This window comes from Mycobacterium sp. NGS34, from assembly GCF_059812845.1.
Genome location: NZ_JCALDM010000001.1, coordinates 615050 through 672720 on the forward strand (window position 1 = coordinate 615050; position 57671 = coordinate 672720).

Sequence of the window (57671 nt, forward strand, 5' to 3'; positions counted from 1 at the left end):
TAGCGCGGCGGCGGGGGTGTGAAACCCTCACGACGAGAAGCGAATTCAGCTTCATCGCCCACGACGTCGAGTGTGGCGTTGGCGACGTCGAGGCGGATTCGGTCGCCGTCGCGCAGGAAGGCGATCGGTCCGCCGTCGACCGCCTCCGGAGCGATGTGCCCGACGCACAGGCCGGTGGTGCCGCCGGAGAATCGGCCGTCGGTCAGCAGCAGCACGTCCTTGCCCAGCCCGGCGCCTTTGATCGCACCGGTGATGGCGAGCATCTCGCGCATGCCGGGCCCGCCCTTGGGGCCCTCGTAGCGGATCACCACGGCGTCACCGTTGGTGATGGTGCCGTCCTCGAGGGCGTCCAGCGCGGCGCGCTCGCCGTCGAAAACCCTTGCGGTGCCTTCGAACACGTTGGAGTCGAAGCCCGCGGACTTGACCACCGCGCCGTCGGGCGCCAAGGAGCCGCGCAGGATCGTGATCCCCCCGGTCGGGTGGATCGGGTTGTCGAGTGCCCGCAGCACCTTGCCGTCCGGATCGGGCGGGGCGATGGCCGAGAGGTTTTCGGCCATGGTCTGGCCGGTGACGGTCAGGCAGTCGCCGTGCAGCAGGCCCGCGTCCAGTAGCGCCTTCATGATCACGGGAACCCCGCCGATGTGGTCGACGTCGAACATCACATGGCGACCAAAAGGTTTGACGTCAGCCAGATGCGGCACCTTCGATCCGATCCGGCTGAAGTCCTCGAGCGACAGGTCCACGTCGGCCTCGTGCGCGATGGCCAGCAGGTGCAGCACCGCGTTGGTGGAGCCGCCGAACGCCATCACCACCGCGATAGCGTTCTCGAACGCCTCCTTGGTGAGGATGTCGCGCGCGGTGATGCCGCGGCGCAGCAGCTCGATGACGGCCTGGCCGCTGCGCCGGGCGAACCCGTCGCGGCGCCGGTCGGTGGCGGGGGGCGCCGCGCTGCCCGGCAGCGACATACCCAGCGCCTCGGCGGCGCTGGCCATGGTGTTGGCGGTGAACATGCCACCGCAGGCGCCCTCGCCCGGACAGATCGCGCGTTCGATCGCGTCGACGTCCTCGCGCGGCATCAACCCGCGCGCGCAGGCCCCGACGGCCTCGAACGCGTCGATGATGGTGACCTCGCGCTCGCTGCCGTCGGAGAGCTTGGCCACCCCCGGCAAGATGGAGCCCGCGTAGAGGAACACCGCGGCTAGGTCCAGGCGGGCGGCGGCCATCAGCATGCCGGGCAGCGACTTGTCGCAGCCGGCCAACAGCACGGACCCATCCAAGCGCTCGGCCTGCATCACGGTCTCGACGCTGTCGGCGATCACCTCGCGCGACACCAGCGAGAAGTGCATGCCCTCGTGGCCCATCGAGATGCCGTCGGACACCGAGATCGTGCCGAATTCGAGCGGGTAGCCGCCGGCCGAGAACACCCCCTCCTTGACCGCCTTGGCGAGCCGGTCCAGCGACAGGTTGCACGGTGTGATCTCGTTCCACGACGAGGCCACCCCGATCTGCGGCTTGGCGAAGTCCTCGTCTCCCATGCCTACCGCGCGCAGCATGCCACGAGAGGCGGCCTTCTCCAGACCGTCGGTGACTTCGCGACTGCGGGGTTTGATGTCAGGGGCCATCGTGCAAGTATGCGCGGCGCGACCAAGTCGATATTTGCCGGCATACCCCGTCGGGGTACCAAGTAGCATGGATGCATGACGACCGAGCACGGATACTCGCAGCAGAAGGACAACTACGCCAAGCGGCTGCGGCGCATCGAGGGCCAGGTGCGGGGCATCGCCCGCATGATCGAGGAAGACAAGTACTGCATCGACGTCCTGACCCAGATCAGCGCGGTCAACAGCGCCTTGCGGTCGGTGGCGCTGAACCTGCTCGACGAGCACCTGAACCACTGTGTGACCCGGGCGGTGGCCGAGGGCGGGGACGAGGCCGACGACAAGCTGGCCGAAGCCTCGGCCGCCATCGCGCGCCTGGTCCGTTCCTGATCGCTTCTCGGTAGGCGTGTTGAACCGCTAACTCCGGGGAACCTATTGTTGCGGTGCGTACGGTAGGTGCAGCGTGATCTCGCCAAGCAGCCTTGCCCGGCCGATTGCGTACCCGATCTTATGACTGTCGAAGCCGCCACCACCGCCGCGCGAACGTGGACGCCACGGGTCGCGGCGCAGCTGTCGGTGCTGGCCGCCGCCGCCTTCACATACGTAACGGCGGAAATCCTGCCGGTCGGCGCGCTGTCGGCGATCGCGCGGAACCTGCAGGTCAGCGTGGTCCTGGTGGGAACCCTGCTGACCTGGTACGCGCTGGTGGCGGCCCTGTCGACGTTTCCGCTGGTGCGCTGGACGGCGCATTGGCCGCGCCGGCGGGCGCTCGTCGTCAGCCTCGTCTGCCTGACCGTCTCGCAGCTCATCTCGGCGCTGGCGCCCAACTTCGCCGTGCTGGCCGTCGGGCGGGTGCTGTGCGCGCTCACCCACGGGCTGCTGTGGTCGATCATCGCGCCGCTCGCCACCCGGCTGGTGCCGCCGAGCCACGCGGGACGCGCCACGATGTCGATCTACGTCGGCACCAGCCTGGCGCTGGTGATCGGCAGCCCGCTCACGGCCGCCCTGAGCCTGATGTGGGGCTGGCGGCTGGCCGCGGTCTGCGTCACCGTCGCCGCGGCCGTCGTGACCCTGGCGGCCTGGCTGCTGCTGCCCGAGCTGGTGCTGTCCGCCGACCAGCTCAAATGCGTGGGCCCGCGGGCGCGCCACCACCGCAACCGCGCCCTGATCGTCGTCAGCGTCATCACCATGGTCGGCGTCACCGGCCATTTCGTGTCGTACACCTACATCGTCGTGATCATCCGGGAGGTCGTCGGCGTGCGCGGACCGAACCTCGCCTGGGTGCTGGCCGCCTACGGCGCGGCTGGGGTGATCGCCGTGGGTCTGGTGGCGCGGCCCCTGGACCGCCGGCCCCGGGGCGCGGTGCTCGTCTGCATGGCCGGGTTGACCGTCGCGTTCGTGGTGCTGACCGCGCTCGCCTTCGGCGGCGGTCGCGCCGCGGCTTCCTATTCGGTCGCGCTGGTCGGGATCGGGGCCATCGTGCTGTGGGGCGCCATGGCCACCGCCGTCTCGCCGATGCTGCAGTCCGCCGCGATGCGCAACGGGGCCGACGACCCCGACGGAGCCTCGGGCCTGTACGTGACGGCCTTTCAGGTGGGCATCATGGCCGGTTCCCTGGCGGGCGGACTCCTCTACGAGCGCAGCGTCGCGCTGATGCTGACCGCCTCGGCCGGCCTGATGGGCGCGGCGCTGGCCGGGATGGCGGCCAATCGGCAGATGCTCGACCCCGCCCCGGCAAGCTCACGTAATTCATAGCTGCGCAGGTCAGCAGGGCCGATCGGACCGCACACCGGTGCGCAGCCCGTCGCGGAATGGGTGGCGGGGGTGCGCGCTATGCCACACTATTTCGGAGTAATCGACTGGAGGGATGCATATGTTCGCGGCTCTGAAGGCGGCCGGATTAGCTTCCGTGTTGAGCGGGGTCCTGGTGCTGAGCGCGGTGCCCGCGCTTGCCGATCCCGACCCGGCCCCGGGCGACCCGGGGACCGTCGCGGCGCCCGCCGACCCCCCCGCGGCTCCCGCGCCGCCGGCGGTCGCGGCGCCGCCGCCCGCCGAACCGCTCGCGCCGCCGCCGTTCCAGTTCCCCGGCGCCCTGCCCGCGGCCTCGGGTCCCGCCGCCGGGCAGAACCCGACCCCGTTCACCGGCACGGCGCCGTTCGGGCCGCCCTCGTTCGTCCCGAAGAACGGCTCGACGGTGGGCGTGGCCCAGCCGATCATCATCAACTTCCCCGGCCGGGTCGACGACGCCGGCGCGGCCATCGACGCGGTCCACGTGATGTCGACCCCGCCGGTGCCGGGCAAGTTCTACTGGATGACCCCGACCCAGCTGCGCTGGCGCCCGCTGAGCTTCTGGCCCGCCCACACCGACGTGACCGTCGACGCCGGCGGCACTGTGATGAGCTTCCACACCGGAGACACCCTGGTGGCCACGGCGGACGACTCCACGCACCAGCTGACCGTCACCCGCAACGGCACCGTGGAGAAGACCATCCCGATGTCGATGGGCATGACGTCCGGCAACCACCAGACCCCCAACGGCACCTACTACGTGCAGGAGAAGATGCCCTCGGTGGTGATGGACTCCTCGACCTACGGCGTCCCGGTCAACTCGACGTACGGCTACAAGGTGACGGTCGAGCTGGCCGTCCGCTTCGACAACGTCGGCGACTTCGTGCACAGCGCGCCATGGTCGGTGGACGACCAGGGCAAGCGCGACGTCAGCCACGGCTGCATCAATATCAGCCCGAGCAACGCGCGGTGGTTCTTCGACAACTTCGGGCCCGGCGACCCGATCATCGTGAAGAACTCGACCGGCGGCGACTACAAGAAGAACGACGGCTCGGCCGACTGGATGAACTGACCGCTCCGCCGACGAGACACAAAATCGCCCGTTCCGGCTCGGAATAGGGCGATTTTGTGTCTGCTCGGCCCCTTTCGCGGCGCCACCGATTATGTATAGCATCATACATATGCGTAGCCCCCGCGAGCGGATGGTGATTTCCGCCGCCCTGCTGATCCGGGAGCGCGGGGCGCACGCCACCGCCATCTCGGACGTTCTCGAGCACAGCGGCGCGCCGCGCGGGTCGGCCTATCACTACTTCCCGGGTGGGCGCACCCAGCTGCTCTGCGAGGCCGTCGACTACGCCGGCGAGCACGTGGCCGCCGTCATCGCCGAGGCCGGCGGCAGCCTCGAGCTGCTGGACACGCTGATCGAGAAGTACCGCCGCCAGCTGCTCGCCAGCGACTTCCGCGCCGGCTGCCCCGTCGTCGCCGTCTCCGTCGAGGCCGGCGAGCAATCCGACCGCGAGCGGATGGCGCCGGTGGTCGAGCGCGCGGCGGCGGTGTTCGACCGCTGGTCGGACCTGATCGCCGCGCGCGTCGTCGCCGACGGCGTGGCTGCGGACCGGGCCGCCGAATTCGCGGTGCTGGCGACGAGCGCGCTCGAGGGCGCGATCGTGCTGGCCCGGGTGCGGCGCGACCTGACGCCCCTTGATGTCGTGCACCGGCAGCTGAACCGGCTGCTCGCGGCCGAGCTCTCCGAGAGGAATCCGCAATGACGACCACCGAATGGCAGCCCACCGCTTGCATCCTGTGCGAATGCAACTGCGGCATCGTGGTGCAGGTCGAGGATCGCAAACTGGCTCGCATCCGCGGCGACAAGGCGCATCCGGGGACGCAGGGCTACACCTGCAACAAGGCGCTGCGGCTGGACCACTACCAGAACAACCGCGCCCGCCTGACGTCGCCGATGCGCCGCCGCCCCGACGGAACCTTCGAGGAGATCGACTGGGACACCGCCATTGTCGAGATCGCCGAGGGCTTCAAGCACATCCGCGACACCTACGGCGGCGACAAGATCTTCTACTACGGCGGCGGCGGGCAGGGCAATCACCTGGGCGGGGCGTACAGCGGCGCATTCCTGAAGGCCCTGGGCTCGCGCTACCGCTCAAATGCGTTGGCGCAGGAGAAGACCGGCGAAGCGTGGGTCGACGCGCACCTGTACGGGGGACACACCCGCGGTGAGTTCGAGCACGCCGAGGTGTCGCTGTTCATCGGCAAGAACCCGTGGATGTCGCAGAGCTTCCCCCGGGCCCGGGTGGTGCTCAACGAGATCGCCAAGGACCCGGCCCGGTCGATGATCGTGATCGATCCCGTCCTCACCGACACCGCCAAGATGGCCGACTTCCATCTGCGAGTGCGGCCCGGGGCCGACGCCTGGTGCCTGGCGGCGCTGGCCGCCGTACTGGTTCAGGAAAACCTCTGCAACGAAGCGTTTCTCGCCGAGCACGTGCACGGCGCCGACGTCGTCCGCGCGGAGCTGCGCGAGGTCCCGGTCGGCGACTACGCGCAGCGCTGCGGCGTCGACGAGGAGTTGCTGCGCGCGGCCGCGCGGCGCATCGGGACGGCCGCCAGCGTCGCCGTGTTCGAAGACCTCGGCATCCAGCAGGCGCCGAACAGCACGCTGTGCTCCTACCTGAACAAGTTGCTGTGGATCCTCACCGGCAACTTCGCGAAAAAGGGTGGCCAGCACCTGCATTCGTCGTTGGCCCCGCTGTTCAGCACGGTCACCGGCCGCACGCCGGTCACCGGCGCGCCGATCATCGCCGGGCTGATCCCCGCCAACGCGGTGCCCGAGGAGATCCTGACCGACCACCCGGACCGGTTCCGCGCGATGATCGTCGAAAGCGGCAACCCCGCGCACTCGCTGGCCAATTCGGCGGCGTGCCGGGAGGCGTTCGAATCACTGGAGCTGATGGTGGTCGTCGACGTCGCGATGACCGAGACGGCCAGGCTGGCCCACTACGTGCTGCCCGCGGCCTCGCAGTTCGAGAAGCCCGAGGCCACGTTCTTCAACTTCGAGTTCCCGCACAACGGTTTTCAGCTGCGCAGGCCGCTCCTCGAGCCGCTGCCGGGCACCCTGCCCGAGCCGGAGATCTGGGCCCGGCTGGTCCGCGCGCTCGGGGTGGTCGACGACGCCGACCTGCGCCCCCTGCGCGAGGCCGCGCAGCGGGGCCGCCAGGCCTACACCGAGGCATTCCTCACCGCGGTGGGCGGCAACCCGACCGTGGCGAAGCTGCTGCCCTACGTGCTGTACGAGACGCTCGGGCCCACGCTGCCGGAGGGCATGGCGGGGGCGGCCGCCCTGTGGGGGCTGGCCCAGAAGACCGCCATGACCTATCCGGAGGCGGTGCGGCGGGCCGGCCACGCCGACGGCAACGCGCTGTTCGACGCGATCCTGGACAACCCGTCCGGGGTCACCTTCACCGCGCACAACTACGAGGACGACTTCGCGCTGATCAGCCACTCCGACCACAAGATCGCGCTGGAAATCCCCGAAATGCTGGACGACCTAAGGGCTTTGGCCGCGGCGCCACCCGAGCTGACCACCTCGCAGTTCCCCATCGTGCTGTCGGTGGGCGAGCGGCGCGCCTACACCGCCAACGACATCATCCGCGACCCGTCCTGGCGCAAACGCGACGCCGACGGGGCGCTGCGCGTCAGCGTCGAGGACGCCCAGGTGCTCGGGCTCGTCGACGGGGGCCGGGCACGCGTCAGCACCGCGGCGGGCAGCGCCGAGGCGACCGTCGAGGTGACCGAGACCATGCTCGCCGGACATGCCGCCCTGCCGAACGGTTTCGGGCTCGACTACGTCGGCGAGGACGGGCGCACCGTCGTTCCCGGTGTCGCCCCGAACGCGCTCACCTCCACCGAATGGCGCGACCCCTACGCGGGCACACCGTGGCACAAGCACGTGCCGGCGCGTATCGAGGCGGTTGCCTAGTTCCAGATCCGGACCCGGCTCGCCGGGGCCAGGTACAGCGCGTCGCCCTCGGCCACCCCGAAGGCCTCGTAAAACGCGTCCATGTTGCGAATCACGCCGTTGCAGCGGAACTCCGGCGGGGAATGCGGGTCCACCGCGAGGCGCCGGATCGCTTCCGCGTCACGTGATTTGGTGCGCCACACCTGCGCCCAGCCGTAGAACACGCGCTGCACGCCGGTCAGGCCGTTGATGACCGGGGCGGCCTGGCCGTTCAGCGACAGCTGGTAGGCCAGCAGCGCGATGGACAGCCCGCCCAGATCGCCGATGTTCTCGCCGACCGTGAAGGCGCCTTGAACGTGGGGCGGGTCGTGGTGGCCCGTCAAATCGCGCGGCACGTACGCGTCGTACTGCTCGATGAGCGCCTTGGTGCGGGCGCCGAACTCGGTGCGGTCGTCGTCGGTCCACCAGTCGACCAGGTTGCCGTCGCCGTCGTACTTGGCGCCCTGGTCGTCGAAGCCGTGCCCGATCTCGTGGCCGATCACCGCGCCGATACCGCCGTAGTTGGCGGCGTCGTCGGCGTCGGCGTCGAAGAACGGTGGCTGCAGAATGGCTGCGGGGAAGACGATTTCGTTCATCCCCGGGTTGTAATAGGCGTTGACGGTCTGCGGTGTCATGAACCATTCGTCGCGGTCCACCGGGCCGCCGAGCTTGGCCAGCTCGCGGTCGTGGTTGACCGCGTACCCGCGCCGGTAGTTGCCGTACAGGTCGTCGCGGTCGATGACCAGCTTCGAGTAGTCGCGCCATTTGTCGGGGTAGCCCACCTTGGCGGTGAACTTCTCCAGCTTGGCCAGCGCGCGCTCGCGGGTCTGTGGCGTCATCCAGTCCAGCTCGCCGATGGACTGGCGGTACGCGGCCTTCAGGTTGTCCACCAGGGTGTCGATCCGGGCCTTGGCGTCCGGCGGGAAATGCCGCTGCACGTACAGCCTTCCGACGGCGTCGCCCATCAGGCTCTCCACCAGGGCCACGGCCCGCTTCCAGCGTTCCCGGATCTGCTCGGTGCCGGTCAGCAGGCGACCGTAGAAGTCGAAGTCCGCGGCCACGACGTCGTCGGTCAGCCAGGCGGCGCGGGCGCGGATCAAACGCCAACGCGCCCAGCGCTTCCAGTCCTCGAGGTCCTCGCTGTCCCATAGCGCGGCGAACGCGGCCAGGTAATCCGGTTGGCGCACAACCACTTCCGCGAGCGAGTCGGGGGTGCCGCCCAGCGCCGTCGCCCAGCCGTCCCAGTCGAAGCCGGCCGCGTCGGTCCGCAGCTCGGCGAACGTGCGCAGGTTGTACGTGAGGTCGGCGTCGCGGCGCTTGACCACGTCCCAGTGGGCGGCCGCGAGCTTGGCCTCCAGCGCCACGATCCGGGCCGCGGTGTCCGCGTGCGTTTCTGGGTCCCCGCCGTAGGCGAGGCCGAACATCCGCGCGATGTGTCCCGGGTAGGCGGCCAGCACCTCGGCGTGCCGCTCCTCGCGGAAATAGGACTCGTCGGGCAGGCCGATGCCGGACTGGGAGAAGTGCACCAGGTAGCGGGCCGAATTCTTGGCGTCGGTGTCGACGTACATCGCCACGCCACCGCCGACCCCGGTGCGCTGCAGGGCGCCGACCGCGGCGGCCAGGGCCGCGGTGTCGGCGCAGTCGTCGATGACGGCCAGCTCGTCGAGCAAGGGCTGCACGCCCCGGCGCTCGACGGCGTCCTCGTCGAGGAAGCTGGCGTAGAGGTCACCGATGCGTTGCGCGTCCGTCCCCGCCGCGGCGCCCTGCTCGCCGGCCGCCTCGGTGATCAGATCGCGCACCTGCTCTTCGGCCCGGTCGTACAGCGCGCGGAACGCGCCGTCGGTCGCCCGGTCCGGGGGAATGTCGTAGTCCGCCAGCCAGCGGCCGTTGACGTGGCCGAAAAGGTCGTCTTGGGGGCGGGCGTTCGCGTCGACGAAGCTCAGGTCGACGCCCGATCGAATGGCCTCTACTGTCACCCCGCCATCCTTCCATCTTCTTTTGGATGCGGCGATCGGCCCATGTCAGACCTGGAATCCCAAGCCGAGGCGGGCGAAACCGAAGACGACGTCGAAACCGAAGACGAATCCGAGCCCGCGGGCGGGCGGATCTTCTCCACCTACGGCATCGCGTCGACGGTGCTCGGCGTGCTGGCGGTCACCGCGGTCGTGCTCGGCTACGTCATCTGGTCGGGGCACCGCGACGAGGTGGGCGAGCGCGTCTACCTGACCCGCGTCATGCAGACCGCGGCCGAGTGGGGGGGCGTGCTGATCAACATGAACAGCGGCAACATCGACGCCAGCCTGCAAAAGCTGCACGACGGGACGGTCGGGGAACTCAACACCGACTTCGACGCCGCCGTAGACCCGTACCGGCAGGTGGTGCAGAAGCTGCAGTCGCAGAGCGCCGGCCGGATCGAGTCGGTGGCGATCGAGACGATGCACCGCGACCTGGACACCCAGCCCGGTGCCTCCCGACCGGTGGTGACCACCAAGCTGCCGCCGTTCGCCAGCCGGATGGACTCGGTGATGCTGGTCGCGACGTCGGTCAGCGAGAACGTCGGCGCCAAGCCGCAGGTCGTGCACTGGAACCTGCGGCTCGAGGTCGCCGACGTCGACGGCAAGCTGCTGATCTCCGGGCTGAGTTCCATCCGATGAGAAACATCTGGCGGCTGCTGGCCTTCGACATCGCGGCCCCGCTGGCCGCGATCGCCGCGCTGTTGGCGATCGGGTTTGTCCTCGGCTGGCCCCTGTGGTGGGTGTCGGCGTGCTCGGTCTTGGTGCTGTTGATCGTCGAGGGCGTGGCGGTCAACTTCTGGCTGCTGCGCCGCGATTCGGTCAGCGTCGGCACCGACGACGACGCGCCGGGGCTGCGGCTGGCCGTCGTCTTCCTGTGCGCGGCCGCCCTGTGCGCGGCGGTGTCGACCGGTTACACGCATTGGACCAAGACGGACCGCGCCTTCAAGAAGGACACCCGGGAGGTGGTTCAGGTCGCGTCGGGCATGGCCGAGGCGATGGCGTCGTTCACGCCGAGTGCGCCGACCAGCTCCATCGACCGGGCCGCGGCGATGATGGTGCCGGACCAGGCGGACGCGTTTCGGGAGCAGTACCGAAAGTCCAGCGCGGACCTGGCCCAGCACAACGTCACGGCCCAGGCCGCGACGCTGGCGGCCGGGGTCGAGGCGCTGGGGCCGGCGGCGGCCAGCGTGTCGGTGATCCTGCGGGTCACCCAGAACGCCCCGGGCCAGCCGCCCAGTCAGGCCGCGCCCGCGCTGCGGGTGGCGTTGGCCAAGAAGGGCGACGTCTGGCTGGTGTCGAACGTGACGCCGATCAACGCCCGCTGACGCGTCAGTTGGATTCGGCCGACCGGCCGGACTTCACCTTGACGAACCGATCCGACAGCCGGCGCATCCGGATCATCAGCGCGGACGTCGGACTGACGCTGCCGTCGAGGTAGCTGATCAGGTCGTCGGGCGACACCCCGATGCGCGACGCGAATTCCTGTTCGCCCAGGCCCGACCGGTCGATCAGCAACCGGATGTGCCGGGCCACCTCCGCGCGCTCGTTGGCCTCCAGGTGGGTGCGGGCGCGCTCGAGCACTTCCCAGAGGGCCTTGGCGATGCCGTACGGCCGCGTCCCCTCGAGCACCTCTTCGACCTGGCGGGCGGTCCGGCCGTACGGGTCGCGTTTCAGCGCCGCGGCGATGCGCTTCCAGGTGGCGATGTCCCCACCCTGCAACGCGGCGCGGATGGCGGAGGTCGGCCAGAACTCGACGGGCTGGTCGAAGTCGAAAGGGCCATTGGCCGTGCGTTGTTCGCCGGCGGGCCGCTCGGGAGGCGGTGCCGGGCGCCGTTCGGATGCCAACGTCACCTCGCCTCCTCCAACATCGCCACGGCCACCGACAGGCAGCGCTGCCTGACGTCGTCCCAGTCCGCTTTCGCGCCGGAATCCGACCATTCGTCGCTGATATCGGAGGGATGCGGGTCCGCCAGCCGGCGGACCAACTGGGTGGCCATCCATTCCCGCCTGGGTGTTTGACAACAGTAATACCTGTCCATGCCGGCCAGCACCACCGCGGCGGTCTCCGGTTCCACGTTGTCAACCATGTCTGCAAAGTCGGCGTAATCCCGGCTGCTGTTACGGCACATGATCAAGTAGCCCTTGAGGCGCAGCGCCTCCGCGCCGGTCGGGACGAGCAGCCGATCGCCCGTGGGCAGCTGCACGTGGGTGGTCTCCACCGGGCTGCGCCGCTCGTAGGCCGCGGCGTCCGACGCGTCGGTCTCCAGCGCGTCGATCGCGACGGACAGGCGGCCCCGCCACAGCGTGACCGGATGAACTGGCCGTTCCCCGGCGATCGCGCGGGCGATGCCGTTGCGCGACGCCAGGCCGCCGACCAGCTTCTTGCCCGGAGTGTGGCCGTTGCTGCCGTTCTTGGCGGGGCCCGCCCCGACCCCCGCCCCGCCGTCGTCGAGGTCGACCTGGTGGGGGATCTGTCCCGGGCCGAGGCCGCGACTGTCGGCGGCGGTCTTGCCATTGCGCCCGCAACCGGTGAACGCGAGCGGGTCGGCCACGCAGATGGCGTCGGGCGCCAGGTGCTTGAGCTTGGCCGCCGACTTGAGCACCATCCGCAGGTCGGCGCTGGGCGCGGCCAGCGCGGAGATGTCGTCGGGGATGACGATCACGTCGCCGAGGTCGACCTGGGGCAGCGGCCGGTCGAAGTCGACGGACGGCAGCAAGCGGCGCAGCACCCGGGGCATCCACCAGTTCCACTGCGCGAACATCGCCATCAGCGCCGGGACGAGGACCAGCCGCACCACCGTGGCGTCGACCGCGATCGCGACGGCGCACGCCACCCCGATCTCGGCGACCAGCGGCATGCCGGCGAACGCGAACCCGATGAACACCGCGATCATGATCAGGGCGGCGCTGGTGATCGTGCGGGCGCTGGTGCTCACGCCGTAGGCGACCGCGTCGCGGGTGTTCCCGGAGTGCAGGAAGCGTTCCCGGATCCGGGTGAGCAGGAAGATTTCGTAATCCATTGACAGCCCGAAGGTCATCGCCAGCACCAGCGGGGGCACGGTGCTGTCGATCGAGCTGATCTGGGTGAAACCGAGGTCGCTCAACCAGCCCCACTGGAAGACCACCACCAGGCTGCCGTAGGCGGCGGCGACCGACAGCAACGTCATCAGCACGCCCTTGAGCGCCAGGAAGATCGAGTGGATCGAGATCAGCAGCATCACGAACGCGATCAGCGCCACGAATGCCAGCACCAGCGGCTCGGTCTGCGACACCCGGTCGTCGAAGTCCTTGATCAGCGCGGTCGGACCACCCACGTCCACGCGCGCCGTCCCCGCGTCGGGGATCTTGGGTAGCTGCGCGCGCATCCAGCCGACGGTCTCGCGGGCCTTCATGTCCTCGGGGTCGACCGACAACACGGCCGACAGCAGCGCGCTGCCGTTGTCCTCGGCGAACTGCGGCGGTGACACCGAAACGATGTTGGGGGCCTGCGTCATTCGCTGACGGATCGCGGTGACGGTCTGGCTGTGCTCGGGCGACGCGGCGCCGCCGTCGGGAAACGTGACCAGCACCCGGATCGGGCCGAGCGCGCCGGGCCCGAGCGCCTGGGCCGCCGCTCCGACGCCGGCGCGGATCTCATGGGCGGAGTCGAACTGCCGCAGCAGGCTGTTGCCCAGCACCATCGACGCGGTCGGCAAGGCCATGACGAGGAGCACCACCGCCGCGGCTACCGCCGACGCCCACGGCCGGCGCATCACGGCTGAAATCCACCGGATCCAGAACCGGGACTGGCTGCCCTCCGGCCGGCGCGACCAGTGCAGCAGGCGCGACCTCTTGGCGGCCGCCCGACCGAACGTCGCCAGCGCGGCCGGCGTCAAGGTGGCCGACGTCAGCATCGCCACCGCCACGGCCAGGATCGCGCCGGTCGCCATCGACTTCAGCGCCGGCGTGTTGATGATGTAGATGCCGGTCAGCGAGGCGACGACGGTCATGCCCGACAACACCACCGCCAGCCCCGACGTGGCCATCGCGGCGTCCACGGCCTCGTTCGGCTGACGCCCGGCGCGCAGTTCCTCACGGAAACGCATGAGGATGAACAGCGAATAGTCCACGGCGAGCGCGATCCCGAACATCGACACCGTCGAGGTCACGAACACCGACATGGTGGTGTACGCCGACAGGAAGTAGACCAGGCCCATGGTGACGACGACCGTGCAGATGCCCAGCGCGAGCGGGATCGTCGCGGCGGCCAGCGAACCGAACACCGCCAGCAAGACGACCAGAATTATCGGCAGGTTCCACTTTTCGGCGGCCGCGATGTCGTGCTTGGTGTTGGCCGCGGCGGCGGCGGACAGCGCGCCCTGCCCGATCACGTAGAGCCGCACCCGGCCGTCCGCCGTCTGGCCGGACTGGTCGCCCTTGATCCCGACCTTCTGGCGCAACTGTTTGGCCAGGTCGCTGGTGCCGGCGTTGTGCGCGTCCATCCGCAGCGAGATCACGTACGGCCGGTCCGGCTGCGGCGGCCGCTGGGTGGGGTTGGGGACCTCGGTGACGCCGGGGAACTCGCCGGCGATCTGCCTCAGCTGCGCCACCGCGTCGTTGATGTCGGAGTAGCTGGCGTCCGGGCGGGGGGCCGCCACCAGCGCCAGCGAGGACGCGCCCTGGTCGTGGTAGAGATCCTCGAGCTGGTCGTGGACCGCCAGCGACTGCGAGCCGGCCACCTCGAAACCCCCGCCGGTGAGGTTCCCCGACTGCGTCATCGCCAGATACACCGCCGGAACCAACGCCAGCAACCAGCCTGTGAAGACCAACCAGCGGTACTTACGCAGGCTGCGGCTGAGGCGCATCATGAACTGCTGGATTTCTTCACTCCCCGGTTTCTCACGCAATGCGTGCAGGCGAGAATACCGCAGCAGCCTGTGGATTATGTCGGCTTATCAGCATCCTGAGCTGCAACGACACGTATGTTGCCAACACGCCGCCCAGTCGTTGTGAACCGGTGACCCAGCGGGATGTGGATCACACGAACTAGCAGCGTCGGTGCGGGGATGGCAGGATGTCCGATGGCCGCGCGGGGGAGCGGGGAACCCCGTCACGAAGAGCCGTTCACGCCAACCGTTTTGCGATGTGCCCACGACGCCGCGCAGCCTCGCAAACATTCAAGGAGTGACCCATGACGACAGCCACCGCGACCGGGCGCCGCAGAATCTTCGCCGGGCTGCTGGCCATCGCGGTGCCCGGCGCCGCCGTCGCGGTCCTCGCCGGGCCGCCGGCCACGGGCGCCAACGACCCGTGCGCGGCCAGCGAGATCGCCCGGACCATCGGCTCGGTCTCCAAGTCGATGGGCGACTACCTGGACTCGCATCCCGAGACCAACCAGACCATGACCTCGATGCTGCAGCAGCAGGCCGGCCCGCAGTCGTTGACGGGGCTCAAGTCCTACTTCGAGGCCAACCCGAAGGTGGCCGGCGACATGACGTCGATCGCGTCGCCGTTGACCAGCCTGTCGACCCAGTGCAAGTTGCCGATCAGCATCCCGCAGGCGATGGGGATGATGCAGCAGGCGCAGGGCGCGGCGGGCGGGCTGCCCGCGCTGCCCGGCGGTGGTACGCCGGCCGTCTCCCCGGCCGGCGGCGTGCCGGCACCGACGCTGCCCGGCGTGACGATCGGCGGCGCGCGCTAGCGGTCGATTTCCCCGATGGGCTCCGGCGGCGGCAGCGGGCCCTGGAGCGCGGTCTCGGTCGGGTCGGTGGCCGGGTCGCCGTCGCGCACGACGGCCAGCGGCCCGGTGATCGGCTCGTCGTCGTCGGAATCGGCGATGTTTTCGGTGCGAAAGACGAAGAAGAACACCACCCAGCCGATGGCGGCGATCAGCAGCCAGCTGATCAGCCGGTAGAGCAGCATCGCCGAGATCGCGCTCGGTAACGACATCCCGCTGGAGACCAGGCCGGGCACCAGCACCGCCTCGACCACCAGCAGGCCGCCCGGCATCAGCGGAATCGTCCCGACCGCGCGGGCGGCGGCGTACGCGACCGTCAGCCCGGCGACCGACGCGTGATCGCCGGCGGCGTACGCCGCGAAACCGAGGCAGGCGACGTCGGCGATCCAGTTGAACATCGACCAGCTGAACGCCACGCCCAGGTCGCGGCGGCCCAGGCTCACCGACTCGAGCTGCATCAGGGTCTCGCGCCACTTGTCCAGGCCGGTGTCGGCCGGCCTGCCGCGCAGCGAGTTGACCCATGACAGCACCCGGCTGCCGATGCCATCGATCAGGTCCGGGCGCGACGCCACCGCCTGGGCCAACAGCAGCAGCGCGACGAAGCCGCCGAGCGTGAACAGCAGCGAGAACGGGTTGTTCTTGGCCCCCAGGAAGAAGGCGCCGCCCAGCCCGAGCAGCGCCAGCCCCACCGCCTGCAGCACGCCCGACATCACCAGCTGCCACGAGGCGACCACCGTCGAGGCGCCCCACAGCCGTTGTTGCCGGAACAGAAACGTCGCCGACAGCACCGGCCCGCCGGGCAGCGTCGTGCTCAGCGAGTTGGCGGCATAGAACGCGGCCTCCGACCGCAGCTGCTTGACGTGCACGCCCGCGGATTTCAGCAGGGTGCGCTGGATCTGGGCGAAGCTGTGCATCGACGCGGCCGCCGCCACCACCGACGCGATCAGCCACCACCAGTTGGCCTCGTACAGGCTCATCCAGGCTTTCGCCAACTGGCGCCAGCCCAGCGCGATCTCGACAGCAAGCACGATCGCGACGATCCCGAGCACCACCCAGCGCACCCACCAGTACCTGCCGCGCGGGGTCTCTTCGCGCGTCAGGTCCAGCTTGCGGGCGGGTGCGTCGTGCGACACGTGCTTTAGGGTAACCGCGCAGGTGGCGCGGCCAGCGAGGCGAAGCTCCGACTGTGTCGGGGTCGTAACCGGATCGTGCCGGGTCGGGCCGCGCGGGGGACGCGCAACGGCCGCTCGCGGGGGCCGCCGCCAGATAGGCTGGCCTGATGCCGGCAAACCCCGACCAGCCCTCAGACGCCTTCGAGGCCGGGTCCGTCGAACCCCTTGTCCGAAAGGCCGCCGCCTGGTCGTGGCGTTTGCTGGTCATTTTGGCCGCGGTGCTCGCACTGCTCTGGGTGGTGGCGAAGCTTGAAATCATCGTCGTCCCGGTGTTGCTGGCACTGATGATCAGCGCTTTGCTGGTCCCTGCGGTCGACTGGGTAGACAAACGGGGCCTGCCGCGCGGGGCGGCGGTGGCGCTGGTGATGCTGGGCGGATTCGCGATCCTCGGCGGCATCCTGGCGTTCGTCATCGCCCAGTTCGTCTACGGCCTGCCCGACCTGACGGAGCAGATCAGCCGCAGCATCGACTCCACCCGCCGGTGGCTGATCGAGGGCCCGTTGCACCTGCGGGGCGAGCAGATCTCCAACGCGGGCAACGCCGCGATCCAGGCGCTGCACAACAACCAGTCCAAGCTGACCAGCGGCGCGCTGTCGACCGCGGCCACGATCACCGAGCTGGTGACGGCCGCTGTGTTGGTGCTGTTCACGCTGATTTTCTTCCTCTACGGCGGGCGCAACATCTGGCAGTACGTCACCAGGATCTTCCCGGAGGGCGCCCGTGCGCGGGTGCGCGAGGCGGGCATCGCCGGATACGGGTCGCTGATCAGCTACGTGCGCGCCACCTTCCTGGTCGCCCTGACCGATGCGGCGGGCGTGGGCACCGGGTTGGCGATCATGGGCATCCCGCTGGCGCTGCCGCTGGCCTCGCTGGTGTTCCTCGGCGCCTTCATTCCGCTGATCGGTGCGCTGGTCTCGGGGTTGCTGGCGGTGGTGGTCGCGCTGCTGGCCAAAGGCGTCGTCTATGCGCTGATCACCTTCGGTTTGCTGATCGCGGTGAACCAGCTCGAGGCGCATTTGCTGCAGCCGCTGGTGATGGGTCGCGCGGTCTCGATCCATCCACTCGGGGTGGTGCTGGCCATCTCCACCGGCGGCGTGCTCGGCGGGATCGTCGGGGCGCTGCTCGCCGTACCGACGGTCGCGTTCCTCAACAACGCCATCCAAGTGCTGCTCGCCCGGGATCCTTCCGCCGAGGCCGAAAAGCAGGCCGAGGATGCCGACGAGGTCGGGGCCGTCGTCCAGGCGGAGCCGGACGAGCCGGACTGAGCCGTCGGGCGCTACGCGACTGGGCCGTCGGGCGCTACAACCGTCCCTCGCGGCGCAGCAGATCCTGCGCGCTGACGCCCCCGCCGGCGCCCCTGCGACGCCGGTCGCCGTTGTCGCTTTGCCCGCGCGCGTCGAGCTTCTCGGTGGCGGGCTCGGAGTCATCGGATTCCGGTAAGTCACCGGAGCGGTTGGTGGGGACCGGAATCGCCCGCGTCTGACCGCCGGACGTTGTCGGGGGCGCAGGTGGCCGCGGCGACGACGGCGGCTTGGGCGCCGCGTTGGCGGGCGCCGAGAGGCGCGCGGTCGTGGGCTCGATCGGCTGGGCCGGCTGAGCCTGCAGGCGCGTGGTGCTGGCGGCGGACGGTGTGCTCGGCGCGCCGGGCGCCAGTTCCCGCGCGGGCCTGGGTTCGAGCTGGTCCGGGTGGCCCGCCCGCGACGGCTCCAGCGCGCCGGGGTGGGTGGGGTCGTGCGGCGCGCGCGGTGCGCCGGCGGCCAGGCTGGCCGCCGCGACGGGGGGCCTGGCCGGCCGGCCGTTGAGGGTGGGCCGCTTGCGCTCGTCGGGCAGGTCGATCTCGCCCAGACCGATCTTGTTCTGCAGCCGCCGCGCCCAGCGCGGGGCCCACCAGCAGTCGTCGCCGAGCAGCTTCATCACCGACGGCACCAGGAACATCCGGACCACGGTGGCGTCCAGGAGCAGCGCCGCTGCCAAGCCGAACGCGAGGTACTTCATCATCACCAGGTCGGAGAACATAAACGAGCCGGCGACCACGGCGAGGACCAGCGCGGCTGCCGTGATGAGGCGTCCGGTGGTCGCGGTGCCGATCCGGATCGCCTCCGCTGTGGACATGCCGCGTTCGCGCGCCTCGACCATTCGGGACACCAGGAACACCTCATAGTCGGTGGCCAGGCCGAAGCCCACCGCGACCACGAGCGCGATGAGCACCACCATCAGCGGCGTCGGGGTGAAGTTCAGCACGCTCGAGAAGTGCCCGTCGACGAAGATCCAGGTCAGGATGCCCAGGGTGGATCCGAGCGTCAGCGCGCTCATCACCACCGCCTTGATCGGCAGCACCACCGACCCGAACGCCAGGAACATCAGCAACGTGGTGGCGCCGAGCAACAGGGTCATCATCAGCGGGGCCTTGGCGAACAGGCTATGGATGCTGTCCTGCTCGAGGGCCGGCGTGCCGCCGACTAGCAGGCTGAGGCCCTTCGGCGGGCTAATAGCCCGCAGCTCGTTGATCTTTTTCTCGGCATCGTTCTTGTTGACCAGGCCGTTCTGGATCACGCGCACCGAGTCGTTCTTGGGCTGCGTCGCGCCGTTCGGGCCGTTGACGCAGGGGTTGCCCGCGATGGCCGGGCACGGACGCTCCTCCCAGGTCTTGTCGGTGAAGCCGCTGATCCCCGAGATCCTGTTGCGGATGTCGGCCACCTGCTGGTCGGTGACCTTGCTGCCGTTGTTGCTCTTGATCACCATGGTCAGCTGCTCGGTGCGGTAGCCGGGGAAGGTCTTGTCGAAGTGCTCCTGCGCCAGGCGCACGGAGTTGTTGGGCGGCAGGTATTTCTCGCTCATGCCGCCGAACTGCAGGTTGCCGAGCGGGATGACCAGCAGGATCATGCCGACGGCGATCGGGATGGCGAACGCCAGCGGCCGCTTCATCACGACGTTGACCAGCTTGCCCCAGAACCCGGCCTCGACCTCTTCGCGGGTCTTGGTCTTCTGCAGCCGGTCGGCGAGCCAGTTGAGGTAGGCGCGCGAGACCTTCCAGTTGCGCAGGAAGGGAACGCGGAACGCGGTCCGCACGCCCAGCGCGTCGACGTGACGGCCCAGGATGCCGAGGCAGGCGGGCAGCAGCGTGATCGACAGCAGCGCCGCGAGCCCGACGGCGGCGAAGATCGCGTAGACCAGCGAGTGCACGAAGCCCTGCGGCAACACGAGCAGGCTGGCGCTCGAGGCGATGATCAGCGCCGCCGAGAAGGTGACGGTCCGCCCGGCCGTCATGACCGTGCGGCGCACGGCGGCCTCGGTGTCGTAGCCCTCGGCGATCTCTTCCCGGAACCGGCTCACCACGAATAGCCCGTAGTCGATGGCGATACCGAAACCGATCAGCGAGACCACCGGCTGGGCGAAGAAGTGCACCGGACCGAAGATCGCGGCGAACCGCAGGATGCCCAGGGCGCCCGCGATGCTCAGCCCGCCCACGATGACGGGGAGGCCCGCGGCGACCGCGCCGCCGAACACCAGGAAGAGCACCACGGTCACTATCGGCAGCCCGAGGTATTCCAGGAGTTTCTGGTCGCTGGCGATGGTTCCGGTCAGGGCGTTGGCGATCGGTTCCAGGCCCGCGAGCTGCACGGTGCCGCCGTCGAGCTTCTGCAGGTCCGGCGCGATGGTCTTGTAGTTGTTGAGGATGGAGTCGTCGTCGTCCCCCTTCAGCGGGATCGACACGAACGTGTGCTTCTTGTCCTCGGTGGCCATCCCCTTGATCAGCGGGGGCGCGTCGGCGGGATTGGCCACCGCCAGCCAGCCCGCCCACCCGACGACCTGGTCGGGGTGGTCGCTCTTGAACTTGTTCAGCTCGTCGACGATCTTCTGCCGCCACGCCGGGTCCTCGACGGTCTTGCCGTCGGGAGCGGTGAAGGTGGCGACGACGTGGCTGGTGCGGTCGCGGCCGTAGGTCTGGTCACCCAGGATGGACGCCTTGACCGACTGGCTGCCGTCGTCGTAAAACCCGCTCTGTGTAACGTGTTTGCCCAGGCTCATGCCGAAAATGCCGCCGCCTAGGCACAGAGCCACCATGACCCCGATGACGATGTACCGATACCGGTACACAGTTCGTCCCCACCAGGCGAACACGTAAGCTCCTTACTGGATCTCTAGCGACCCACGCATTGATTTCCCAGTCTCACACACGCGTGGTCAACAGGGCGGACAGCGGCCGGAACGGCTGCAGCCATGCTCCATGGTCAGGCAGCGAATCCAGGCCGATCCGCGGCAACGGCTCCCGGAACACACCCGCGATGTCTTCCAGGTCGACGAAGTCCAAGGTATCCGACGCTAGCGCCCAACTGGCGTGTTCGCGAAATCCGATCACCTGGACGGGAACCCCGGTCCGCGCGGTTTCTTCCAGCGGTTGACGGAAGGCCTGACCGTCGGCGGACGCCACCACCAGCGCCGCGAGTCCTTCGGATTGCCGCTGCGCGATGTGGGCCAGCATGTCGTGGTCCACGTCGCTGTCCTCGTCGATCTTCGGCTTGGCGAAGACCGCGAACCCCACGTTTCGCAACGCGTCCACCCACGGCCGGACGACGTCGGCGCTGCCCGGGGCGATGTTGGTGAAAACGGTGGCCTCGGGCTCGATGACGACACCGGGCCGGCCCGAGCTGACCTCCGCGGTTCGCGCCAACAGCCAGCGACCCAGGGCGTCGAAGCGGGGACGCTCCAGGGCCGTCGGGCGCCGCCCCAGGATGGAGCCCAGGCCCATGTCGAGATTGGGAGCGTCCCAGACGAGCAGCACGCGCCCGGCCGGCGGTTGGAAGCTGCTCAGGCCCTCGGCCGACAGAACCGCCGGTGATTCCAGCGGTTCGGGTGCCGCTTCTGCTGCTGTTGCCTCTTCGGTCAGGCTCATATTTATCGCCTACTCCAGATGAACTCGTTCACGGCGCTGCCCGCTTCTTGGGCCTTGGTCTCGTACTTGGTGGTCGGGCGCACGACCGAGATCGGCAGCCGGCTGCCCGGCTGCACGCGACGAAGCCGGGGTTCCGCATCGCCGGCCTCGGCGATGTGCTCGGCATAGCCGGGATGGTCCGTCGCGGCGTGCAGGACACCACCAGGGAGTAACCGGTCGGCGATCAGGCCAATCGTGCTCGGCTGCAGGAACCGGCGCTTGTGGTGCCGGGCTTTGGGCCAGGGATCGGGAAAGAAGACGCGCACCCCGGTCAGCGAACCCGGCGCGATCAGGCGATCCAGCACGTCGATGCCGTTCCCGCGGATAAGCCGGATGTTGCCGACCTGTTCGCGGTCGATCGCGGACAGCAGCTGCGCCAGGCCCCGCCGGTAGACCTCCACCGCGATCACGTCGACGCCGGGCTCGTCCTGGGCCATCGCGAGGGTGGATGTGCCGCTGCCGCAACCGATTTCGAGCACAACCGGGGCGTGGCGGCCGAACCACGCGCCGGTGTCCAGCGGTTCCGGGCGCGGCGGGGCTCCGGAGGGGGGAGGCCCGACCGAGATGCCCAGTTTCGGCCACAGCCGCTCCCAGGTCTGGCGCTGGGACTCCGAAAGCGCGGAACGCCGCGACCGGAAAGTCGTGGCCGGCAGGCGGCGATGTTCGGGACCAGGCGGTTCTCCAGTCTGCAGGCCAGCCTCCACTCCCACCGGCGCGCCGGGACATGTCCCGACCCCGGGTTGCGCATGCATTTGTCCATGGTGGCCCATGAACCCCCGATGTAGCCGCCCGTGGTCCAGATTGATACCCAACAGTTGCCTTCGGCTGGTAGCGGTGGCTCGCATCTGTGTGACTCAGATGCCACCATTCGGTGAGACCCGACCGGCCGCCCGGCAAACGGACGCCCATCGGATCGAACGGGCAGGACATGAGGGGACAAGGGCACAAGATCTTCGTCGACGAGCTGGCGCGCTTTGCCGCCGGCCGCGCCGACCCGCGCCTGGCGGCCATCGCCGAGCGGGCCGGCGCGCCGCTGCGCGTGGACGTCCGCGGCCGCCGCGGGGTGGGTCGCCGCACGGTGGCACGCGCCCTGGACCGCGCCGGGGCCGGGCGCGGGATCACCGTGACGACGGGGGCGGCCGTCGACGTGGTCGTGTATGTCACCGCCGAGGTGATCAAGCCCGAGGACGCCGACGCCGTCGCCGCCGCCGGACGCCCGGTGCTGGCGGTCCTGAACAAGACCGACCTGGCCGGGCTGTCCGGCCGCACCGGCGACGTTCGGTTCGACGCGCTCGTCGGGGCGCCGGTCGCGCCGATGAGCGGTTTGCTCGCGGTCGCCGGGCTGGACGGCCTGGACGAAGCGCTGTGGGCGGCGCTGCGGGCGCTGGCCGCCGACCCGGCCGGAGCGCGCTGTCTGGACGGCTCCTACACCGGCTTCCTCGCGGCGGACCTGCCCGTGCCGACCGACGTGCGGCTGCGCCTGCTCGAGACGCTCGACCTGTTCGGCACCGCGCTGGGCATCGCCGCGGCCCGGCAGGGCAGGACGCCGCCGCAGGCCCACGCCCTGCTGCGCCGGATCAGCGGCGTCGACGCCGTCGTCGACAACATCTCGGCGGTCGGCGCGCAGGTCCGCTACCAGCGGGTGCTGCGGGCCGTCGCCGAACTCGAGGCCCTCGCGGTCGGCGACGACGGCATCCACGGGTTTCTGTCCCGCGACGACACGGTGGTCGCCCGGATGGCGGCCGCGGTCGACCTGGCCGAGGCCGCCGGGCTCGACCCCGGCGGAGACGAGCCCGCGGACCCCCTGCCCCGGGCGGTGCGCTGGCAGCGCTACAGCCTTGGCAGGCTGGGACCGGTGAGTGATCTGCAGCGCGCCTGCGGCGCGGACATCGCCCGGGGATCGCTGCGGCTGTGGTCGCGGGCGTGCGGGGCGCCGCCCGGGGAGCCACGGTGAGCGGCGACGATCCGGCCGCCGAGGTCGACGCGCTGGTGGCGGCGATCGGGCCCCGGCTCGATTCGCCCGGCATCAACCGCCGCGACGTGGTGTTGGTGACCGGCCCGTGGCTGGCCGGCGTCACAGCCGTGGTGTCGGCACTGCGCGAACGGCTGTCGCAGCACAAGTTCGTCGAGTCGGCGGATCTGGGACCCGGCGACGCGCCGGTCGCCGTCGTCTTCGTCGTCTCCGCGGCGGCGCAGTTGACCGGATCCGACTGCGCGCTGCTGGACGCCGCCGCCGAGCACACCGACGTCGTCGTCGGCGTGGTGTCCAAGATCGACGTGCACCGCAACTGGCGCGACGTCCTCGCCGCCAACCGCGACACCCTGGCCGCGCACGCTGCGCGGTACGCCGACGTGCCCTGGGTCGGTGCCGCCGCCCTGCCCGACGTGGGCGACCCGAGCGTCGACGACCTGGTGCGGACCGTCGACGAGCAACTCGCCGACCCCGACATTCCGCGGCGAAACAGGTTGCGCGCCTGGGAATCCCGGCTGCAGACGGTCGCCCAGCGCATCGACCGCGACGTCGACGGTGCCGGCCGGCGGGCGCGGGTCGACGCGCTGCGCGAGGAGCGCAGCGGGGCCCTGCGGCAGCGGCGGCAGGCGAAAACCGAGCGCACCATCACGCTGCGCGGCCAGATTCAGCAGGCCCGCGTCCAGCTGTCCTACTTCGCGCGCAACCGCTGCTCGTCGGTGCGCACGGAGCTGCAAGAGGACGCCGCCGGCCTGTCCCGGCGCAAGATGGCCGGCTTCGGTGAGTACGCACGCGGCCGCGTCGACGAGGTGGTGGCCGAGGTGAGCGAGGGAACCAGCACCCACCTCGCCGAGGTCGCCCAGGTGCTGGGCGTGCCGGTCGCCCTGCCCGGTGTCGATCAGCTGCCGACGGTGGAGGTCCCGCCGGCGCCGCTGAAATCCCGCCGGCACGAAACCTGGCTGATGATGCTGCTGGGCGCCGGCTTCGGGATCGGTGTGGCGCTGACCCTCAGCCGGCTGGTCGGCGGGCTCGCCTCCCGGCTCAGCCCTGCCCTGGCCGCGGCGGGCGCGGTCGGCTGCGTCGCCGTCGGGGTCGCGGTCACGTTCGTCGTCGTCCACATCCGCGGACTGCTGCGCGACCGGTCGCTGCTGGACCGTTGGGCCGGCGACGTGACGTCGTCGCTGCAGTCGACGGTGGAGGAGTTGGTGGCGACCCGGGTGCTGGTCGCCGAGTCGCTGCTGAGCACCGCGTTGGTCGCCCGCGACGAGGCGGAGAACGCGCAGGTGGCCGACCAGGTCAGCGCGATCGACAGCGAACTGCGCGAGCACGCGATCGCGGCGGCGCGGGCGGCCGCGGTGCGCGACCGGGAGATGCCGACCGTGCAGGCGGCCCTGGACGCCGTGCGTGCAGAACTGGGACAACCGGGTATACCCCAACTCGAGGGCGACAACGATGAACCGGCTTCAGGGAGCGAGAATGGCGACGACGCGTGACGTTCGGCCCTGTTTCTGAATCGTTGTTGTGAGAAGGCTTATACCCGCCCGAGACCTCTGGAACAAGTGGCTCACGATAACCTGTAGCTAACGCCACCATGTAAACAGTTGTGTGGGCGAGGGCATAGCAAGGCAACTCAAATACGAGCCGAGTAAGCAGGCAGAAGAATCCAGGAGACTTCGATGACTTCAGCGACCATCCCCGGTTTGGACACCGCGCCCACCAATCACCAGGGGCTGCTGTCCTGGGTGGCCGAGGTCGCCGAGTTGACCCAGCCCGACCGGGTGGTCTTCACCGACGGTTCCGACGAGGAGTTCCAGCGGCTCACCGATCAGCTCGTCGCTGCGGGCACGTTCAAGCGGCTGAACCCCAAGGAGTACCCCAACTCCTTCCTGGCGCTGTCCGACCCCTCCGACGTGGCGCGCGTGGAGTCGCGAACCTTCATCTGCTCCGAGCGGCAGATCGACGCCGGCCCGACCAACAACTGGATGGACCCCGCCGAGATGCGGTCCACCATGAAGGACCTGTACCGCGGCTGCATGCGCGGCCGCACCATGTATGTGGTGCCGTTCTGCATGGGCCCGCTCGGCGCCGACGACCCCAAGCTGGGCGTTGAGATCACCGACTCCGAATACGTCGTCGTCTCGATGAAGGTGATGACCCGGATGGGCAAGGCGGCCCTGGAGAAGATGGGCGACGACGGCTTCTTCGTCAAGGCGCTGCACTCCGTGGGGGCCCCGCTGGAGCCGGGCCAGCAGGACGTGGCGTGGCCGTGCAACGAGACCAAGTACATCACCCACTTCCCCGAGACCCGCGAAATCATGAGCTACGGCTCCGGCTACGGCGGCAACGCGCTGCTGGGCAAGAAGTGCTACTCGCTGCGCATCGCCTCGGCGATGGCGCACGACGAGGGCTGGCTCGCCGAGCACATGCTGATCCTCAAGCTGATCTCCCCGGAGAACAAGGCCTACTACTTCGCCGCGGCGTTCCCGTCGGCGTGCGGCAAGACCAACCTGGCCATGCTGCAGCCGACCATCCCGGGCTGGCGCGCCGAGACGCTCGGTGACGACATCGCCTGGATGCGGTTCGGCAAGGACGGCCGGCTCTACGCCGTCAACCCCGAGTTCGGCTTCTTCGGGGTGGCGCCGGGCACCAACTGGAAGTCCAACCCCAACGCCATGCGCACCATCGCCGCGGGCAACACCGTGTTCACCAACGTCGCCCTCACCGACGACGACGAGGTGTGGTGGGAAGGACTCGAGGGCGACCCGCAGCACCTCACCGACTGGAAGGGCAACGACTGGTACTTCCGCGAGACGGAAACCAATGCGGCCCACCCGAATTCGCGGTACTGCACGCCGATGTCGCAGTGCCCCATCCTGGCGCCGGAGTGGGACGACCCGCAGGGCGTGCCGATCTCGGGCATCCTGTTCGGCGCCCGCCGCAAGACCACGGTGCCGCTGGTGACCGAGGCCCGCGACTGGCAGCACGGCGTGTTCATGGGGGCGACCATGGGCAGCGAGCAGACCGCCGCCGCCGAGGGCAAGGTCGGCACCGTGCGCCGCGACCCGATGGCCATGCTGCCGTTCCTGGGCTACCACGTCGGCGACTACTTCCAGCACTGGCTGGACCTGGGCAAGAACTCCGACGAGTCCAAGCTGCCGAAGGTGTTCTTCGTCAACTGGTTCCGCCGCGGCGAGAAGGGCGAGTTCCTGTGGCCGGGCTTCGGCGAGAACAGCCGCGTGCTGAAGTGGATCGTCGACCGCATCGAGCACCGGGCGGGCGGCCAGGACACCCCGATCGGCATCGTGCCGACCCCCGAGGACCTGGACCTGGACGGCCTCGACACGGACGGCAACGAGGTCGCGCAGGCGCTGGCCGTTAGGGCCGACGAGTGGCGCGAGGAACTGCCGCTGATCGAGGAGTGGTTCGAGTTCGTCGGCGACAAGCTGCCGACCGGGGTCAAGGACGAGTTCGAGGCGCTCAAGCAGCGGCTCGCCGAGGCCTAAAGTTCCGCACCTGTAGCCGGGCGTCTCAGCGATCGGGGCAGGTACACCGCGCCCGCCCCGGCGCCGGCCGCCAGGTCGCCCGGGTTGGAGATCGCGCAGCGCTTCAGTGACAGGCAGCCGCAGCCGATGCAGGAGTCGAGGTTGTCGCGCAGCGCGATCAACCCCGCGATCTGGTCGTCGAGGCGCGCGCGCCAGCTCTTGGACAGCCGGGCCCAGTCGGCGCGGGTGGGGGTGCGGCCGTCGGGCAGGGTCGCCAGCGCGTCGGCCACCTCGTCGAGGCTCAGCCCGACGTTGCGGGCGGCCTTGATGAAGGCCAGGCGCCGCAGCATCTGCCGCTCGAACCGGCGCTGATTGCCCGACGTCCGGGTCGCCGTGATGAGGCCCTGGCTCTCGTAGAAGCGGATCGCCGAGGCGGCGAAGCCGCTGCGGCGCGCGATCTCGCTGACGGTGAACAGATCGCGCTTGTCCATTGTGGGCCTTCTCGGATCGCGGACTTGACTTAAAGTTTACTTCAACTATCAGTATGGGCGCTATGACTCAATCGCAACCAAGCCCCGTAGCCATCGTCACCGGCGCCTCCCGCGGGTTCGGCCGGGCCGTGACCGCCGCCCTGCTCGACCACGGGTGGACCGTCGTCGCCGATGCCCGCCGCGCTAGTGAACTCAAAGCAACTGTCGCAGAACTTAATTCGGATCGACTGATCGGATTGCCCGGCGACGTGACCGACGCCTCGCACCGTGACACGCTGCTGACCGCCGCGGTCGGGGCCGGCCCCCTTGGCCTGCTGGTGAACAACGCCAGCCGCCTGGGACCCAGCCCGCAGCCGGCGCTCGCCCACTACCCGATCGGCGAGTTGCGCGCCGTGTACGAAACCAACGTGTTCGCCCCACTGGCGCTGATCCGGGCGGCGCTGCCGGCGCTCGCCGCCAACGCGGGGGCGATCGTCAACTTGTCGTCCGACGCCGCCGTCGAGCCGTACGCCGGCTGGGGCGGCTATGGCTCGTCGAAGGCCGCGCTGGACCAGCTGTCGGCCGTCCTGGCGGCCGAGACTCCGGCCATTGCCGTCTACGCGTTCGACCCGGGCGACATGCGCACAGAGATGCACCAGGCCGCGTTTCCCGGTGAGGACATCTCCGATCGTGCCGAGCCGGAATCCGTCGTGCCCGCGTTGCTGCGCCTCTTGGACACCCGGCCCCCCGCGGGCCGCTACCGCGCCGCGGAGCTGTTGTCCGGAGCGCTGTCATGATCCACTTCCACCGACCCCCGGGCTCCGATGCCATCGAGCCGCCCGAAGGCCGCGGCCTCGCCCGCGACGCGGTCCGGCTGCTGGTCGCCCGCCCGGACGGGATCAGCCACGCCCGCTTCGCCGACCTCGGTGACCAGCTGCGACCGGGCGATCTGCTGGTGGTGAACAACTCCGCCACGATGCCCGCCGCGGTCGACGGCCGCCGCGGCGGGCGGGCCGTCACGGTGCACTTCTCGACGGCGCGCGGCGAGAACGAGTGGGTGGTGGAACTGCGGCCCCCGGCGGACGCCACCGGCCACCTCACCGACGTGCGGCCCGGCGAACGCGTCGAGCTGCCCGGCGGCGCGGGCCTCGCCATCGGGTCGTCGTATCCGGAACCGGGGGTCGAGGGCGCGCGGCTGTGGACCGCGCGCGTCATCCTCGAAGGCGACCTGCCGGCCTACCTGGCGCGGCACGGGCGGCCGATCCGGTACGCGTACGTGCCGCGGGAGTGGCCGCTGCGTTACTACCAGACCGTGTTCGCCCGGTCCGCCGGTAGCGCCGAAATGCCCAGCGCTGCCAGGCCTTTCAGCACCGAACTGGTGACCGCCCTGGTCTCGTCCGGGATCGCGATCGCGCCGGTCACGCTGCACGCGGGGGTGTCCTCGGCCGAAGCGGGCGAGCCGCCGACGCCTGAGCTGTTCGAGGTGCCGGCGCCCACCGCGCGGCTGGTGAACTCGGCGCGCGCGGCCGGCAACCGGGTGATCGCCGTCGGCACCACGGTGACCCGCGCACTGGAGTCGGCCGCGAACGCCGCCGGCGTGGTCCGCCCGGCCGTCGGATGGACCGACCTGGTGCTCGGCCCACACCGCCCGTGCCGGGTGGTCGACGGCCTGATCACCGGCTGGCACGACGCCGGCGCCTCGCACCTGCTGCTGCTGGAGGCCGTCGCGGGCCCCGACCTGGTCGCGGCGGCCTACCGGGAGGCCGTGGCGCGCGGCTATCTGTGGCACGAATTCGGGGACAGCGCCCTGTTGCTGCCCGCATGACACGTGTCAAACCGGGCGTCGTACAGTCTGCGCATGCAGATTCGCCAGCATGTCGGCGCCGACAAGCCCGCCGTGATCCTGTACCCGTCCGGGACGGTCGTCACCTTCGATGACCTGGAAGCCCGCGCCAACCGGCTGGCGCATCGGTTCCGCCAGGCCGGCCTGCGCGAGGGGGACACCGTCGCGATCCTGATGGAGAACAACCAGCACATCCACGCGGTGATGTGGGCGGCGCGCCGCAGCGGTTTGTACTACGTGCCGATCAACACCCACCTGACCGCGGCCGAGGCCGCCTACATCGTCGACAACAGCAACGCCAAGGCGATCATCGGTTCGGCGGCCTTGCGCGACACGCTCGTGCAGTTGGGCGACCATCTCCCGGCGCTGCCCGAGCTGCTGATGATCGCGGACGGCGACCTACCGGGCTGGGAGCGTTACCCCGAATGCGTTGCAAACCAACCGGATACCCCGATCGACGACGAGATCGAGGGCGACCTGCTGCAGTACTCCTCGGGTACCACCGGGCGGCCCAAGGGCATCAGGCGCGACCTGCCGCATCTCCCGCCCGCCGAGGCGCCCGGCATGATGTCGGCGCTGGTCGAGATCTGGATGGCCCCCGACTCGATCTATCTGAGCCCGGCCCCGCTCTATCACACCGCGCCGTCGGTGTGGTCGATGAGCGCGCAGGCGGGCGGCATCACCACGGTCGTGCTGGAGAAGTTCGACGCCGAGGGCACGCTGGACGCCATCCAGCGCCACCGCATCACCCACGGCCAGTTCGTGCCGGCCATGTTCACCCGGATGCTGAAACTGCCTCCCGCCGTTCGCGATTCGTACGATCTCTCCAGTCTCAAGCGGGTGATGCACGCCGCCGCGCCGTGCCCGGTGGAGATCAAGAAGCAGATGATCGACTGGTGGGGGCCGATCATCGACGAGTATTACGCCTCCTCGGAGGCGATCGGGGCGACGCTGATCAGCGCCGAGGAGTGGCTGGCGCACCCCGGTTCGGTCGGCAAACCATACCTGGGCGCGGCTCACATCCTCGGCGAGGACGGCACCGAGCTGCCACCCGGCCAGCCCGGCGAAATCTACTTCGAGGGCGGGCACTCGTTCGAATACCTCAACGACCCGACGAAAACCGCCGCGTCGCGCGACACGCACGGCTGGGTGACGGTCGGCGATGTCGGCTACCTCGACGAGGAGGGCTACCTCTACCTCACGGACCGGCGCCATCACATGATCATCTCCGGCGGGGTCAACATCTACCCGCAGGAGACGGAGAACCTTCTGGTCACGCACCCGAAGGTGTTGGATGCCGCGGTATTCGGCGTTCCCGACGACGAGATGGGCCAGCGCGTCGTGGCGGCCGTGCAGACCGTCGACCCGGCCGACGCCACCGATCAGTTCGCCGACGAACTGACCGCGTGGCTGCGGGACCGCCTGGCGCACTACAAATGTCCGCGCTCGATCGCCTTCGAGGCGCAGCTGCCGCGCACCGACACGGGAAAGCTCTACAAGAACGGGCTGATCGAGAAGTACTCGGTGTGACCCTGCGCGTCGTCGACCTGAGCGGGCCCCCGCAGCCCGATGACGATGCGCTGCCCGGTGTGCAGGTCGCCGTTGGGCCGATCGCGGACGCGGACGAATCATGGCTCGATCGCGCCACTTTCACGCTGACCGAGGACCCGTGCTCAGATCGCCGGGTCGTCACCGTCGACTCGGTGCCCGACGCCCTGGCCGAGCTCACAGAGCGCTGCCAGCGGTGGCCGCAGGCCAGCGCCGTGTGCGACGACGTGCTGCGCGCGGTCGACCCCGGCGGCCCGACGCGGGCCGGGGTGGTGACCGAATCGCTGGCCTACTCGACGCTGCAGGCCGGCCCGGAGTTCGCGCGGTGGCTGGCCGAACGCGGCCCGGCCCGCGTGCCCGACATCGCCGAGCCGGTGCTCGCGCGGCGCGACGGCGACACCCTGCGGATCACGTTCAACCGGCCGCAACGCCACAACGCGTTCTCCACCGATGCGCGGGCCGCGCTGCTCGAGGCGCTGACCGTCGCGCTGCTGGACCCTTCGGTGAGCGGGATCGTGTTGAGCGGCAACGGCCCATCGTTCGGCAGCGGCGGGGACCTCGCGGAATTCGGCACCTTCGCCGACCCGGCGAGCGCGCACCTGGCCCGCACCCGGCACAGCCCCGCACTCGCGCTCGATGCGCTGACCGCGCGGCTGGGTCGGGCGTGCCGCGCCCAGGTGCATGGTCGGGTGATGGGCAGCGGGCTGGAGATGGCGGCGTTCTGCGGATGGGTTGAGGCGCGCGACGATTCGGTGTTCGGGCTACCCGAATTGAGCCTCGGCCTGATCCCGGGCGCCGGCGGCACCGTCAGCATCACCCGGCGCATCGGCCGCTGGCGCACCGCGTACCTGGTGCTGTCCGGCCGGACGATCGGCGCCGAGACCGCCCGGGAGTGGGGGCTGGTGGACGCGACTCACGTTGGCGCCCAAGGCCTCACTTAAGGTCAGAAGCCCGAATACGTGGTGGTGGTCGTGGACGGGAGGTTCGAGACGGCCACCGCGAAGACGAAGGCGTACAGGACGCCGATGATGACGTAGGCCGCCACGCCCGCGATCGCGCCGATGATGGCCCACTTCTTCGCGCTGTCGGCCGCGGACTGCGCCTCGGCGTACCGACCCTGCGTCCACAGCCCGGAGACCTTGGTGGAGTACACGATCGAGACGATCCCGAACGGCAGGCAGCACAGCACCGTGACGAGGATCGCCCAGACGAGGTAGTTGTCCGGCTCGCGCTGGGCCGGCCAACCCGGCTGCGGGGCCGGGTATCCGGGCGGCGGCGGCGGTGGCTGGCCCTGCCAAGGCGGCGGCTGCTGGCCCTGCCATTCTGGGGACCCTTCGTACGGCCCTGGGGGATAACTCATGGCAGCTGCCTCTCTTTGCTGGCGCCGAAGTCAGGCAAATATACAGCAAACCCGAGCCTCAATCAGGGAGGTTCGCGTCAGATCCCGCCCCGGGCAACGAGCTGCGCGGCGATCACGTTGCGCCGAATCTCGTTGGTTCTGCCGAACAGGGTGAGCAGCTTGGCCACCACGGTGCGCCCGCCCATCACGCCGGCCAGGCTCATCCAGCCGCGCGCCAGCTGCTGCAGATCCCGATCCGCTGCAGCTGGTCGATCCACGCCTCGGGGTCGGTGAACGCCCGCACCGTCGCGACCAGCATGTCCTCGTCGTCGTTCAGCTCACTGCCCACGTGTGCCATATTGGCCCCGTGACTTATGCGCATGTACGGGAGGGCGGCCCCTACTTCGACGATCTCTCGGTCGGCCAGGTCTTCGACTGGGCGCCGGCGATGACGCTCTCGGCGGGGATGGCCGCGGCGCATCAGGCGATCGTGGGAGACCGGCTGCGCCTGGCGTGCGATGCGGTGCTGAGCACCGCCGTGACCGGCGTGCCGGGGCCGCTGGCACACCCGGCGCTGGTCTGCGACGTAGCGATCGGCCAGTCGACGCTGGCCACCCAGCGGGTCAAGGCCAACCTGTTCTATCGGGGGCTGGTGTTCCACCGGTTTCCCGTCGTCGGCGACACCATCTACACCCGCACCGAAGTGGTTGGGCTGCGCGCGAATTCACCAAAGCCGGGCCGGGCGCCGACCGGAATGGCGGCGCTGCGGATGATCACGATCGACCAGGCCGACCGGTTGGTCCTCGACTTCTACCGGTGCGGCATGCTGCCGGCCAGCCCGGGCTGGAATCCCGAGAACGCGCCCGCCGACGATCTGTCGGCCGTCGGCGCCGACGTGCCCGGCCCGGCCCACGACCCGACCGCGCAGTGGGACGCCGACGTGTTCCGAAGCAAGGTGCCGGGCCCCCATTTTGACCCCGGCCTGGCGGGCGCGGTGCTGCGCAGCACCGGCGACGTGGTCAGCGGCGCACCCGAACTCGCCCGGCTCACCCTGAACATCGCCGCCACTCACCACGATTCGCGGGTCGGCGGGCAGCGGCTGGTGTACGGCGGCCACACCATCGGGCTGGCGCTCGCGCAGGCGAGCAGGCTGCTGCCCAACCTGGCGACGGTGCTGGGTTGGCAGTCCTGCGATCACACCGGGCCGGTGCACGAGGGCGACACCCTGTACAGCGAGCTGCACGTCGAGACCGCCCGGCCGACCGGCCACGGTGGGGTGCTGGGGCTGCGGTCGGTGGTCTACGCGGTCGGCGATGCGGAGGGCACGCCCGACCGGCCGGTGCTGGACTGGCGGTTCGACGCGTTGCATTTCTGAGTCGCGCCGACCAAGCCGCGCGCACAATGGTGGGCGTGAGTTCGGCTTCGTCGACGTTGGCGTCGAGCTGGGGTAGCAGCGGGCTGGCCTGCCTGACCGGCCTGCCCGACGGGCCGCCCGACTTCTCCCGCGCCAACGTGTTGGCCCGCGCCGAGGAGGTGGCCACGGCCGTCCGTCGCCGAACGGGCGTCCCCATCGACCCCGCCGCGCTGCTGGCCGGGCGGGCCGCGCTCCTCGGGTTGACGCGCCGCGGCCGGGTGTCGGCGGGCGGCGCCACCCGGTTGCTGCCGGCCCGCGATGGCTGGTGCGCGATCACGCTGTCGCGCCCCGACGACGTCGCCGCCGTCCCCGCGCTGCTGGAGACCGAAGCGGGGGGCGCCGATCCGTGGCCGGCGCTGCAGCGCTGGGCCGCAACGCGTCCGGTGTCTGCGGTCACCGAGCGTGCGGCACTGCTCGACATCCCGGCCGCCGCGCTGGGTGAGGTCGCCGCCGCGTCGCCGCAGGTGCGGCACTTGGGCTTCCGGGCGCACCCGCGCGAGTTGGCCGGCCTGCTGGTGGCCGACCTGTCCTCGATGTGGGCGGGACCGCTGTGCGGGCAGCTCCTGGCGCGCGGCGGGGCGACCGTGGTCAAGGTGGAGAGCCCGCGCCGCCCGGACGGCACCCGGGAGGGCAACCGTGCCTTCTACGACTGGATGAACGGTGAGAAGCTTTCCTACTGTGTGGATTTCGATCGCCAGGCCGACGAGCTGCGCGAGCTGCTCGGCGTCGCCGACGTCGTGATCGAGGGCTCGCGTCCCACCGCGCTGCAACGGCGGGGGCTCGGGCCGGAGCACATCGCGTCGCGGACGGGCCGAATCTGGTTGCGCATCAGCGGATACGACGACCTCAGGCCGGCGTTCGGCGACGACGCCGCGGTGGCCGGCGGCCTGGTCGGTACCGCGCGCGACGGCCCGGTGTTCTGCGGCGACGCCATCGCCGACCCGCTGACCGGGCTGGAGGCGGCCCTCACGGTGCTCGAATCGCTGCGCCGCGGCGGCGGGGAGTTGATCCACGTGTCCATGGCCGCGGTCGCCGCGACGCACGCGGCGTTACCGACCGAGGCGTCGACCACCCCGTACCCGGCGCCGCCGCCGCACGCGCCGACGGTCCGCGGCGCGGCGCCCGCGCTCGGCGCCGACAATGACGTCGTGCGCCGGATGGTCGCCGAAAGGCAGTGCCTGCCATGCTGATTCACCGCGCCACCCTGCTGGACGGCCGCACCGTCGACATCCGCGTGGGCGCGCAGATCGACGAGGTGGGCGACGGGCTGGTCGCCCGCGAAGGGGAGGGCGTGCTCTACGCCGGGGGCGGGACCGTGCTGCCGGGGCTGCACGACCACCACGTGCACCTGCGCTCGGCCGCATCGGCGCTGGATTCGTTCTTCGTCGGGCCGCCGGGGGTCAGCACCAAAGAGCAACTGACACAACTGCTCTCGAATGCGACGCCGGGCCCGGACGGGTGGATTCGCGCCGTCGGCTATCACGAGTCCGTCGCCGGTGAGCTCGACCGGACGGCCCTCGACGCCGTCGTGCGTGACGTTCCGGTGCGCATTCAGCACCGCAGTGGCGCGCTGTGGATCCTCAACTCCGAGGCGCTGGGCCGGGTCGGCCTGCCCGACCACCCCGACGGCCGCCTGCGCAGCGCGGACCGCGGCTGGTCGGATGCGTTGGCGCAGCGCGAAACCGACCTGGCCGAGCTCAGCCGCCGCATCACCGCGACCGGCGTCACGGGTGTCACCGACGCCACCCCCGACCTGAGCGCCGACGACATGGTCGCGCTGCTGGTCGCGCACCGTCGCGGCGAATTCCGGCCACGGCCAAGCTTTCTGGCACCCGGCAAGAAGATCCTGCAGGACGATCGCCTCGATTTGGACGCCCTGACCGGGTGGGTCGCCGACCAGCACGCCGACGGCCGCCCCGTCGCGGTGCACTGCGTCACGGCGGCCCAACTGGTGGTCACCATCGCGGCCCTGCGCGCCGCCGGTAGCCATTCGCTGGATCGCATCGAGCACGCCGCGGTGGTGCCCGACGACAATCTGGCGGACCTCGCCGAGCTCGGGGTCACGGTGGTGACGCAACCGAACTTCGTCGCCGAGCGCGGCGACCAATACCTCGCCGACGTCCCCGCAGCCGAGCACCCTCAGCTGTGGCGGGTGGCGTCCCTACTGGAGGCGGAGGTGCCGGTGGCGCTGTCCACCGACATGCCGTTCGGCCACGGCGACCCATGGACCGCGATGCGGGCCGCGGTGCACCGCACCACACCCAGCGGCGCCGTGCTCAACGCGAACGAATGCGTCTCGGCGGTAACGGCTTTGACGATGTTTCTGGGCCGCCCCGATTGCCCGGGAAGGCCGCGGTCGGTCGAAGCCGGGCAGCCGGGCGACCTGTGCGTGCTGACCGAGCCGCCGGCGACGGCGCTGGCGGAGCTGGACGCCGGCATGGTGGCGGCCACCGTGATCGGCGGCGAGCTCGTCTACTTCGCGATGTGACCGGCGCTCAGGCGGCTGGGACGAGCGCGGCGCGCAAGCTCTCGCACTGGCTGTCGAAAAAGCGTTGCGCCACTGGCGTTTTGCGTGCCACCACGTCGAAGCCGTGGAACGCGCCCGGCACCACCTCGACGTGGCACGGCACGCCCGCGTCGGTCAGGCGCCGGGCGTAGGCCAGGTCCTCGTCGTGGAACAGGTCGTGCGTGCCGACCCCGATCCACGCCGGCGGCAGCCCGCTCAGGTCGTCGCGGCGGCCGGGGACGGCGACCGCGGGGTCGGCGCCGCCGAGGTAGGCGTCCCAGCCGAACCGGTTGCTGCGGGTGCTCCACAGGCGGTGGTTCGGGCTGGCGCCCGTGGCCGAACTCCGGTCGTCCAGCATGGGATACGCCAACACCTGGAATGCCGGGCTCACCTCGCCGCGGTCGCGGGCCAGCAGTGCCAGCGCCGCCGCCAGGCCGCCGCCCGCGCTGGCGCCGGCGATCGCCACCCGGTGGCGGTCCACGGCGGGCAGCTCGGCCAGCCAGGTCAGCGCCGAATAGCAGTCCTCCAACGGCGCGGGATAAGGATGTTCGGGCGCTAGGCGGTAGTCCACCGACGCGACGGTCATGCCCAGCCGCGAGCTGAACCCGCGGCATACCGCGTCGTCCTGCTGGGCCGTGCCGATCACATACCCGCCGCCGTGGATCCACAGCAGCGCGGGGGTAGGTTCCGTCGGGCCGGCCGGCCGGAACAGCCGCACGCCGGCCCCGGATCCCAGGGTGATCGCCTCGACACCGGGTGGCGCCCCGCGGCGCCCCGTCAGGCCGCCCATGGCCCGCATCACCGGCAGGCTGCGGGGGCCGATCAGATGCCGCGGGGCGAAACGGGCGATGCGGCGCAGGTCGGGGTGAACGTCGTCGTTCGGCACCGGTCAAGTATCGCCCGGGGCGAAACACACACCGCGAACGGGCCCGTGATCCCGCGGTAGTCGTGCGGACAATCGGCGGAAACGCCTTCGAAACACGGCCGACGTACCTTCGGCGGTAAGCGCCGATCGGGAGGCGACATGGGAGGTACATCCAGCCGAGCCGGCCAACTGCTTGCCGGCTCACCAGCTAAGCGGTGATCGCCAATGGCGTTGGCGCCGACGAAGACTCATTGCCCGTACTGCTCGTTGCAGTGCGGGATCACCCTCGACGCGTCGAGTGGGCAGGTCGAGCTCGCGCCGCAGGAGGACTTTCCGACCAATCGCGGTGGGCTGTGCGCGAAAGGCTGGACCGCGGCCGAGCTGCTGGCGCACCCGGACCGGCTGACCACCCCATTGATTCGCGACGAGCGTGGTGCCGCGCTGCGTCCGGCCACCTGGAATGAGGCGCTGGAACGGATCGTCGCCGCCTTCCAGACGACGCAGCGGGATTACGGCCGCGACGCGGTCGGATGTTTCGGCGGCGGCGGCCTGACCAACGAAAAGGCCTACCAGCTCGGCAAGTTCGCGCGTGTGGCGCTGCGCACCTCGGCCATCGACTACAACGGCCGGTTTTGCATGTCCTCGGCAGCCGCGGCGTCGAACCGCTCGTTCGGCATCGACCGCGGGCTGCCGTTTCCGCTCGCCGATATCGCGCGGGCCGACGTCATCCTCCTCGTCGGCGGTAACCCCGCCGAGACGATGCCGCCGGCGATGCAGCACTTCGACGCGGGCCGCGCCCGCGGCGCCAAGCACATCGTCGTAGATCCGCGTCGCACCGCCACCGCCGGCCGCGCCGACCTTCATCTGCAGCCCGTCCCCGGAACCGACCTGGCTCTGGCCAACGCCATGCTCAACGTCATTGCCCGCGAAGGCCTTATCGATCGCGACTACATCGCCGAACGGACCACCGGATTCGAGGCGGTGCGCCGCGCGGTGCGGCTGTACTGGCCGGACCGCGCCGAACGGATCACCGGCGTGCCCGAGGGTGACATCGTGGCGGCGGCGCGAATGCTGGCCGCGGCCGACCGCGCGATGATCCTGACCGCGCGCGGCGCCGAGCAACACGCCTCGGGCACCGACACGGTACAGGCCTTCATCAATCTCGCCCTCGCGCTGGGATTGCCGGGCCGCCCGTACAGCGGGTTCGCGACTATCACGGGGCAGGGCAACGGCCAAGGCGGCCGCGAACATGGGCAGAAGTGCGATCAGCTGCCCGGCTACCGCCGGCTGGACGACCCCGCCGCGCGCGCCCACGTCGCGCGGGTATGGGGCGTCAATCCAGCAGATCTGCCGTCACCCGGGCGGTCGGCCTACGAGATGCTCAGCGGCATCGGCACCCCGGGCGGGTTGCGGGCACTGTGGGTGATGGCCTCCAACATCGTTGTCTCGGCGCCGAATTCGCTGCGGGTTGCGGAGAAAATGAACGAACTGGACTTCCTTGTGGTGTCCGACATATTCCTGTCCGAGACTGCCGCGCTGGCCGACGTGGTGCTCCCGACGACACAGTGGGCCGAAGAGTCCGGAACCATGACCAACCTCGAAGGCAGGGTGGTGCTGCGCCGGGCGGCGGTCACAGCGCCCGGCGAGGTGCGCGGGGACCTCGACGTCATGGCCGACCTGGCGAAGCGCCTGGGGGTACATGGCTTCTCGACCGATTCCGAGGAGGTTTTCGAGGAATTGACCCGCGCGAGCCAGGGCGGCAAGGCCGACTACCGGGGTATCAGCTACGAACGGATCGCGACCGGCAACGGGGTGTTCTGGCCCTGCCCGTCGCCCCTGTACCCCGACACCCCTCGACTGTTCACCGCGGACTTCCCGACGCCCGACCGCCGGGCCCACCTCCATCCCGTCGAGCAACGGGAGGTGCCCGAATCCCCGGACGACGAATTCCCGTACTACCTCACGACGGGCCGCGTGTTGCGGCAGTACCAGTCCGGAACCCAAACCCGCAGGGTTGCCCCGCTCGCCGAGGCCGAGCCTGAGCCGATGGCCGAGCTGCACCCGACGCTGGCGCGACGCCTTGGTATCAACAGCGGGGACAAGGTTCGGTTGCGGACCCGCCGCGGCGAGGTAGCGATGACGGCGCGGACGGACCCCGGGATCCGCCCGGACACCGTCTTCGCGCCGTTCCACTGGGGCGGGGCGGCGAGCATCAACCGGCTCACAAATCCGGTGCTCGACCCGCATTCCCGGATGCCGTCCTTCAAAGCCTGCGCGCTCGCCGTGGAGCGTGCAGACGCAGCCGATTCACCGAAGGGAGATGTGACGCATGGGTGACGACAGCACGCCTCGCTTTTTACAGGGCTCATTCAGTTTTCACGGAAAGGGCTACGACTCGCCGTCCCTGCTCGATTCCTCGCTGCGCTATGCCGTGCCGGCCGGGGCCATCACCCAGCCCGTCTACTTCCGCGGCGGGAACAGCACCGACGAGCTGGTCACCATCGTCATGATGCGCGACGGCGCCCCGATGCGGTACTTCCCCGTCGGCGCCAAGGACGCGGTGCACGTGCCGCTCCGGGTCGTCGAAGACCTGATCGCCGACACCGTGCTCGAGGTGTTCGTCGCCGCCCCCGACGGCCTGAGCGGCACCGTGTTCGTCGACATCGGTCTCGTTGAAATCTGAGTCGCCATGGCTACATTGGTGCAACCCGAAACCAACGGGCACGCGGCCGGCCTGGCCAAGCTGGTGGTCGTCGGCAACGGCATGGCGGGGGCGCGCGCGGTGGAGGAGATCCTCGCCCGCGACGGCAGTGAGCGCTTTACCATCACCGTCTTCGGTGACGAACCGTACGGGAATTACAACCGGATCCTGCTGTCCAACGTGCTGGCCGGGTCCGACGACGCCGGCGAGATCTACCTCAATCCGCTGGACTGGTACGCGCAGAACAACATTGAGCTGCGGGCGGGGGTACGCGTCGTGCGCATCAACCCCTTCGCGCACCTGGTGTACGCGGACGACGGCACCACCGTCCGCTACGACAAGCTGATTCTGGCCACGGGCAGCAGGTCGTTCTTTCCGCCCGTTGAGGGCATCTGGCAGGACGACAAGACCTTGGCCCGCGGCGTTTTCGGCTTCCGCAGCCTCGACGACTGCGGGGCGATGATCGAATTCGCCAAGGGGCGAAGCAAGGCGGTCGTCGTCGGCGGCGGGCTGCTGGGATTGGAAGCGGCACGGGGCCTGCAGAATCGGGGACTGCACGTCGGCGTCGTGCAGGGCGGCCCCACCTTGATGAACGCCCAACTCGACGACCAGGGCAGCGCCATCCTGCGCCGACTGGTGGAGGCGCTGGGCATCGAGGTGCACACCGGCAAGAAAACCGTCAGGATGCGCACCCTGGACGGCCTGCCGTCGGCGATCGAATTCGACGACGGCACCCAGCTGCCGTGCGACATGGTGGTGATGGCGGCCGGCATCCGCCCCAACGTCGGGCTGGCACGGCGCGCCGGGCTGACCGTCGAACGCGCCATCGTCGTCGACGACCAGATGCGGTCGATCGACGACGACGACATATACGTGGTGGGCGAGTGCGCGCAGCACCGCGGGCAGGTTTACGGGCTCGTCGCCCCGTTGTGGGAGCAGGCCGGTGTGCTCGCCGATCACCTGACGAGCGCCAATCCCCGTGCCGCATATCATGGTTCACGCACGGCCACCAAGCTGAAGGTGGCGGGCGTCGATGTGGCGGCGATGGGTCTGAAGGGACCCGAGCGCGACGACGACGAATTCGTGCAGTATTCCGAACCCAAGCACGGCGTGTACAAGACCGTGGTGGTTCGCGACGACAAACTCATCGGCGCCACCCTGGTGGGCGATGTCAGCAAGGTGGCCTTCCTGATGCAGGCCTTCGACCGTGGGCTTCCGCTTCCACCCGAACGGATCTCGCTGATGTTCGACATCGGTACCCCCGACGCGGCGACCGGCGCGGCCGAATTGGCGGACGACGCGCAGGTGTGCAACTGCAACGGCGTGAGCAAGGCCGCGCTCGTCCGCCGCGTCAAGGAAGGCCAGACGTCGCTCGCCGCCGTGATGTCTTCGACCCGCGCAGGCAAAGGCTGTGGCTCGTGCAAGGGGCTGGTCGCCCAGGTCGTCGAGTGGGCGGCCTACGAAACCGGCGCCGCGATGTCCGAAGACGAGCAGGCCAATTGGTACGTGTCGGGAATTCCCTATGAGAAACCGGAATTGATGCGGCTGATCCGCGAGCTCGAGCTGCACTCGGTGTCATCGGTGTTCGCCGCGCTGGCGCCGGAAGGCCGCGAGGACGCCGGCTCGAAAATGGCGCTCGCCTCTTTGCTGGACATGATGTGGGGCGACGAGTTCGTCGACGAACGCGACAGCCGCTACATCAACGACCGGGTGCACGCCAACATCCAGCGAGACGGCACGTTCTCGGTGGTTCCCCAACTCAAGGGTGGGGTGACCAACTCCGAGCAGCTGCGCAAGATCGCCGACGTGGCCGACAAGTACCAGATTCCGATGATCAAGCTCACCGGCGGCCAGCGAATCGATTTGCTCGGCGTGCGCAAGGAGGACCTGCCGGCGGTGTGGGCCGACCTCGGGATGCCGTCCGGCTACGCGTACGGCAAGAGCTTCCGAACCGTCAAAACGTGTGTGGGAAGTGACTTCTGCCGCTACGGGCTGGGCGATTCCACGGCACTGGGCATCGCGATCGAGGAGAGGTTCCAGGGCTTGCCCAGCCCCGCGAAGATGAAGCTGGCGGTGACAGGGTGTCCCCGCAACTGCGCGGAGGCCCTGTGCAAGGACGTCGGCGTCGTCGCAATCGAGGGTGGGCAATGGCAGATCTACGTGGGCGGCGCGGCCGGCTCACACGTCCGCAAGGGCGATCTGCTGACCACGGTGGATACCGCAGCCGAGGTCATCGCGTTGACTGGCCGGTTCCTGCAGTACTACCGCGAGAATGCCAATTGGCTGGAACGAACCTACGACTTCGTGCCCCGGGTGGGCATCGACCGGATCCGCTCGATCGTGGTGCAAGACAGCGAGGGAATCGGTGCCGACCTGGACGCACGCATGCAGAAGTCGGTCGCCTCGTACCGCGATCCGTGGGCCGAGAGCCGAAAAGCCGCTCCGCCCAATCAGTTCCGTTCTTCGCTGCCGTTGATCCCGCTGCCGCAGGTGCCGGTGCGATGACCGAGATCCGGTTGGGCCCGGTCGGCGACATCCCGGTCGGCGAAAGCCGCGCCTACGCGGTCGGAGACCGGCAGATCGCGGTCTTCCGCCTCAGGGACGGCTCGCTGCGGGCCTTGGACGCCGTATGCCCACACCGGGGTGGTCCGTTGGCCGACGGACTGGCGGACAGCCGGATCGTCGTCTGCCCGTTGCACGGCTTCACCTACGACTTGGCGACGGGCGAAGAGCTGGGTGGCGCCGGCGCGCCGGTCACCGCCTACCAGGTGCGCGCCGACGATGCCGGCACGATCTGCGTTCGCCCGGGCGATCAACCGCAACGAAACGGGGCGTTACCACACCCGGCCTAGCTATCGTGGCGGCGTGGGCACGCTGGCGTCGCGGTTGGTCGACACCGCGCTGGGAAGCATCCGCACCCAGGTCAGCCCGGGCACCGGGCCGGCCGTGCTGATGTGGCCGAGCCTGCTGATGACCGGAGACCTCTGGGCCGGCCAGGCCGCGCGTTTCGGTGCGACCCACCGCATGGTGCTCATCGACCCGCCGGGCCACGGCGGCAGCGCGCCCCTGCACGCGCCCTTCAGCTTCGCCGACTGCGCGCGCTGCGTCGTCGACCTGCTGGACGGGCTCGGCATCGACAAGGCGCACTTCGTCGGCAATTCCTGGGGCGGAATGATCGGCGCCACGTTCGCCGCCCGCCATCCCGACCGCCTCGACCGCGCCGTCTTGATGAACTGCACGGCATCGAAAGCCGGTGTCGTCCAACGGGTTCGGTATTCGGCCATGTTGCGGGTGGCGGCGGCGCTGGGCGGTATCCGGCCGCCGCTGACGCGGGCGGCGGTGCGCAGCTTCCTCGGTCCGACCACGCTGCGCGACCGCCCGGAGGTGGTCGAGACCGTCCTCGCGAACCTGCGCGCCGTCGACATCGATTCGGCGCGCTGGGCGGTCCGCAGCGTGGTCCCCGACCGGCCGGACCAACGCGCGCTGCTGGCCGGGGTGACCGCCCCGGTGCTCGTCGTCGCCGGCGCCGAGGACGCCACCTTCCCGGTGGCCGAAACCCGGGCCATGGCGGACTCGATCCCCGGCGCGTCGTTCACCGTGCTGGACGGAGTCGCGCACCTCGCCGCGCTGGAGGACCCGCCCCGGGTGAACCAACTGCTGGACGAGTTCCTGTTCGACGCCGGCTCGTCATAGTCCAGACCCATCCGGACCGGTTCCGGCGCCGAATGACTCCCGTGAACAGCGCGTGCCCGGTTAGCCGATCGCGAATCGGGGTATCGATCCCGTTGATCGAAACGCTGGCGTATCCCGTGGACGGGGCCGAGGCGCGTCCGGGCCGCCCGGTCGCGCACCATGCGAGAGGCGTGACATGCTGGGGCATCTCTACGATCGGGCGCTCGGTGGCGAGAGTTGTTGGGTCCGGCACGAGGACGGCGAGGTTCGGCCGCTGCCGGCGCACCGGTGGCTGGGCGAGCGATGTCCCGGCAGCCCGCCGCGCGACGCCTTCGACGACGTCTTCGACGAGGCGGTGACGCAGATGTGCACCGGGCCGACGATCGAGCTGGGGTGCGGGCCGGGGCGGTTGGTCGCCAAGCTCATCCAGCGGGGGATCCCCGCGCTCGGCATCGATCGATCGGCGACGGCGATCCGCCTGGCGGGCCGCGGCGGCGCGCCCGCGCTGCTGGGCGACGTGTTCGAGCCGCTGCCCGGAATGGGTTGCTGGCAAACGGTTTTGCTCGTCGACGGAAACGTCGGCATCGGCGGTGACCCGCGGCGGATCCTGGCCCGTGCCGCCGAGCTGCTCGGCCGCGGCGGGCGCTGCGTGGCCGAGTTCGAAACCGACGCCATCGGGATCCGCCCGCGCTGGGTGCGCCTGGAGACCGACCGCGACGTGGGGCCCTGGTTCCGCTGGGCGACGGTCGGTGTGGACAGCGCCGCCACGCTGGCCGCGCAGGTCGGCCTGACGCTGACCGGCGTCCGGCTGATCGGCGGCCGGGTCATCGCGAACCTGGCCGCCCGGTGAGCGACTACGGGTTTCCCGCCGGGCTGTGGCGCGCGCTCGACCGGCACCCGCCGCCAGGGGCGCGGCGGCCGGGAGCATTTCGGAGCCCGCTGCGCGGCCCGTGGCTGACGTCGGTGTTCGGGCTGGTGCTGCTGATCGTCCTGCCGATCGTCATCCTCACCGGGCTGCTGTCCTACATCGCCTACGGGCCGCGGCTCGGCCAGGCGATCCCCGCCGACGTGGGCTGGCTGCGCCTGCCCACGTTCGACTGGCCGACGCGCCCGTCGTGGTTGTACCGGCTGACCCAGGGCCTGCACGTGGGGCTGGGCCTGGTGATCATCCCGGTGGTGCTGGCCAAGCTGTGGTCGGTGATCCCGCGGCTGTTCGTGTGGCCGCCGGCCCGCTCCATCGCCCAAGCGCTGGAACGTTTGTCGCTGCTGATGCTGGTCGGCGGCGTGTTGTTCGAAATCGTCACCGGGGTGCTCAACATCCAGTACGACTACATATTCGGGTTCAGCTTCTACGACGCCCACTATTTCGGGGCGTGGGTCTTCATCGCCGGGTTTCTGATGCACATCACGCTGAAGATCCCGCGCATGATCACCGGGTTGCGGTCGCTGTCGTTGCGAGAAGTGTTGCGCACCAACCGAAGCGACACCCGGCCGGAAGCGCCCGATCCGGACGGCCTGGTGTCGGCCGACCCGGCCGAGCCGACGCTGAGCCGCCGCGGCGCCCTGGCGCTGGTCGGCTCCGGCGTGGCGCTGGTGGGCGTGCTGACGGCCGGCCAGACCCTCGGCGGGGCATCCCGCGGCGCCGTGCTGCTGCTGCCGCGCGGGAGGGGTAACGACTTTCCGGTCAACAAAACCGCCGTCGCCGCGGGCATCGCGCCGGAAAGCGTCGGCGCGAGTTGGCGGTTGGTCCTGCGCAGCGGGGCGACGGTGGTGGCGCTGGACCGCGACGCACTGGCCGGGCTGGCGCAGCACACGGCGCGGCTGCCGATCGCGTGCGTCGAGGGATGGTCGACCGTACAGACCTGGAGCGGGGTACGGCTGGCCGAGCTGGCCCGAATCGTGGGCGTGCCCGTCCCCCGCACGGCGCGGGTGACGTCGCTGCAGCGGGGCGGCGCGTTCGGCGAGGCGACGTTGCAGCCCAACCAGGTCCGTGACCCCGACGCCCTGCTGGCGCTGCGGGTCGACGGCGGAGACCTGTCGCTGGACCACGGCTATCCGGCGCGGATCATCGTGCCGGCGCTACCGGGAGTGCACAACACCAAATGGGTCGCGTCCATCGAGTTCGAGCCGAGCTGAGATGGCGTCATTCTCACGGCGTTTCGCGACGGTCTACGGGTCCGGCCCGCTGCACCTGCTGACGATGGTGTCCGGGTTCGCCCTGCTCGGCTACGTCCTCGCCACCTTCAAGCCGGCGACCCTGTGGAACTCCGGCACCTGGTGGCAGTCGATCGCCGTCTGGCTGGCCGCCGCCGTGATCGCCCACGACCTGTTGCTCTTCCCGCTCTACGCGCTGGCCGACCGGGTGCTGTTCGCGCGGGCACGCCGTCGTCCAAACATCAGCGCCCGCAACCACATTCGGGTGCCCGGCCTCGGCGCCGGGCTGACGCTGCTGATCTTCCTGCCGGGCATCATCGAGCAGGGCGCCACTACCTACGCGGCGGCCACCGGGCAAACCCAGCAGCCATTCCTGGGCAGGTGGCTGCTGCTCACCGCGGCCATGTTCGCCATGAGCGCCATCTGGTACGCCGCCCGACTCGCCGTGACACGCCGGCGCGTCACCGGCAAACCCGCCCCCGCTCTCTAACGCAAACGTCAGTTTCAGCTGCCCGCCCGGGGGTACAGTCCGTACATGACTGCGAGGGCACCCCGCATGACACCCTGCGTGAAGTGGTTGCTGCGGGCCGGCCCCGCCGACTACATGCTGGCCCTGAGCGTGGCCAGCGCTTCGCTGCCGGTCGTCGGAAAGCGCCTGGAACCGCTGGGCGCGCTGACCGCGATGAGCGTCTGGGGCGCCCGCCACGCACCCCAAGCCCTGTCCGCCCTGACCAAGGACTGGCTGACGCCCCACGCCGACGAGGTGCCGGTCGCGGACCCGCAGAGCGTCCGGGAGGTCTCCGTCGCCGCGCTACGGGGCGTCGTGTCGGCCGCGGACCTCGACCTCGAGTGGCCCACCGCGGAGCGGACCCCGCCGATCTGGGACGCGATCCGCCGGCGTCGCTACCTCTACCGCCGCGGCGTCCACTACGGCGACCACCCGGCGCAGGTGCTCGAGGTCTGGCGGCGCAAAGACCTGCCCGCGCAGCCCGCGCCCGTCCTGATCTTCGTGCCCGGCGGCGCCTGGGTGCACGGCAGGTCCATGGGCCAGGGCTCCGCGCTGATGTCCAGGCTGGCCGAGCAGGGCTGGGTGTGCCTGGCGATCGACTACCGCGTCGCGCCGCACCACCGCTGGCCGCGCCACATCACCGACGTCAAGACCGCCATCGCGTGGGCGCGCGCCAACGTCGACAAGTTCGGCGGCGACCGGAATTTCGTTGCGGTGGCGGGCTGTTCGGCCGGTGGGCACCTGTCCGCGCTGGCCGGACTGACCCACGACGACCCAGCGCACCGGACCGAACTGCCCGAGGGTGCCGACAGTTCGGTGGACGCGGTGGTCGGCATCTACGGCCGCTACGACTGGGAGGACCGTTCCACCCCCGAGCGGGTGCGGTTCGTCGATTTCTTGGAGCGGGTGGTCGTCAAGAAGTCGATCGCGCGGCACCCCGAGGTGTTCCGCGACGCGTCGCCGATCGCGCGCGTGCATCGAAATGCCCCGCCGTTCCTCGTGATTCACGGCAGCAAGGACAGCGTCATCCCGGTCGAGCAGGCGCGCGGCTTCGTCGAACGGCTGCGCGCCGTTTCACATTCGATCGTCGGCTACCTGGAACTGCCGGGCGCAGGCCACGGATACGACCTCATCGACGGGGAGCGGGCCGGCGCGGCGGCGCACGCCGCATCGCTGTTCCTCAACCAGGTCTACCGCACCAAAAAGATCGGCGCGAAAGAGGTTATCTGAGCTCGCGCCGCTGGGTAATGTCCCCCTATGGGTAAGGGACAGCGGTGAAAAGGCTCAGCGGCTGGGACGCGGTACTGCTGTACAGCGAGACGCCGAACGTGCACATGCACACCATCAAAGCCGCGGTGATCGAGCTGGCTCCCGATCGGCGTGAGTTCGACATCGAGGCCTTCCGCCAGGTGCTCGCCGGCCGGCTGAACAAACTCGAGCCGTTCTGTTATCAGCTCGTCGAAATCCCGTTCAAGTTCCACCATCCGATGTGGCGCGAGAACTGCGAGGTCGACCTCGAGTACCACATCCGGCCGTGGCGGCTCCCCGAGCCGGGCGGCCGCCGCGAATTGGACGAGGCGATCGGTCGGATTGCCAGCACCCCGCTGGACCGCACCCGCCCGCTGTGGGAGATGTACTTCATCGAGGGCCTGGCCAACAACCGGATCGCGGTGGTCGGCAAGATCCACCACGCGCTCGCCGACGGCGTCGCGTCGGCGAACCTGCTGGCCCGGGGCATGGACCTGCAGCCCGCGCCCGAGGGTCGTCCGTACAAGTCCGACCCCGCCCCCACCCCGCGGCAGCTGATGAGTTCGGCGTTCGCCGATCACCTGCGCCACCTCGGGCGGATCCCCGCGACCGTCCGCTACACCGCGGAGGGTTTGGGCCGGGTCCGCCGCAGCTCCCGCAAGCTGTCCCCGGAACTGACCCGGCCGTTCGAGCCGCCGCCGACCTTCATCAACCACAAGATCACCGCGGAGCGCCGGTTCGCCACCGCCACCCTGGCGCTGGCCGACGTCAAGGAGACCGGCAAGCGGCTCGGCGCGACGATCAACGACATGGTGCTCGCCATGGCCACCGGCGCGCTGCGCACCCTGCAGTTGCGCTATGACGGCCAGGCCGAGCCGCTGCTGGCGTCGGTGCCGATGAGTTTCGACTTCTCGCCGGAGCGCATCTCCGGCAATCGCTTCACCGGCGTGCTGATCGGCCTGCCGACCGACTCCGATGACCCGCTGGAGCGGGTGGCTTGCACCCACGAGAACGCCATCGCGGCCAAGGAAAGCAACCAGCTGATGGGGCCCGAGCTGGTCAGCCGCTGGGCGGCGTACATGCCGCCCGCGCCCACCCAGGCCTTCTTCCGGTGGGCCTCCGGCCGCGACGGGCACAACAAGATCCTCAACCTGAACATCTCCAACGTGCCCGGTCCGCGCGAGCGCGGCCGCGTGGGCGGCGCGCTGGTCACCGAGATCTATTCGGTGGGGCCCTTGACCGCCGGCAGCGGCCTCAACATCACCGTGTGGAGCTACGTCGATCAGCTCAACATCTCGGTGCTCTCCGACGGGGCCACCCTCAAGGACCCGCACGAGGTGACCGAGGCGATGGTCGCTGACTTCATCGAAATACGCAGGGCCGCTGGGCTTTCCGAAGAGCTGACGGTCATCGAGGCGGCGATGGCCCCGGCCTGAGGGCCGTCCCGGTAACGGGACTCTCGACTGGTGCCAATGCCGTTTCCGTCGACCGTTACCATCAGCACCGTGACTGGTAGCGACGAAGCTGGCAATAGCGAACCCGAAGTCCTGGTCGAACAACGGGACCGGATCCTGATCATCACCATCAACCGGCCCAAGGCCAAGAACGCGGTCAACGCGGCGGTCGCCCAGGGCTTGGCCGACGCCGTGGATCGGCTGGACGGCGATACCGGCCTGTCGGTGGGAATCGTGACCGGCGCGGGCGGGTCGTTCTGCGCGGGCATGGACCTCAAGGCCTTCGCGCGCGGCGAAGTGCCCATCGTCGCGGGCCGGGGCATGGGCTTCACCGAGCGGCCGCCGGTCAAGCCGCTGATCGCCGCGGTGGAGGGCTTCGCGCTGGCCGGCGGCACCGAGCTGGCGCTGGCCACCGACCTGATCGTGGCGTCGCGCGACTCGGCGTTCGGCATCCCGGAGGTCAAGCGGGGGCTGGTTGCCGGCGGCGGCGGGCTGCTGCGGCTGCCCGAGCGCATCCCGTCCGCCATCGCGATGGAGCTGGCGCTGACCGGCGACAACCTGTCCGCCGAGCGCGCCCACGAGCTGGGCATGGTCAACGTGCTGGCCGAACCGGGCAAGGCGCTGGACGCCGCCATCGAGCTGGCCGAGAAGATCGCCGCCAACGGCCCGCTCGCGGTGGCCGCCACCAAGCGGATCATCGTCGAGTCCCGCGGCTGGACGCAGGAGTCCCGCTGGGAGGAGCAGAACAAGATCCTGGCCCCGGTGTTCGTGTCCAACGACGCCAAGGAGGGCGCGATCGCGTTCGCGGAGAAGCGTCCGGCGCGCTGGACCGGCACCTGACCCGGCGAGCAGACACAAAAGCCTCCGACACGCCGAGCGTGCCGGGGGCTTTTATGTCTGCTCGCGGTGGTGGTCGGGCGCTACGAGTCGACGATGTTAGATGGCTTACACTGTGCGCTAGATTTGTAAAGGGCGGGGATCCACGAAGGATCGAAGATGAGCATTTCGTTGCTGCTGGAGATGGCCGCGTCGGGCAACCCCGAGCGCACTGCCGTCGTCTCCGGGGAGCTGCGGCTGACGACGCAGCAGCTGAGCGATCTGGCCGACGGCGGCGCCGGTGTCGTCGCGGGATCGGGCGCCAGGCACGTGGCCTATGTGGGCACCGGCGGCGCGATGCTGCCGGTGCTGATCTTCGCGACCGCGCGCGCCGGGCTCGCCTTCACGCCGCTGAACTACCGGCTCTCCGCTGAGGGGATCCAGGCGCTGATCGAGCGGCTGCCCGAACCGCTGGTGATCGTCGACGACCGCTACCGCGACATGATCGGGGAGTCGTCGCAGCGGGTGATGTCGTCCGACGAATTCCTGGCCGCGGCCCGTGAGGCCGAGCCCGCGGCCGAGTTCGCCGACCCGGAATCCGTGGCCATCGTGCTGTTCACGTCGGGCACCACATCGGCGCCCAAGGCCGTCGAGCTCTCGCACAACAACCTGACCAGTTACGTCACCGGGACCGTCGAATTCGAATCGGCCGAACCCGCCGACGCGGCGCTGATCTGTGTGCCGCCCTATCACATCGCCGGGGTCAGCGCGGCGCTGTCGAACCTCTACGCCGGCCGAAAGATGGTGTACCTGCCCAACTTTGACGCCAACGAATGGGTGCGGCTGATCGACGCCGAAAAGGTGACGACGGCCACGGTGGTGCCCACCATGCTGGACCGCATCGTTACCGTCCTCGAGAGCGGCGGCCATGAGCTGGCGTCGCTGCGCAGCCTGGCCTACGGCGGATCCAAGGTGGGCCTGCCACTGGTCCGCCGGGCGCTGGAGCTGTTGCCACACGTGGGCTTCGTGAACGCCTACGGGCTGACGGAGACGAGCTCGACGATCGCGGTGCTTGGCCCCGACGACCATCGCGAGGCGCACGCGGCGCCCGCACCCCATGTGGCCAAGCGGCTGGGCTCGGTCGGGCGGCCGGTGCCCGGCATCGAGCTGCAGATCCGCGGCGAGGACGGCGCGGTGCTGCCGCCCGGCGAAAGCGGCGAGCTGTACGTGCGCGGCGAGCAGGTGTCGGGGCGCTACACCGGGATCGGCTCGGTGCTCGACGACGAGGGCTGGTTCCCGACCCGCGATGTGGCCCTGCTCGACGAGGACGGCTACCTCTTTATCAGCGGGCGCAGCGACGACACCATCATCCGCGGCGGTGAGAACATCGCGCCCGCCGAGCTGGAGGAGGTGCTCATCGAGCACGCCCACGTGCGCGACGTGGCCGTGGTCGGCGTCGAGGACCCGCAGTGGGGCCAGGCGATCGTCGCCGTGGTGGTGCCGGTCGCGGGCATCGATCCCGACCCCGAGGAACTGCGCGAGCACGTCCGCAAGAGTTTGCGCGGGTCGCGCACCCCCGACCGGGTAGTCTTTCGCGACGAGTTGCCGACCACACCCACGGGCAAGGTCCTGCGCCGCGAGATCGTCGAAAATCTCCGAACATTAGGAACGCCAAAATGATCAAGAACGGAACCCGCCTCGCCAGCCAGGTGTGTGACACCCAGGTCATCGTGGTCCGCAGCGCCGACAGCCTCGACGACCTGCGCTGCGGCGGCGCGCCGATGGTGCCGATCGGCGGCGAGCGCTCCGGCGAGCTCGACCCGGCGTTCTCCGACGGCACCGTGATGGGCAAGCGCTACGTCGACGAGACCGGCGCCGAGGTGCTGGTGACCAAGCCCGGCGCCGGCAGCCTGAGCATCGGTCAGACCGCCCTGCAGCTCAAAGAGGTCAAGCCGCTGCCCGCCAGCGACTGACCGCTGAGCCGGTCCACGGCCCCTGTTCACGGTTGCCCGTTCGCCCCGTCCAAGCCCAGGAGTAGCCCGCCGGTGCCCCCGGCGCCGCCCGGCTGCGGCGGAACACCGTCCCCACCGTCACCGCCGTTGCCGATCAGCTGGGCATTGCCGCCGTTGCCGCCGGCACCTCCAGGGGCGCCGGCTCCGGAGTTGCCGCCGGTACCACCGTTGCCGATGACCGCGGCGTTGCCGCCGCGACCACCGCTCCCGGCGGTCGCGGCGCTCGCTCCACCGTCGCCGCCGTCGCCGCCCCTGCCGAACAGTCCTACCGCGTTACCCCCGGCGCCCCCGAGGCCACCGGTGGTAAGCACGGATTGCCCGCCGGTGCCGCCGTGGCCGCCGTTGCCGAACAGCATCCCGCCGAGGCCGCCGATGCCGCCGACACCACCGTTGGGTGGGCCCGTCGAGGCCCCGCCGGTGCCGCCCGCCCCGCCGCTACCGATCAGCCCGGCATTCCCACCGTTTCCGCCCGGCTGGCCGGCCGACCCGGCACCGCCGTTGCCGCCGTGGCCGCTTAGCAGCCCGCCGGCGCCCCCGTTGCCGCCCGGAGTGCCCAACGGGCCGGTTCCGGCGTTGCCGCCGTTGCCGCCGTGGCCGTGCAACAGGCCACCGTTGCCGCCCTGACCGCCGGGAGCTCCAATGGTGCCCCCGGTGCCGCCGTCGCCGCCGGCCCCACCGTTGCCGAACAACCCGATGGCGGACCCGCCCCTGCCGCCACCGCCGCCGCCGCCGCTGCCGGGGGCGCCGGCGCCGCCGGCCCCCCCGTTGCCGAGCACGAGGCCTCCGGTGCCGCCGGCGCCCCCAATGGTGATGCCGGTGCCACCGGCGCCGCCGTTACCGAACCACCCGGCGGGGCCGCCGTTGCCGCCCTTGGCGAGCTCGGTGGAGCCGCCGTTGCCACCGTTGCCGAACAGCCCGGCGGGGCCGCCGTCGCCGCCGTTGGGATGGCCGACGCCTCCGGAGCCGCCGTTGCCGCCGTTGCCGATCAAGATCCCGCCGGGGCCGCCGTTTGCGCCGGTGCCGGGCGTGCCGTTGGCGCCGTTACCGATCAGCGGACGCCCCAGCAGCGCCTGCGTCGGCGCGTTGACCACGTTGAGCACCTCCTGCTCGAGGGCCTGCAAAGGAGAGGCGTTGGCCGCCTCGGCGGTGGCATACGACCCGGCGCCGGCGTTCAACGCCCGCACGAACTGCTGGTGAAACGCGGCCGCTCGGGCACCGAGCGCTTGATATCCCTGGGCGTGCGTGCCGAACAGCGCCGCGACCGCTGCCGAAATCTCGTCGGCCCCCGCCGCCAGCACCCCGACCGTCGGGGCCGCCGCGGCGGCAGTGGCCACTTCAACCTCGGAACCGATACGTGCCAAATCCGTGGCGGCCGTGGCCATTGCGTCCGGAGTCGCTAATAGAAATGACATCCCGCACCTCCCACCGGCTCAGTCCAGCCCGGCGGTCGCCCAGCTCAGGTGATCGTCGAGCCGTGCGGTAACAGGCGAATCGTATCGCGATCCCGAAGCCTCAGACAGGGGCGAAAGAAGGACAAGCAGCTACCGGCCGTGGATCGAGCGTCAGGGTCCGGCGTGCCCGTTGGGGCCGGGGATCCCGAGCAGCAGCCCGCCGTTGCCGCCCACCCCGGGGGTGGCGGCGACGCCGGTGCTGTTCCCGCCCGCGCCGCCGTTGCCGACGAGTTGGGCGTTTCCGCCGTCGCCGCCGTTGGCCTTGTTCGTGATGGAGCTGCCGGCGCCGCCGTTTCCACCGTCGCCGCCGCTGCCTAATAGGGCACCGTTGCCGCCGTGCCCCCCGTTGCCGCCGTTGAATGCGACCGTGAGGCTCTGGCCCCCGTTGCCGCCGTTGCCGCCATGGCCGAACAGCCCGATGGCGTTGCCGCCGGCGCCGCCCGCGCCGCCAAAGGCAAAGAGGTTTTGCCCGCCGTCGCCGCCGCGCCCGCCGTTGCCCAACAACGTGCCCCCGTTCCCGCCGGTGCCGCCGGTGCCGCCGGCGTCGTTGCCGCCGCCGGCGCCGCCGTTGCCGATCAGGCCGGCATTCCCGCCGTGGCCGGCCTTTCCGGCGTAGCCGTTGCCGCCGGCGCCGCCATCGCCGCTGAGCATCCCGCCGGCGCCGCCGTCACCGCCGGTGCCGGGGAAGGAGCCCTGCGAGCCCGCGGCGCCGCCGGCGCCGCCGTTGCCGTTCAACAGGCCGCCGTGACCGCCGTGACCGCCGGAACCGGCGCCGCCCACCAACCCGCCAGGTGCCAGCCCGCCGGCGCCGCCGAGGCCTCCGTTGCCGAACAACCCGATGGCGTCGCCGCCCGCACCGCCGGAGCCGGCCCCGCCGACGGTGGCGCCGTTGTACGCGCCACCCGCGCCGCCCGGCCCGCCGTTACCCCACAGCAGCCCGCCGGTGCCACCGGCGCCGCCTTTGCCGCCGTTGACCGAGTTTGTGACGCTCAGACCCCCGGCGCCGCCGGCGCCGCCGTTGCCGAACAACCCCGCAGGCCCGCCATTGCCGCCTGGTGAGTTCGCCGCGCCCGATCCGCCGTTGCCGCCATTGCCCCACAGCAGGCCGCCCGCCCCGCCGTCCTGGCCGCTCCCCGGCAAGCCGTTGGTGCCGTTGCCGATCAGCGGGCGCTGCAACAGCAGTTCGGTGGGTGTGTTGATCGCGTTGAGGAGGTCTTGCTGCACGACCTGCCACGGGTTGGCCGCGGCCGCGGCGTTGGCCGCTTCGGCGCTGGCGTAGGCGCCCGCGCCGGCGTTCAAGGCCTGGACGAATTGCTCATGGAAGGTTGCCGCCTGGGCGCTGACGGCCTGGTATTCCTGGGCGTGCGCCCCGAAGAACGCGGCCACCGCCGCCGATACCTCGTCCTCCCCGGCCGCCAGCAGCTGGGTGGTCTGGACCGCCGCGGCCGAGTTGGCCTGGCTGAGCGTGGATCCGAGGCCCGCCAAATCGGTGGCGGCCGTCGAAACCACGTCGGGCGTCGTGAACAGGAAAGACATCTCCGCACCTCCGGCAACGCCCCCGTCCGATCGGCAAAATCGTAGCGTGGTCGTCGCGCGCACAGGGGCGATTTCGTCGGGCTACGGGCCCTGCCCACCGTCGGCCCCCGGCACACCCAGCAGCAGGCCGCCGCCGCCGCCGATCCCACCGGGTTCGAAGTAGCCGTTGCCGCCCGCGCCACCGTTGCCGATCAGCTGAGCGTTGCCGCCGTTGCCGCCCTCCGATCCCGGGAAGGGAGTGCTGCCAAATCCGGAGCTGCCGCCCTTACCGCCGTTGCCGATGACGCCGGCGTTGCCGCCGCGGCCGCCGTTCCCGCCGTTGCCGTGACCCTGGCCGCCGTCCCCGCCACCACCGCCGTTTCCAAAGAGCCCGACTCCGCTGCCGCCGGCGCCGCCGGCGCCGCCGGCGCTGTAGGCCGATTGACCGCCGAGGCCACCGTGGCCGCCATTGCCGAACAGGGCGCCCCCGGCGCCCCCGTTGCCACCGACTCCACCGGCTTCATTGAGCACCGTTTGGTCGGCCGTGCCGCCGGTCCCGCCGGCACCGCCATCGCCGATGAGGCCGGCGGCCCCGCCGTTGCCGCCGGCTTTGCCGCCCGTGCCGTTGCCCCCGGCGCCGCCGTTGCCGTGGAGCAGCCCGCCGGCGCCTCCGTCGCCGGCCACGTTGCCGTACGTGGCGGCCCCGGCGTTGCCGCCGGCGCCGCCGTCGCCGTTCAACAGGCCGCCGTGGCCTCCCTGCCCGCCGGCACCGGCGTGGCTCGTCGACAAGTTGCCGATGACCCCGGAGCCCCCTTCGCCACCGGCCCCGCCGTTACCGAACAAGCCGATGGCGTCACCGCCGCGACCCCCGGTCCCGGCCAATGTCGAGGACACGCCATAGCCGCCGACCCCGCCGGCGCCGCCGTTGCCCCACAAGATCCCGCCCGTGCCGCCCGCGCCACCGGGCCCGGGCGACAGGGTGCCATTGGTGGCCCCGCCCGCGCCGCCGGCGCCGCCGTTGCCGAACAGTCCCGCCGGTCCGCCGTTGCCGCCCGGTCCGCCGAAGGCGAACGGGGTGGCGGGCGTGCCGGACCCGCCGTTACCGCCGTTGCCCCACAGCAGCCCGCCGGCGCCTCCGTTCTGGCCGGTTCCCGGCAGGCCGTCGGCGCCGTTGCCGATCAGCGGCCGGCCCATCAGCAGCTCGGTGGGCGTGTTGATCGCGCCCAGCAGGTCTTGCTGGAGGGTCTGCCAGGGGTTCGCCGCGGCGGCGGCGTTGGCCGCCTCCGCGCTGGCGTAGGCGCCCGCGCCCGCGTTCAGCGCCTGGACGAACTGGTCGTGAAATGCCGCCACCTGGTCGCTGAGCGCCTGATAGCCCTGGCCGTGAGCAGCAAAGAATTCCGCGACCGCGGCGGACACCTCGTCGGCGCCCGCCGCGACCATCTCGGTGGTCTGGGCCGCGGCGGCGGAGTTGGCCTGACTGAGCGTCGAGCCGATGCTCGCCAAATCCGTTGCGGCGGCTGATACTACGTCCGGCGTAGCGAACACGAACGACATGGAATACCTCCAGACGAGCGCTCCGACAGGGCGCCGTCCGGCGCGGGTAATGGTGGAGCCGTGTAGTCAGCAACCAGATGGTACTTGGTGCAAACAGCAAATGTCGCGTTATTGGCCAACGGGCTCCACTACGGCCCGACGCCTCCGTCGGCCCCGGGAACCCCGAGCAACAGGCCGCCGGTGCCACCTTGCCCGGGCACGCTGCCGGCAATGAAGCCGTTGCCTCCGGCGCCGCCGTTGCCGACCAGCTTGGCGCTTCCGCCGTTGCCGCCGTTGGCCGGGAAATTACCGTAGCCGGCGTTGCCGCCGTTGCCGCCGCCGCCGATGATCCCGCTGTTGCCGCCGGCGCCGCCGTCTCCGCCTTTGGCGACGACGGTGGCAGCACCGCCGTTGCCCCCGTCGCCGCCGGTCCCGAACAGCCCGATGGCGCTGCCGCCGGCACCCCCGTTGCCGCCAGCGCCAAGAGTGGCTTGCCCGCCGGCGCCGCCGTGACCGCCCCCGCCGAACAGCGCTCCGCCGAGACCGCCGGTTCCGCCGGCGCCGCCGTTTTGGTCGGCAACGATATTCCCTCCGGTCCCGCCGGCGCCGCCGCCGCCGCCGTGCCCGATCAGCCCGGCATTCCCTCCATTGCCTCCGGGATTGCCCACGGTGCCAGCACCGCCCGCGCCACCGTTACCGCTCAGCGTCCCTCCGGCGCCGCCGCTACCCCCGAAGCTGCCAAGGGCACCCACCCCTGCGTTGCCGCCGTTGCCTCCGTCGCCGTTCAGCAGCCCGCCATGGCCACCCTGGCCGCCGTGCCCGCCGGAACCCAGCAGCGTAAGCGAACCAGCGCCGCCGACGCCGCCGGCCCCGCCGCTGCCGAATAACCCGACCGCGCTGCCGCCCGCACCGCCGGCTCCGCCGGAGACAAGGCCAGCCGTGTTGGTGTTGACCCCGCCGACGCCGCCCGGCCCACCGTTGCCGAAGAGCAAACCGCCCGCGCCGCCGGCGCCGCCCGCACCGGCGCCGCCCGTCACGGTCGATAGGCCACCCGGCCCGCCGGCGCCGCCGTTGCCCCACAGCCCGGCGGGCCCGCCGCTCCCGCCGGGCAGGCCCGGCGCGCCGGATCCGCCGTTGCCCCCGTTGCCCCACAGGAGGCCGCCGGCCCCGCCGGGTTGGCCGGTGCCCGACAAGCCGTTGGTGCCGTTGCCGATGAGCGGGCGCTGCAGCAGCAGCTCGGTGGGCGTGTTGATCGCGTTGAGGATGTCTTGCTGCAGGACCTGCCACGGGTTGGCCGCCGCGGCGGCGTTGGCCGCCTCGGCGCTGGCATAGGCGGCCGCGCCCGCGGTCAGGGCCTGGACGAACTGGCCGTGAAAGGCCGTCGCCTGGGCGCTGAGCGCCTGATAACCCTGGGCGTGCGCGCCGAAGAAGGCGGCCACCGCCGCCGACACCTCATCGGCGCCCGCCGCTAGCACCTCGGTAGTCTGCGCGGCGGCGGCCGAATTGGCCCGGGCAAGCGATGTACCGAGGCCCGCCAAGTCCGTGGCGGCGGTCGAAACCACGTCGGGAACCGCGAACAGGAATGACATTCCGCACCTCCGGCAACGCCCCCGTCGTGGGAAAATCGTAGCGCGGTCAGCGGGCGCACGCGCGATGTCCCCGGGGTACGGGCCCTGCCGCAAGGCGAAGCCGGCGCGTTATTCCGCGATCTTGTTGCGGACCACGAATTCCTTTGCCTTGATGAGGAATTCGATCTGCTCACCGACCCGGCGCAACGGGTCGATGCTGCGCGTGGAGCGGGACAGCACAATGGCGCCCTCGAAGGCGGCGATCGACGTCACCGCCAGCGAAGCGGCTTCGTCGTCGTCAAAGCCGTCGTTGACGAACGCCCGCGTCAGCGCGGTACACCAGTGCCCCAGGATCGCGGCCGCCTCCCC

The 57671-nt window shown here is 70.6% G+C and carries 48 protein-coding genes and 1 pseudogene (2 of these 49 running past the window's edge); 32 read left to right on the top strand and 17 right to left on the bottom strand.

Annotation, left to right across the window (positions count from 1 at the left end; translation table 11 throughout):
• Positions 1-1622 carry the 5' portion of a dihydroxy-acid dehydratase gene (gene ilvD, locus AC5Y7V_RS03055; protein WP_499878561.1) on the bottom strand. 70 nt of this gene lie to the left of the window's left edge, so the window shows 1622 of its 1692 coding nt (coding positions 1-1622); its start codon is at positions 1620-1622; the stop codon falls past the left edge of the window.
• Between the two features lie 75 nt (positions 1623-1697).
• On the opposite strand from ilvD, the gene ricR reads away from it, so the two are divergent.
• From ricR to AC5Y7V_RS03080, 5 genes are all read left to right on the top strand, one after another.
• The gene (gene ricR / locus AC5Y7V_RS03060; RefSeq protein ID WP_067005235.1) at positions 1698-1988 is read left to right on the top strand and encodes a copper-sensing transcriptional repressor RicR; all 291 of its coding nucleotides are present in this window, start codon (positions 1698-1700) and stop codon (positions 1986-1988) included.
• Between the two features lie 120 nt (positions 1989-2108).
• Positions 2109-3353 (top strand): MFS transporter, encoded by a 1245-nt coding sequence (locus AC5Y7V_RS03065; protein WP_499878562.1) that lies wholly within the window; start codon positions 2109-2111, stop codon positions 3351-3353.
• A 118-nt stretch (positions 3354-3471) separates the two neighbouring features.
• Positions 3472-4458, top strand: coding sequence for a L,D-transpeptidase (locus tag AC5Y7V_RS03070; RefSeq protein WP_499878563.1), 987 nt, complete (start codon positions 3472-3474; stop codon positions 4456-4458).
• A gap of 109 nt (positions 4459-4567) precedes the next feature.
• Positions 4568-5155 carry an LmrA/YxaF family transcription factor gene (locus AC5Y7V_RS03075; RefSeq protein ID WP_499878564.1) on the top strand — a complete coding sequence of 196 codons (588 nt, stop codon included), beginning with the start codon at positions 4568-4570 and terminating at the stop codon, positions 5153-5155.
• Positions 5152-7380, top strand: a complete 2229-nt coding sequence (locus AC5Y7V_RS03080) for a molybdopterin-dependent oxidoreductase (RefSeq protein ID WP_499878565.1) — start codon at positions 5152-5154, stop codon at positions 7378-7380. Before AC5Y7V_RS03075 ends, AC5Y7V_RS03080 begins: the two co-directional genes overlap by 4 nt.
• On the opposite strand, the gene AC5Y7V_RS03085 is transcribed toward AC5Y7V_RS03080, so the two are convergent.
• Entirely contained in the window at positions 7377-9374 is a 1998-nt protein-coding gene (locus tag AC5Y7V_RS03085; RefSeq protein ID WP_499878566.1) for a M13 family metallopeptidase, read from the bottom strand. The genes AC5Y7V_RS03080 and AC5Y7V_RS03085 overlap by 4 nt on opposite strands.
• Positions 9375-9416: 42 nt before the next feature.
• On the opposite strand from AC5Y7V_RS03085, the gene AC5Y7V_RS03090 reads away from it, so the two are divergent.
• Positions 9417-10052 carry a hypothetical protein gene (locus tag AC5Y7V_RS03090; RefSeq protein ID WP_499878567.1) on the top strand — a complete coding sequence of 212 codons (636 nt, stop codon included), beginning with the start codon at positions 9417-9419 and terminating at the stop codon, positions 10050-10052.
• Complete coding sequence (locus AC5Y7V_RS03095; RefSeq protein ID WP_499878568.1) at positions 10049-10738, top strand: hypothetical protein; 690 nt, start codon at positions 10049-10051, stop codon at positions 10736-10738. Before AC5Y7V_RS03090 ends, AC5Y7V_RS03095 begins: the two co-directional genes overlap by 4 nt.
• Positions 10739-10742: 4 nt before the next feature.
• Here the strand turns inward: AC5Y7V_RS03095 and AC5Y7V_RS03100 are convergent, their stop codons facing one another.
• Entirely contained in the window at positions 10743-11264 is a 522-nt protein-coding gene (locus AC5Y7V_RS03100; protein WP_499878569.1) for an XRE family transcriptional regulator, read from the bottom strand.
• Positions 11261-14260, bottom strand: coding sequence for an MMPL family transporter (locus tag AC5Y7V_RS03105; protein WP_499878910.1), 3000 nt, complete (start codon positions 14258-14260; stop codon positions 11261-11263). Before AC5Y7V_RS03105 ends, AC5Y7V_RS03100 begins: the two co-directional genes overlap by 4 nt.
• A 323-nt stretch (positions 14261-14583) precedes the next feature.
• Between AC5Y7V_RS03105 and AC5Y7V_RS03110 the strand changes: the two genes are divergently transcribed.
• Positions 14584-15093: a hemophore gene (locus tag AC5Y7V_RS03110; RefSeq protein ID WP_499878570.1), complete on the top strand. Its 510-nt coding sequence runs from the start codon at positions 14584-14586 to the stop codon at positions 15091-15093.
• On the opposite strand, the gene AC5Y7V_RS03115 is transcribed toward AC5Y7V_RS03110, so the two are convergent.
• Complete coding sequence (locus AC5Y7V_RS03115) at positions 15090-16262, bottom strand: lysylphosphatidylglycerol synthase transmembrane domain-containing protein (RefSeq protein ID WP_499878571.1); 1173 nt, start codon at positions 16260-16262, stop codon at positions 15090-15092. The two genes, AC5Y7V_RS03110 and AC5Y7V_RS03115, sit on opposite strands and share 4 nt — an antisense overlap.
• 146 nt (positions 16263-16408) lie before the next feature.
• Here AC5Y7V_RS03115 and AC5Y7V_RS03120 point away from each other — a divergent pair, with 146 nt between their 5' ends.
• A complete protein-coding gene (locus AC5Y7V_RS03120) occupies positions 16409-17566 on the top strand; it encodes an AI-2E family transporter (RefSeq protein ID WP_499878572.1) in 1158 nt (385 codons plus the stop codon).
• Positions 17567-17600: 34 nt separating this feature from the next.
• Here the strand turns inward: AC5Y7V_RS03120 and mmpL3 are convergent, their stop codons facing one another.
• The 3 genes from mmpL3 to trmB are packed head-to-tail and all read right to left on the bottom strand — an operon-like array spanning position 17601 to position 22004.
• On the bottom strand, positions 17601-20423 hold the full coding sequence (mmpL3, locus tag AC5Y7V_RS03125) for a trehalose monomycolate exporter MmpL3 (protein WP_499878573.1): 2823 nt from the start codon (positions 20421-20423) through the stop codon (positions 17601-17603).
• A gap of 49 nt (positions 20424-20472) precedes the next feature.
• Positions 20473-21195 (bottom strand): NYN domain-containing protein, encoded by a 723-nt coding sequence (locus tag AC5Y7V_RS03130; RefSeq protein WP_499878574.1) that lies wholly within the window; start codon positions 21193-21195, stop codon positions 20473-20475.
• A gap of 2 nt (positions 21196-21197) precedes the next feature.
• Entirely contained in the window at positions 21198-22004 is an 807-nt protein-coding gene (trmB, locus tag AC5Y7V_RS03135; RefSeq protein WP_499878911.1) for a tRNA (guanosine(46)-N7)-methyltransferase TrmB, read from the bottom strand.
• A 158-nt stretch (positions 22005-22162) separates the two neighbouring features.
• Between trmB and AC5Y7V_RS03140 the strand changes: the two genes are divergently transcribed.
• The 3 genes from AC5Y7V_RS03140 (at position 22163) to AC5Y7V_RS03150 (ending at position 26706) form a co-directional block, all read left to right on the top strand.
• Positions 22163-23188, top strand: coding sequence for a hypothetical protein (locus AC5Y7V_RS03140; RefSeq protein WP_499878575.1), 1026 nt, complete (start codon positions 22163-22165; stop codon positions 23186-23188).
• Complete coding sequence (locus tag AC5Y7V_RS03145; protein ID WP_499878576.1) at positions 23185-24696, top strand: hypothetical protein; 1512 nt, start codon at positions 23185-23187, stop codon at positions 24694-24696. The genes AC5Y7V_RS03140 and AC5Y7V_RS03145 overlap by 4 nt, the downstream gene beginning before the upstream one ends.
• 183 nt (positions 24697-24879) lie before the next feature.
• Positions 24880-26706 (top strand): phosphoenolpyruvate carboxykinase (GTP), encoded by a 1827-nt coding sequence (locus AC5Y7V_RS03150; RefSeq protein WP_499878577.1) that lies wholly within the window; start codon positions 24880-24882, stop codon positions 26704-26706.
• Here the strand turns inward: AC5Y7V_RS03150 and soxR are convergent.
• The gene (gene soxR / locus AC5Y7V_RS03155; protein ID WP_499878578.1) at positions 26703-27176 is read right to left on the bottom strand and encodes a redox-sensitive transcriptional activator SoxR; all 474 of its coding nucleotides are present in this window, start codon (positions 27174-27176) and stop codon (positions 26703-26705) included. The two genes, AC5Y7V_RS03150 and soxR, sit on opposite strands and share 4 nt — an antisense overlap.
• A 62-nt stretch (positions 27177-27238) precedes the next feature.
• Between soxR and AC5Y7V_RS03160 the strand changes: the two genes are divergently transcribed.
• Genes AC5Y7V_RS03160 through AC5Y7V_RS03175 form a run of 4 tightly spaced genes read left to right on the top strand, consistent with a single transcriptional unit; the run spans position 27239 to position 31487 of the window.
• Positions 27239-27952, top strand: coding sequence for an SDR family NAD(P)-dependent oxidoreductase (locus tag AC5Y7V_RS03160; protein ID WP_499878579.1), 714 nt, complete (start codon positions 27239-27241; stop codon positions 27950-27952).
• Positions 27949-28980, top strand: coding sequence for an S-adenosylmethionine:tRNA ribosyltransferase-isomerase (locus AC5Y7V_RS03165; protein ID WP_499878580.1), 1032 nt, complete (start codon positions 27949-27951; stop codon positions 28978-28980). The genes AC5Y7V_RS03160 and AC5Y7V_RS03165 overlap by 4 nt, the downstream gene beginning before the upstream one ends.
• Before the next feature lie 33 nt (positions 28981-29013).
• The gene (gene fadD4, locus AC5Y7V_RS03170) at positions 29014-30528 is read left to right on the top strand and encodes a fatty-acid--CoA ligase FadD4 (protein ID WP_499878581.1); all 1515 of its coding nucleotides are present in this window, start codon (positions 29014-29016) and stop codon (positions 30526-30528) included.
• Positions 30525-31487, top strand: a complete 963-nt coding sequence (locus tag AC5Y7V_RS03175; protein ID WP_499878582.1) for an enoyl-CoA hydratase/isomerase family protein — start codon at positions 30525-30527, stop codon at positions 31485-31487. Before fadD4 ends, AC5Y7V_RS03175 begins: the two co-directional genes overlap by 4 nt.
• Before the next feature lie 2 nt (positions 31488-31489).
• On the opposite strand, the gene AC5Y7V_RS03180 is transcribed toward AC5Y7V_RS03175, so the two are convergent.
• Together AC5Y7V_RS03180 and AC5Y7V_RS03185 are read right to left on the bottom strand one after the other, a co-directional pair.
• Positions 31490-31906, bottom strand: a complete 417-nt coding sequence (locus tag AC5Y7V_RS03180; protein ID WP_499878583.1) for a CD225/dispanin family protein — start codon at positions 31904-31906, stop codon at positions 31490-31492.
• Between the two features lie 110 nt (positions 31907-32016).
• Positions 32017-32243: pseudogene (locus AC5Y7V_RS03185) on the bottom strand (acyl-CoA dehydrogenase family protein); the annotation flags it as partial.
• A 9-nt stretch (positions 32244-32252) separates the two neighbouring features.
• On the opposite strand from AC5Y7V_RS03185, the gene AC5Y7V_RS03190 reads away from it, so the two are divergent.
• The 3 genes from AC5Y7V_RS03190 to AC5Y7V_RS03200 are packed head-to-tail and all read left to right on the top strand — an operon-like array spanning position 32253 to position 35787.
• Positions 32253-33260, top strand: a complete 1008-nt coding sequence (locus tag AC5Y7V_RS03190; RefSeq protein ID WP_499878584.1) for a MaoC family dehydratase — start codon at positions 32253-32255, stop codon at positions 33258-33260.
• Positions 33261-33286: 26 nt separating this feature from the next.
• Positions 33287-34489: a CoA transferase gene (locus tag AC5Y7V_RS03195; RefSeq protein WP_499878585.1), complete on the top strand. Its 1203-nt coding sequence runs from the start codon at positions 33287-33289 to the stop codon at positions 34487-34489.
• On the top strand, positions 34483-35787 hold the full coding sequence (locus tag AC5Y7V_RS03200; protein ID WP_499878586.1) for an amidohydrolase family protein: 1305 nt from the start codon (positions 34483-34485) through the stop codon (positions 35785-35787). The genes AC5Y7V_RS03195 and AC5Y7V_RS03200 overlap by 7 nt, the downstream gene beginning before the upstream one ends.
• A 7-nt stretch (positions 35788-35794) precedes the next feature.
• On the opposite strand, the gene AC5Y7V_RS03205 is transcribed toward AC5Y7V_RS03200, so the two are convergent.
• Positions 35795-36691, bottom strand: a complete 897-nt coding sequence (locus AC5Y7V_RS03205; protein ID WP_499878587.1) for an alpha/beta hydrolase — start codon at positions 36689-36691, stop codon at positions 35795-35797.
• A 204-nt stretch (positions 36692-36895) separates the two neighbouring features.
• Here AC5Y7V_RS03205 and AC5Y7V_RS03210 point away from each other — a divergent pair, with 204 nt between their 5' ends.
• The 13 genes from AC5Y7V_RS03210 (at position 36896) to AC5Y7V_RS03270 (ending at position 51196) form a co-directional block, all read left to right on the top strand.
• A complete protein-coding gene (locus AC5Y7V_RS03210; protein WP_499878588.1) occupies positions 36896-39007 on the top strand; it encodes a molybdopterin oxidoreductase family protein in 2112 nt (703 codons plus the stop codon).
• The gene (locus AC5Y7V_RS03215) at positions 39000-39353 is read left to right on the top strand and encodes a molybdopterin oxidoreductase (protein WP_499878589.1); all 354 of its coding nucleotides are present in this window, start codon (positions 39000-39002) and stop codon (positions 39351-39353) included. The genes AC5Y7V_RS03210 and AC5Y7V_RS03215 overlap by 8 nt, the downstream gene beginning before the upstream one ends.
• Positions 39354-39359: 6 nt before the next feature.
• The gene (gene nirB, locus AC5Y7V_RS03220; protein ID WP_499878590.1) at positions 39360-41876 is read left to right on the top strand and encodes a nitrite reductase large subunit NirB; all 2517 of its coding nucleotides are present in this window, start codon (positions 39360-39362) and stop codon (positions 41874-41876) included.
• Positions 41873-42223 (top strand): Rieske (2Fe-2S) protein, encoded by a 351-nt coding sequence (locus tag AC5Y7V_RS03225; protein WP_499878591.1) that lies wholly within the window; start codon positions 41873-41875, stop codon positions 42221-42223. The genes nirB and AC5Y7V_RS03225 overlap by 4 nt, the downstream gene beginning before the upstream one ends.
• A gap of 100 nt (positions 42224-42323) precedes the next feature.
• On the top strand, positions 42324-43064 hold the full coding sequence (locus AC5Y7V_RS03230; RefSeq protein ID WP_499878912.1) for an alpha/beta fold hydrolase: 741 nt from the start codon (positions 42324-42326) through the stop codon (positions 43062-43064).
• Positions 43065-43239: 175 nt separating this feature from the next.
• Entirely contained in the window at positions 43240-43893 is a 654-nt protein-coding gene (locus AC5Y7V_RS03235; protein ID WP_499878592.1) for a class I SAM-dependent methyltransferase, read from the top strand.
• A complete protein-coding gene (locus tag AC5Y7V_RS03240) occupies positions 43890-45179 on the top strand; it encodes a molybdopterin-dependent oxidoreductase (protein ID WP_499878593.1) in 1290 nt (429 codons plus the stop codon). Before AC5Y7V_RS03235 ends, AC5Y7V_RS03240 begins: the two co-directional genes overlap by 4 nt.
• 1 nt (position 45180) lies before the next feature.
• Complete coding sequence (locus AC5Y7V_RS03245; protein WP_499878594.1) at positions 45181-45687, top strand: hypothetical protein; 507 nt, start codon at positions 45181-45183, stop codon at positions 45685-45687.
• A 45-nt stretch (positions 45688-45732) separates the two neighbouring features.
• The gene (locus AC5Y7V_RS03250) at positions 45733-46935 is read left to right on the top strand and encodes an alpha/beta hydrolase fold domain-containing protein (protein WP_499878595.1); all 1203 of its coding nucleotides are present in this window, start codon (positions 45733-45735) and stop codon (positions 46933-46935) included.
• A 44-nt stretch (positions 46936-46979) separates the two neighbouring features.
• Complete coding sequence (locus tag AC5Y7V_RS03255; RefSeq protein ID WP_499878596.1) at positions 46980-48389, top strand: WS/DGAT/MGAT family O-acyltransferase; 1410 nt, start codon at positions 46980-46982, stop codon at positions 48387-48389.
• A 69-nt stretch (positions 48390-48458) separates the two neighbouring features.
• Positions 48459-49247, top strand: coding sequence for a crotonase/enoyl-CoA hydratase family protein (locus tag AC5Y7V_RS03260; RefSeq protein ID WP_499878597.1), 789 nt, complete (start codon positions 48459-48461; stop codon positions 49245-49247).
• A gap of 156 nt (positions 49248-49403) precedes the next feature.
• On the top strand, positions 49404-50903 hold the full coding sequence (locus tag AC5Y7V_RS03265) for a class I adenylate-forming enzyme family protein (RefSeq protein WP_499878598.1): 1500 nt from the start codon (positions 49404-49406) through the stop codon (positions 50901-50903).
• A complete protein-coding gene (locus AC5Y7V_RS03270) occupies positions 50900-51196 on the top strand; it encodes a hypothetical protein (protein WP_066968398.1) in 297 nt (98 codons plus the stop codon). The genes AC5Y7V_RS03265 and AC5Y7V_RS03270 overlap by 4 nt, the downstream gene beginning before the upstream one ends.
• Before the next feature lie 26 nt (positions 51197-51222).
• Here AC5Y7V_RS03270 and AC5Y7V_RS03275 read toward each other — a convergent pair whose 3' ends face one another.
• The 5 genes from AC5Y7V_RS03275 to AC5Y7V_RS03295 all read right to left on the bottom strand — a co-directional run.
• Complete coding sequence (locus AC5Y7V_RS03275) at positions 51223-52647, bottom strand: PE family protein (RefSeq protein ID WP_499878599.1); 1425 nt, start codon at positions 52645-52647, stop codon at positions 51223-51225.
• Between the two features lie 150 nt (positions 52648-52797).
• Complete coding sequence (locus tag AC5Y7V_RS03280) at positions 52798-54222, bottom strand: PE family protein (protein ID WP_499878600.1); 1425 nt, start codon at positions 54220-54222, stop codon at positions 52798-52800.
• A gap of 81 nt (positions 54223-54303) precedes the next feature.
• A complete protein-coding gene (locus tag AC5Y7V_RS03285; protein ID WP_499878601.1) occupies positions 54304-55755 on the bottom strand; it encodes a PE family protein in 1452 nt (483 codons plus the stop codon).
• Between the two features lie 128 nt (positions 55756-55883).
• The gene (locus tag AC5Y7V_RS03290) at positions 55884-57323 is read right to left on the bottom strand and encodes a PE family protein (protein WP_499878602.1); all 1440 of its coding nucleotides are present in this window, start codon (positions 57321-57323) and stop codon (positions 55884-55886) included.
• A 108-nt stretch (positions 57324-57431) separates the two neighbouring features.
• A protein-coding gene (locus AC5Y7V_RS03295) for a TetR/AcrR family transcriptional regulator (RefSeq protein WP_499878603.1) crosses the window boundary here: on the bottom strand, positions 57432-57671 show its 3' end. Its footprint extends 405 nt past the window's final position; only the last 240 of its 645 coding nucleotides appear in the window; its start codon lies beyond the right edge, outside the window — the gene reads right to left on this strand; its stop codon occupies positions 57432-57434.

Excerpts from the sequence above, each read along its gene's own strand:
- ricR (WP_067005235.1), top strand. The coding sequence starts at position 1,698 with ATGACGACCGAGCACGGATACTCGCAGCAGAAGGACAACTACGCCAAG.
- AC5Y7V_RS03065 (WP_499878562.1), top strand. The coding sequence starts at position 2,109 with ATGACTGTCGAAGCCGCCACCACCGCCGCGCGAACGTGGACGCCACGG.
- AC5Y7V_RS03070 (WP_499878563.1), top strand. The coding sequence starts at position 3,472 with ATGTTCGCGGCTCTGAAGGCGGCCGGATTAGCTTCCGTGTTGAGCGGG.
- AC5Y7V_RS03075 (WP_499878564.1), top strand. The coding sequence starts at position 4,568 with ATGCGTAGCCCCCGCGAGCGGATGGTGATTTCCGCCGCCCTGCTGATC.
- AC5Y7V_RS03080 (WP_499878565.1), top strand. The coding sequence starts at position 5,152 with ATGACGACCACCGAATGGCAGCCCACCGCTTGCATCCTGTGCGAATGC.
- AC5Y7V_RS03090 (WP_499878567.1), top strand. The coding sequence starts at position 9,417 with ATGTCAGACCTGGAATCCCAAGCCGAGGCGGGCGAAACCGAAGACGAC.
- AC5Y7V_RS03095 (WP_499878568.1), top strand. The coding sequence starts at position 10,049 with ATGAGAAACATCTGGCGGCTGCTGGCCTTCGACATCGCGGCCCCGCTG.
- AC5Y7V_RS03105 (WP_499878910.1), bottom strand. The coding sequence starts at position 14,260 with ATGATGCGCCTCAGCCGCAGCCTGCGTAAGTACCGCTGGTTGGTCTTC.
- AC5Y7V_RS03110 (WP_499878570.1), top strand. The coding sequence starts at position 14,584 with ATGACGACAGCCACCGCGACCGGGCGCCGCAGAATCTTCGCCGGGCTG.
- AC5Y7V_RS03120 (WP_499878572.1), top strand. The coding sequence starts at position 16,409 with ATGCCGGCAAACCCCGACCAGCCCTCAGACGCCTTCGAGGCCGGGTCC.
- AC5Y7V_RS03130 (WP_499878574.1), bottom strand. The coding sequence starts at position 21,195 with ATGAGCCTGACCGAAGAGGCAACAGCAGCAGAAGCGGCACCCGAACCG.
- trmB (WP_499878911.1), bottom strand. The coding sequence starts at position 22,004 with ATGGGCCACCATGGACAAATGCATGCGCAACCCGGGGTCGGGACATGT.
- AC5Y7V_RS03140 (WP_499878575.1), top strand. The coding sequence starts at position 22,163 with ATGAGGGGACAAGGGCACAAGATCTTCGTCGACGAGCTGGCGCGCTTT.
- AC5Y7V_RS03150 (WP_499878577.1), top strand. The coding sequence starts at position 24,880 with ATGACTTCAGCGACCATCCCCGGTTTGGACACCGCGCCCACCAATCAC.
- soxR (WP_499878578.1), bottom strand. The coding sequence starts at position 27,176 with ATGGACAAGCGCGATCTGTTCACCGTCAGCGAGATCGCGCGCCGCAGC.
- AC5Y7V_RS03160 (WP_499878579.1), top strand. The coding sequence starts at position 27,239 with ATGACTCAATCGCAACCAAGCCCCGTAGCCATCGTCACCGGCGCCTCC.
- AC5Y7V_RS03165 (WP_499878580.1), top strand. The coding sequence starts at position 27,949 with ATGATCCACTTCCACCGACCCCCGGGCTCCGATGCCATCGAGCCGCCC.
- fadD4 (WP_499878581.1), top strand. The coding sequence starts at position 29,014 with ATGCAGATTCGCCAGCATGTCGGCGCCGACAAGCCCGCCGTGATCCTG.
- AC5Y7V_RS03180 (WP_499878583.1), bottom strand. The coding sequence starts at position 31,906 with ATGAGTTATCCCCCAGGGCCGTACGAAGGGTCCCCAGAATGGCAGGGC.
- AC5Y7V_RS03195 (WP_499878585.1), top strand. The coding sequence starts at position 33,287 with ATGGTGGGCGTGAGTTCGGCTTCGTCGACGTTGGCGTCGAGCTGGGGT.
- AC5Y7V_RS03200 (WP_499878586.1), top strand. The coding sequence starts at position 34,483 with ATGCTGATTCACCGCGCCACCCTGCTGGACGGCCGCACCGTCGACATC.
- AC5Y7V_RS03210 (WP_499878588.1), top strand. The coding sequence starts at position 36,896 with ATGGCGTTGGCGCCGACGAAGACTCATTGCCCGTACTGCTCGTTGCAG.
- AC5Y7V_RS03215 (WP_499878589.1), top strand. The coding sequence starts at position 39,000 with ATGGGTGACGACAGCACGCCTCGCTTTTTACAGGGCTCATTCAGTTTT.
- nirB (WP_499878590.1), top strand. The coding sequence starts at position 39,360 with ATGGCTACATTGGTGCAACCCGAAACCAACGGGCACGCGGCCGGCCTG.
- AC5Y7V_RS03225 (WP_499878591.1), top strand. The coding sequence starts at position 41,873 with ATGACCGAGATCCGGTTGGGCCCGGTCGGCGACATCCCGGTCGGCGAA.
- AC5Y7V_RS03230 (WP_499878912.1), top strand. The coding sequence starts at position 42,324 with ATGTGGCCGAGCCTGCTGATGACCGGAGACCTCTGGGCCGGCCAGGCC.
- AC5Y7V_RS03235 (WP_499878592.1), top strand. The coding sequence starts at position 43,240 with ATGCTGGGGCATCTCTACGATCGGGCGCTCGGTGGCGAGAGTTGTTGG.
- AC5Y7V_RS03245 (WP_499878594.1), top strand. The coding sequence starts at position 45,181 with ATGGCGTCATTCTCACGGCGTTTCGCGACGGTCTACGGGTCCGGCCCG.
- AC5Y7V_RS03250 (WP_499878595.1), top strand. The coding sequence starts at position 45,733 with ATGACTGCGAGGGCACCCCGCATGACACCCTGCGTGAAGTGGTTGCTG.
- AC5Y7V_RS03265 (WP_499878598.1), top strand. The coding sequence starts at position 49,404 with ATGAGCATTTCGTTGCTGCTGGAGATGGCCGCGTCGGGCAACCCCGAG.
- AC5Y7V_RS03270 (WP_066968398.1), top strand. The coding sequence starts at position 50,900 with ATGATCAAGAACGGAACCCGCCTCGCCAGCCAGGTGTGTGACACCCAG.
- AC5Y7V_RS03275 (WP_499878599.1), bottom strand. The coding sequence starts at position 52,647 with ATGTCATTTCTATTAGCGACTCCGGACGCAATGGCCACGGCCGCCACG.
- AC5Y7V_RS03280 (WP_499878600.1), bottom strand. The coding sequence starts at position 54,222 with ATGTCTTTCCTGTTCACGACGCCCGACGTGGTTTCGACGGCCGCCACC.
- AC5Y7V_RS03285 (WP_499878601.1), bottom strand. The coding sequence starts at position 55,755 with ATGTCGTTCGTGTTCGCTACGCCGGACGTAGTATCAGCCGCCGCAACG.
- AC5Y7V_RS03290 (WP_499878602.1), bottom strand. The coding sequence starts at position 57,323 with ATGTCATTCCTGTTCGCGGTTCCCGACGTGGTTTCGACCGCCGCCACG.